At 42.8% G+C, this 53,662-nt stretch carries 73 protein-coding genes and 2 pseudogenes (2 of these 75 cut by a window edge); 12 read left to right on the plus strand and 63 right to left on the minus strand.

Annotated features, from left to right (window positions below; translation table 11 throughout):
• Positions 1-2,180, plus strand: partial view of a transporter substrate-binding protein gene (locus EIZ39_RS18185; RefSeq protein ID WP_240675865.1) — the 3' portion only. 166 nt of this gene lie to the left of the window's left edge; 2,180 of the gene's 2,346 nt are visible here — the last part of the coding sequence; its start codon lies off the left edge, out of view; the stop codon is at positions 2,178-2,180.
• Between the two features lie 661 nt (positions 2,181-2,841).
• On the opposite strand, the gene EIZ39_RS18190 is transcribed toward EIZ39_RS18185, so the two are convergent.
• From EIZ39_RS18190 to EIZ39_RS18210, 5 genes and pseudogenes are all read right to left on the minus strand, one after another.
• Complete coding sequence (locus EIZ39_RS18190; RefSeq protein ID WP_129201506.1) at positions 2,842-3,039, minus strand: hypothetical protein; 198 nt, start codon at positions 3,037-3,039, stop codon at positions 2,842-2,844.
• Between the two features lie 71 nt (positions 3,040-3,110).
• Positions 3,111-3,470 (minus strand): annotated as a pseudogene (locus EIZ39_RS18195) (hypothetical protein); the annotation flags it as partial.
• A 93-nt stretch (positions 3,471-3,563) separates the two neighbouring features.
• A pseudogene (locus EIZ39_RS27880) lies at positions 3,564-3,701 on the minus strand (DUF4372 domain-containing protein); the annotation flags it as partial.
• A gap of 620 nt (positions 3,702-4,321) precedes the next feature.
• Positions 4,322-5,110 (minus strand): hypothetical protein, encoded by a 789-nt coding sequence (locus EIZ39_RS18200; protein ID WP_129201508.1) that lies wholly within the window; start codon positions 5,108-5,110, stop codon positions 4,322-4,324.
• A gap of 250 nt (positions 5,111-5,360) precedes the next feature.
• Positions 5,361-5,612 carry a S1 RNA-binding domain-containing protein gene (locus EIZ39_RS18210; protein ID WP_129201510.1) on the minus strand — a complete coding sequence of 84 codons (252 nt, stop codon included), beginning with the start codon at positions 5,610-5,612 and terminating at the stop codon, positions 5,361-5,363.
• 218 nt (positions 5,613-5,830) lie between these two features.
• On the opposite strand from EIZ39_RS18210, the gene EIZ39_RS18215 reads away from it, so the two are divergent.
• The 3 genes from EIZ39_RS18215 (at position 5,831) to EIZ39_RS27365 (ending at position 7,455) form a co-directional block, all read left to right on the plus strand.
• Positions 5,831-6,556, plus strand: a complete 726-nt coding sequence (locus EIZ39_RS18215) for a hypothetical protein (protein WP_164985167.1) — start codon at positions 5,831-5,833, stop codon at positions 6,554-6,556.
• Positions 6,557-6,570: 14 nt separating this feature from the next.
• Positions 6,571-6,861 carry a ComEC/Rec2 family competence protein gene (locus tag EIZ39_RS27360; RefSeq protein WP_240675867.1) on the plus strand — a complete coding sequence of 97 codons (291 nt, stop codon included), beginning with the start codon at positions 6,571-6,573 and terminating at the stop codon, positions 6,859-6,861.
• 66 nt (positions 6,862-6,927) lie between these two features.
• Entirely contained in the window at positions 6,928-7,455 is a 528-nt protein-coding gene (locus tag EIZ39_RS27365) for a ComEC/Rec2 family competence protein (RefSeq protein ID WP_240675868.1), read from the plus strand.
• 63 nt (positions 7,456-7,518) lie between these two features.
• Here the strand turns inward: EIZ39_RS27365 and EIZ39_RS18225 are convergent, their stop codons facing one another.
• A complete protein-coding gene (locus EIZ39_RS18225) occupies positions 7,519-8,346 on the minus strand; it encodes a hypothetical protein (protein WP_129201512.1) in 828 nt (275 codons plus the stop codon).
• Positions 8,347-8,865: 519 nt separating this feature from the next.
• Positions 8,866-9,333 carry an ATP-binding protein gene (locus EIZ39_RS18230; protein ID WP_129201513.1) on the minus strand — a complete coding sequence of 156 codons (468 nt, stop codon included), beginning with the start codon at positions 9,331-9,333 and terminating at the stop codon, positions 8,866-8,868.
• 129 nt (positions 9,334-9,462) lie between these two features.
• On the opposite strand from EIZ39_RS18230, the gene EIZ39_RS18235 reads away from it, so the two are divergent.
• Genes EIZ39_RS18235 through EIZ39_RS18245 form a run of 3 tightly spaced genes read left to right on the plus strand, consistent with a single transcriptional unit; the run spans position 9,463 to position 12,692 of the window.
• Positions 9,463-10,704, plus strand: coding sequence for a site-specific integrase (locus EIZ39_RS18235; protein WP_129201514.1), 1,242 nt, complete (start codon positions 9,463-9,465; stop codon positions 10,702-10,704).
• Complete coding sequence (locus EIZ39_RS18240) at positions 10,697-11,683, plus strand: tyrosine-type recombinase/integrase (protein ID WP_129201515.1); 987 nt, start codon at positions 10,697-10,699, stop codon at positions 11,681-11,683. Before EIZ39_RS18235 ends, EIZ39_RS18240 begins: the two co-directional genes overlap by 8 nt.
• Complete coding sequence (locus tag EIZ39_RS18245) at positions 11,670-12,692, plus strand: tyrosine-type recombinase/integrase (RefSeq protein ID WP_129201516.1); 1,023 nt, start codon at positions 11,670-11,672, stop codon at positions 12,690-12,692. The genes EIZ39_RS18240 and EIZ39_RS18245 overlap by 14 nt, the downstream gene beginning before the upstream one ends.
• A gap of 78 nt (positions 12,693-12,770) precedes the next feature.
• Here EIZ39_RS18245 and EIZ39_RS18250 read toward each other — a convergent pair whose 3' ends face one another.
• From EIZ39_RS18250 to rocF, 13 genes are all read right to left on the minus strand, one after another.
• Complete coding sequence (locus tag EIZ39_RS18250) at positions 12,771-13,124, minus strand: ATP-binding protein (protein ID WP_164985168.1); 354 nt, start codon at positions 13,122-13,124, stop codon at positions 12,771-12,773.
• Positions 13,111-14,367, minus strand: a complete 1,257-nt coding sequence (gene istA / locus EIZ39_RS18255; protein ID WP_129201518.1) for an IS21 family transposase — start codon at positions 14,365-14,367, stop codon at positions 13,111-13,113. Before istA ends, EIZ39_RS18250 begins: the two co-directional genes overlap by 14 nt.
• 124 nt (positions 14,368-14,491) lie before the next feature.
• Complete coding sequence (locus EIZ39_RS18260; RefSeq protein WP_129201519.1) at positions 14,492-14,713, minus strand: DUF5348 domain-containing protein; 222 nt, start codon at positions 14,711-14,713, stop codon at positions 14,492-14,494.
• On the minus strand, positions 14,713-15,513 hold the full coding sequence (locus EIZ39_RS18265) for an ExeA family protein (protein WP_129201520.1): 801 nt from the start codon (positions 15,511-15,513) through the stop codon (positions 14,713-14,715). The genes EIZ39_RS18260 and EIZ39_RS18265 overlap by 1 nt, the downstream gene beginning before the upstream one ends.
• Positions 15,506-16,858, minus strand: coding sequence for a DDE-type integrase/transposase/recombinase (locus EIZ39_RS18270; protein WP_129201521.1), 1,353 nt, complete (start codon positions 16,856-16,858; stop codon positions 15,506-15,508). Before EIZ39_RS18270 ends, EIZ39_RS18265 begins: the two co-directional genes overlap by 8 nt.
• A gap of 41 nt (positions 16,859-16,899) precedes the next feature.
• Positions 16,900-17,439 carry a DUF6431 domain-containing protein gene (locus EIZ39_RS18275; protein WP_129201522.1) on the minus strand — a complete coding sequence of 180 codons (540 nt, stop codon included), beginning with the start codon at positions 17,437-17,439 and terminating at the stop codon, positions 16,900-16,902.
• 537 nt (positions 17,440-17,976) lie between these two features.
• The gene (gene glmS / locus EIZ39_RS18285) at positions 17,977-19,782 is read right to left on the minus strand and encodes a glutamine--fructose-6-phosphate transaminase (isomerizing) (protein ID WP_129201523.1); all 1,806 of its coding nucleotides are present in this window, start codon (positions 19,780-19,782) and stop codon (positions 17,977-17,979) included.
• Positions 19,783-20,487: 705 nt separating this feature from the next.
• A complete protein-coding gene (gene glmM / locus EIZ39_RS18290; protein ID WP_129201524.1) occupies positions 20,488-21,834 on the minus strand; it encodes a phosphoglucosamine mutase in 1,347 nt (448 codons plus the stop codon).
• Positions 21,835-21,886: 52 nt separating this feature from the next.
• Positions 21,887-23,113: a CdaR family protein gene (locus EIZ39_RS18295; RefSeq protein ID WP_129201525.1), complete on the minus strand. Its 1,227-nt coding sequence runs from the start codon at positions 23,111-23,113 to the stop codon at positions 21,887-21,889.
• Positions 23,106-23,924: a diadenylate cyclase CdaA gene (gene cdaA, locus EIZ39_RS18300; protein WP_129201526.1), complete on the minus strand. Its 819-nt coding sequence runs from the start codon at positions 23,922-23,924 to the stop codon at positions 23,106-23,108. The genes EIZ39_RS18295 and cdaA overlap by 8 nt, the downstream gene beginning before the upstream one ends.
• A gap of 97 nt (positions 23,925-24,021) precedes the next feature.
• A complete protein-coding gene (locus EIZ39_RS18305; protein ID WP_129201527.1) occupies positions 24,022-24,633 on the minus strand; it encodes a zf-HC2 domain-containing protein in 612 nt (203 codons plus the stop codon).
• 30 nt (positions 24,634-24,663) lie between these two features.
• A complete protein-coding gene (gene sigW / locus EIZ39_RS18310; protein ID WP_129201528.1) occupies positions 24,664-25,224 on the minus strand; it encodes an RNA polymerase sigma factor SigW in 561 nt (186 codons plus the stop codon).
• A gap of 129 nt (positions 25,225-25,353) precedes the next feature.
• The gene (rocF, locus tag EIZ39_RS18315) at positions 25,354-26,253 is read right to left on the minus strand and encodes an arginase (RefSeq protein WP_129201529.1); all 900 of its coding nucleotides are present in this window, start codon (positions 26,251-26,253) and stop codon (positions 25,354-25,356) included.
• A gap of 312 nt (positions 26,254-26,565) precedes the next feature.
• On the opposite strand from rocF, the gene EIZ39_RS18320 reads away from it, so the two are divergent.
• Positions 26,566-26,760, plus strand: a complete 195-nt coding sequence (locus EIZ39_RS18320; RefSeq protein ID WP_129201530.1) for a hypothetical protein — start codon at positions 26,566-26,568, stop codon at positions 26,758-26,760.
• Between the two features lie 56 nt (positions 26,761-26,816).
• Here the strand turns inward: EIZ39_RS18320 and EIZ39_RS18325 are convergent, their stop codons facing one another.
• On the minus strand, positions 26,817-27,041 hold the full coding sequence (locus tag EIZ39_RS18325) for a hypothetical protein (RefSeq protein ID WP_129201531.1): 225 nt from the start codon (positions 27,039-27,041) through the stop codon (positions 26,817-26,819).
• 72 nt (positions 27,042-27,113) lie between these two features.
• Positions 27,114-27,755, minus strand: a complete 642-nt coding sequence (locus tag EIZ39_RS18330; protein WP_129201532.1) for a stage II sporulation protein M — start codon at positions 27,753-27,755, stop codon at positions 27,114-27,116.
• Between the two features lie 118 nt (positions 27,756-27,873).
• Here EIZ39_RS18330 and pdaB point away from each other — a divergent pair, with 118 nt between their 5' ends.
• Complete coding sequence (gene pdaB, locus EIZ39_RS18335) at positions 27,874-28,638, plus strand: polysaccharide deacetylase family sporulation protein PdaB (protein ID WP_129201533.1); 765 nt, start codon at positions 27,874-27,876, stop codon at positions 28,636-28,638.
• Positions 28,639-28,679: 41 nt separating this feature from the next.
• On the opposite strand, the gene EIZ39_RS18340 is transcribed toward pdaB, so the two are convergent.
• Positions 28,680-29,321 (minus strand): KinB-signaling pathway activation protein, encoded by a 642-nt coding sequence (locus tag EIZ39_RS18340; RefSeq protein ID WP_129201534.1) that lies wholly within the window; start codon positions 29,319-29,321, stop codon positions 28,680-28,682.
• A gap of 147 nt (positions 29,322-29,468) precedes the next feature.
• Here EIZ39_RS18340 and gerD point away from each other — a divergent pair, with 147 nt between their 5' ends.
• The gene (gerD, locus tag EIZ39_RS18345; RefSeq protein ID WP_129201535.1) at positions 29,469-30,101 is read left to right on the plus strand and encodes a spore germination lipoprotein GerD; all 633 of its coding nucleotides are present in this window, start codon (positions 29,469-29,471) and stop codon (positions 30,099-30,101) included.
• Between the two features lie 32 nt (positions 30,102-30,133).
• Here gerD and EIZ39_RS18350 read toward each other — a convergent pair whose 3' ends face one another.
• From EIZ39_RS18350 to EIZ39_RS18360, 3 genes are all read right to left on the minus strand, one after another.
• Positions 30,134-31,204 carry an Mrp/NBP35 family ATP-binding protein gene (locus tag EIZ39_RS18350; protein ID WP_129201536.1) on the minus strand — a complete coding sequence of 357 codons (1,071 nt, stop codon included), beginning with the start codon at positions 31,202-31,204 and terminating at the stop codon, positions 30,134-30,136.
• Positions 31,205-31,282: 78 nt separating this feature from the next.
• Positions 31,283-32,005, minus strand: coding sequence for an N-acetylmuramoyl-L-alanine amidase CwlD (gene cwlD / locus EIZ39_RS18355; RefSeq protein WP_129201537.1), 723 nt, complete (start codon positions 32,003-32,005; stop codon positions 31,283-31,285).
• A 79-nt stretch (positions 32,006-32,084) separates the two neighbouring features.
• On the minus strand, positions 32,085-32,528 hold the full coding sequence (locus EIZ39_RS18360; RefSeq protein ID WP_129201538.1) for a DUF2521 family protein: 444 nt from the start codon (positions 32,526-32,528) through the stop codon (positions 32,085-32,087).
• 493 nt (positions 32,529-33,021) lie between these two features.
• On the opposite strand from EIZ39_RS18360, the gene EIZ39_RS18365 reads away from it, so the two are divergent.
• Together EIZ39_RS18365 and EIZ39_RS18370 are read left to right on the plus strand one after the other, a co-directional pair.
• On the plus strand, positions 33,022-33,348 hold the full coding sequence (locus EIZ39_RS18365) for a nuclease-related domain-containing protein (protein ID WP_129201539.1): 327 nt from the start codon (positions 33,022-33,024) through the stop codon (positions 33,346-33,348).
• On the plus strand, positions 33,345-33,992 hold the full coding sequence (locus EIZ39_RS18370; RefSeq protein WP_129201540.1) for a hypothetical protein: 648 nt from the start codon (positions 33,345-33,347) through the stop codon (positions 33,990-33,992). Before EIZ39_RS18365 ends, EIZ39_RS18370 begins: the two co-directional genes overlap by 4 nt.
• Positions 33,993-34,060: 68 nt before the next feature.
• Here the strand turns inward: EIZ39_RS18370 and rpsI are convergent, their stop codons facing one another.
• The 37 genes from rpsI to rpsJ all read right to left on the minus strand — a co-directional run.
• Positions 34,061-34,456, minus strand: a complete 396-nt coding sequence (gene rpsI / locus EIZ39_RS18375) for a 30S ribosomal protein S9 (protein ID WP_129201541.1) — start codon at positions 34,454-34,456, stop codon at positions 34,061-34,063.
• A 22-nt stretch (positions 34,457-34,478) separates the two neighbouring features.
• Entirely contained in the window at positions 34,479-34,916 is a 438-nt protein-coding gene (gene rplM, locus EIZ39_RS18380) for a 50S ribosomal protein L13 (protein ID WP_129201542.1), read from the minus strand.
• 208 nt (positions 34,917-35,124) lie between these two features.
• Positions 35,125-35,871: a tRNA pseudouridine(38-40) synthase TruA gene (gene truA / locus EIZ39_RS18385; RefSeq protein ID WP_129201543.1), complete on the minus strand. Its 747-nt coding sequence runs from the start codon at positions 35,869-35,871 to the stop codon at positions 35,125-35,127.
• Between the two features lie 5 nt (positions 35,872-35,876).
• Positions 35,877-36,686 (minus strand): energy-coupling factor transporter transmembrane component T family protein, encoded by an 810-nt coding sequence (locus EIZ39_RS18390; RefSeq protein WP_129201544.1) that lies wholly within the window; start codon positions 36,684-36,686, stop codon positions 35,877-35,879.
• The gene (locus tag EIZ39_RS18395; protein ID WP_129201545.1) at positions 36,683-37,549 is read right to left on the minus strand and encodes an energy-coupling factor transporter ATPase; all 867 of its coding nucleotides are present in this window, start codon (positions 37,547-37,549) and stop codon (positions 36,683-36,685) included. The genes EIZ39_RS18390 and EIZ39_RS18395 overlap by 4 nt, the downstream gene beginning before the upstream one ends.
• Positions 37,534-38,358, minus strand: a complete 825-nt coding sequence (locus EIZ39_RS18400; RefSeq protein WP_129201546.1) for an energy-coupling factor transporter ATPase — start codon at positions 38,356-38,358, stop codon at positions 37,534-37,536. The genes EIZ39_RS18395 and EIZ39_RS18400 overlap by 16 nt, the downstream gene beginning before the upstream one ends.
• Positions 38,359-38,458: 100 nt before the next feature.
• A complete protein-coding gene (rplQ, locus tag EIZ39_RS18405; protein WP_129201547.1) occupies positions 38,459-38,821 on the minus strand; it encodes a 50S ribosomal protein L17 in 363 nt (120 codons plus the stop codon).
• A 27-nt stretch (positions 38,822-38,848) separates the two neighbouring features.
• Complete coding sequence (locus tag EIZ39_RS18410; protein ID WP_129201548.1) at positions 38,849-39,793, minus strand: DNA-directed RNA polymerase subunit alpha; 945 nt, start codon at positions 39,791-39,793, stop codon at positions 38,849-38,851.
• A 236-nt stretch (positions 39,794-40,029) separates the two neighbouring features.
• Positions 40,030-40,428: a 30S ribosomal protein S11 gene (gene rpsK, locus EIZ39_RS18415; protein WP_129201549.1), complete on the minus strand. Its 399-nt coding sequence runs from the start codon at positions 40,426-40,428 to the stop codon at positions 40,030-40,032.
• A gap of 17 nt (positions 40,429-40,445) precedes the next feature.
• The gene (gene rpsM, locus EIZ39_RS18420; protein ID WP_129201550.1) at positions 40,446-40,814 is read right to left on the minus strand and encodes a 30S ribosomal protein S13; all 369 of its coding nucleotides are present in this window, start codon (positions 40,812-40,814) and stop codon (positions 40,446-40,448) included.
• A 21-nt stretch (positions 40,815-40,835) separates the two neighbouring features.
• Positions 40,836-40,949 (minus strand): 50S ribosomal protein L36, encoded by a 114-nt coding sequence (gene rpmJ, locus EIZ39_RS18425; RefSeq protein WP_057900126.1) that lies wholly within the window; start codon positions 40,947-40,949, stop codon positions 40,836-40,838.
• 133 nt (positions 40,950-41,082) lie between these two features.
• Positions 41,083-41,301: a translation initiation factor IF-1 gene (gene infA / locus EIZ39_RS18430; RefSeq protein WP_071307888.1), complete on the minus strand. Its 219-nt coding sequence runs from the start codon at positions 41,299-41,301 to the stop codon at positions 41,083-41,085.
• A gap of 6 nt (positions 41,302-41,307) precedes the next feature.
• The gene (locus tag EIZ39_RS18435; protein ID WP_368666333.1) at positions 41,308-41,619 is read right to left on the minus strand and encodes an RNA-binding protein; all 312 of its coding nucleotides are present in this window, start codon (positions 41,617-41,619) and stop codon (positions 41,308-41,310) included.
• A gap of 14 nt (positions 41,620-41,633) precedes the next feature.
• Positions 41,634-42,380 (minus strand): type I methionyl aminopeptidase, encoded by a 747-nt coding sequence (gene map / locus EIZ39_RS18440; RefSeq protein ID WP_129201551.1) that lies wholly within the window; start codon positions 42,378-42,380, stop codon positions 41,634-41,636.
• Entirely contained in the window at positions 42,380-43,030 is a 651-nt protein-coding gene (locus EIZ39_RS18445) for an adenylate kinase (protein WP_129201552.1), read from the minus strand. Before EIZ39_RS18445 ends, map begins: the two co-directional genes overlap by 1 nt.
• A 41-nt stretch (positions 43,031-43,071) precedes the next feature.
• Positions 43,072-44,364, minus strand: coding sequence for a preprotein translocase subunit SecY (secY, locus tag EIZ39_RS18450; RefSeq protein WP_129201553.1), 1,293 nt, complete (start codon positions 44,362-44,364; stop codon positions 43,072-43,074).
• On the minus strand, positions 44,364-44,804 hold the full coding sequence (gene rplO, locus EIZ39_RS18455) for a 50S ribosomal protein L15 (protein ID WP_129201554.1): 441 nt from the start codon (positions 44,802-44,804) through the stop codon (positions 44,364-44,366). The genes secY and rplO overlap by 1 nt, the downstream gene beginning before the upstream one ends.
• A 43-nt stretch (positions 44,805-44,847) precedes the next feature.
• On the minus strand, positions 44,848-45,027 hold the full coding sequence (rpmD, locus tag EIZ39_RS18460) for a 50S ribosomal protein L30 (RefSeq protein ID WP_129201555.1): 180 nt from the start codon (positions 45,025-45,027) through the stop codon (positions 44,848-44,850).
• A gap of 15 nt (positions 45,028-45,042) precedes the next feature.
• Entirely contained in the window at positions 45,043-45,540 is a 498-nt protein-coding gene (gene rpsE, locus EIZ39_RS18465; protein WP_129201556.1) for a 30S ribosomal protein S5, read from the minus strand.
• Between the two features lie 78 nt (positions 45,541-45,618).
• Positions 45,619-45,987, minus strand: coding sequence for a 50S ribosomal protein L18 (rplR, locus tag EIZ39_RS18470; protein ID WP_129201557.1), 369 nt, complete (start codon positions 45,985-45,987; stop codon positions 45,619-45,621).
• 31 nt (positions 45,988-46,018) lie between these two features.
• Entirely contained in the window at positions 46,019-46,561 is a 543-nt protein-coding gene (rplF, locus tag EIZ39_RS18475) for a 50S ribosomal protein L6 (RefSeq protein ID WP_129201558.1), read from the minus strand.
• 30 nt (positions 46,562-46,591) lie between these two features.
• Entirely contained in the window at positions 46,592-46,990 is a 399-nt protein-coding gene (rpsH, locus tag EIZ39_RS18480) for a 30S ribosomal protein S8 (RefSeq protein ID WP_129201559.1), read from the minus strand.
• A 30-nt stretch (positions 46,991-47,020) separates the two neighbouring features.
• Positions 47,021-47,206, minus strand: coding sequence for a type Z 30S ribosomal protein S14 (locus EIZ39_RS18485; RefSeq protein ID WP_129201560.1), 186 nt, complete (start codon positions 47,204-47,206; stop codon positions 47,021-47,023).
• 31 nt (positions 47,207-47,237) lie between these two features.
• Positions 47,238-47,780 (minus strand): 50S ribosomal protein L5, encoded by a 543-nt coding sequence (gene rplE, locus EIZ39_RS18490; RefSeq protein ID WP_129201561.1) that lies wholly within the window; start codon positions 47,778-47,780, stop codon positions 47,238-47,240.
• Between the two features lie 26 nt (positions 47,781-47,806).
• The gene (rplX, locus tag EIZ39_RS18495) at positions 47,807-48,133 is read right to left on the minus strand and encodes a 50S ribosomal protein L24 (protein WP_129201562.1); all 327 of its coding nucleotides are present in this window, start codon (positions 48,131-48,133) and stop codon (positions 47,807-47,809) included.
• 47 nt (positions 48,134-48,180) lie between these two features.
• A complete protein-coding gene (rplN, locus tag EIZ39_RS18500) occupies positions 48,181-48,549 on the minus strand; it encodes a 50S ribosomal protein L14 (protein ID WP_129201563.1) in 369 nt (122 codons plus the stop codon).
• Between the two features lie 44 nt (positions 48,550-48,593).
• Positions 48,594-48,854 carry a 30S ribosomal protein S17 gene (rpsQ, locus tag EIZ39_RS18505; protein WP_129201564.1) on the minus strand — a complete coding sequence of 87 codons (261 nt, stop codon included), beginning with the start codon at positions 48,852-48,854 and terminating at the stop codon, positions 48,594-48,596.
• A gap of 26 nt (positions 48,855-48,880) precedes the next feature.
• Positions 48,881-49,078 carry a 50S ribosomal protein L29 gene (gene rpmC / locus EIZ39_RS18510; RefSeq protein ID WP_129201565.1) on the minus strand — a complete coding sequence of 66 codons (198 nt, stop codon included), beginning with the start codon at positions 49,076-49,078 and terminating at the stop codon, positions 48,881-48,883.
• Positions 49,068-49,502, minus strand: a complete 435-nt coding sequence (rplP, locus tag EIZ39_RS18515) for a 50S ribosomal protein L16 (protein WP_129201566.1) — start codon at positions 49,500-49,502, stop codon at positions 49,068-49,070. Before rplP ends, rpmC begins: the two co-directional genes overlap by 11 nt.
• A 2-nt stretch (positions 49,503-49,504) precedes the next feature.
• Entirely contained in the window at positions 49,505-50,170 is a 666-nt protein-coding gene (rpsC, locus tag EIZ39_RS18520; protein ID WP_129201567.1) for a 30S ribosomal protein S3, read from the minus strand.
• Between the two features lie 13 nt (positions 50,171-50,183).
• Complete coding sequence (gene rplV / locus EIZ39_RS18525) at positions 50,184-50,516, minus strand: 50S ribosomal protein L22 (protein WP_129201568.1); 333 nt, start codon at positions 50,514-50,516, stop codon at positions 50,184-50,186.
• A gap of 33 nt (positions 50,517-50,549) precedes the next feature.
• Complete coding sequence (gene rpsS / locus EIZ39_RS18530; RefSeq protein ID WP_129201569.1) at positions 50,550-50,831, minus strand: 30S ribosomal protein S19; 282 nt, start codon at positions 50,829-50,831, stop codon at positions 50,550-50,552.
• A 57-nt stretch (positions 50,832-50,888) separates the two neighbouring features.
• Positions 50,889-51,719: a 50S ribosomal protein L2 gene (gene rplB, locus EIZ39_RS18535; protein WP_129201570.1), complete on the minus strand. Its 831-nt coding sequence runs from the start codon at positions 51,717-51,719 to the stop codon at positions 50,889-50,891.
• Positions 51,720-51,752: 33 nt separating this feature from the next.
• Entirely contained in the window at positions 51,753-52,043 is a 291-nt protein-coding gene (gene rplW / locus EIZ39_RS18540) for a 50S ribosomal protein L23 (RefSeq protein WP_129201571.1), read from the minus strand.
• Positions 52,043-52,666, minus strand: coding sequence for a 50S ribosomal protein L4 (gene rplD / locus EIZ39_RS18545; RefSeq protein ID WP_129201572.1), 624 nt, complete (start codon positions 52,664-52,666; stop codon positions 52,043-52,045). The genes rplW and rplD overlap by 1 nt, the downstream gene beginning before the upstream one ends.
• Before the next feature lie 20 nt (positions 52,667-52,686).
• Complete coding sequence (rplC, locus tag EIZ39_RS18550) at positions 52,687-53,313, minus strand: 50S ribosomal protein L3 (RefSeq protein WP_129201573.1); 627 nt, start codon at positions 53,311-53,313, stop codon at positions 52,687-52,689.
• A gap of 68 nt (positions 53,314-53,381) precedes the next feature.
• A protein-coding gene (gene rpsJ, locus EIZ39_RS18555; RefSeq protein ID WP_129201574.1) for a 30S ribosomal protein S10 crosses the window boundary here: on the minus strand, positions 53,382-53,662 show its 3' portion. It continues 28 nt past the right edge of the window; the window shows 281 of its 309 coding nt (coding positions 29-309); its start codon lies off the right edge, out of view; it ends in the stop codon at positions 53,382-53,384.

Here is a 53,662-nt window from a genome sequence, read left to right on the forward strand (position 1 = left end):
CGCAAATTTGTTATCAGCAAGCTTTGGCATTAGCGAAGGAAGGGATCAAAATATTTATTGGTTGCTATACTTCAGCATGTCGGAAAGCAATTCTTCCCGTATTAGAGCAATATGAGTGTTTACTTGTATATCCTACTCTATATGAAGGTCAAGAAATCCACCCCAACGTCATTTACATAGGAGAGGTCCCTAACCAGCAAATTGTTTCAATTTTACAATATATCTTGCCTTCCATTGGAAAGAAGATATATTTGATTGGTAACGACTATATCTATCCTCGATACACCAATCAGCAAATTAGACAGCTCCTACTAGAACTAAATGGAACGGTCGTGGATGAGAAATATGTTCCCCTTGGGCACAAGCTTTTCACTACATTCCTACAAGAAATAGAAAGACTAAAACCTGATGCCATTATTTCCACCCTGGTAGGAGAAAGCATTTTACATTTTTATCAGCAATACTATGAATTAAACCTCAATCCCAAGCAGATTCCGATTTTTAGTCCAATTACGACTGAACTTGAAATTAAAAAGATGGGCCCAAAGTATGCTGCAGGTCATTATAGTGGTGTGAGCTATTTTCAATCCATAGAGAATTTAGATAACCATGTCTTCGTTAAAGGAATGAAAGATAAATTCGGGGAGGATACAGTCGTTTCCTCGGTAATGTGCAGTACCTATATTGGAGTGAATATGATCTTCGAAGCTCTTTCTGTGTCAGGAACCGCAGAGGTAGAGAAAATATTAAAGTTTCTATATGGACGAACCTTCCCTTCCCCCTGCGGACCTGTGCAGATGAATCGAAATCACCATCTTTCTCGAAAAGTTTGGATTGGACAAGCAAACTTACAAGGGCAATTTGATATCTTGTGGAGTTCTGACCAGCCTATTGTTGCCAAGCCCTTGCTCAATGAAACAATCTATCAGAATAAGGTAGAGTTTGAAGAAGATCAGTGGAGAGCTATCATGGACTTATGGGGGAAAATCTCTCCTGAAGCAATTTTAGTGATAGACGAGGACAATAAAGTAATATACGTCAGTCGGGAAGCTTTTTCTCATGTCCGGGCGAAAGTAGGGGAACTTATCTCTGATCATGAGCTAAATGAACTATCTTATTATCATGAGAGTGAAGTACATCCTCTTGGGACCTCTCGGTTCATCCGACTCTTGCAAAAAAGAAAAGATAGCGCAGATACGCCACTTCTCCAAGAGTTTCAGTTCGATAGAATTCGGACTCGTAATCCTCTCTTTAAAAAGGAGCTTTCAATAGCTAAAATTGCCTCAGAGAGTGACGCCAACGTCCTCATTCTGGGGGACACCGGTACAGGGAAAGAAGTAATGGCTAGGGCTATCCACCAGCAGAGCTCAAGAAAGGAAGGGCCTTTTATAGCAGTAAACGCTGGTGCCATCCCTCGTGAACTTATTGCCAGTGAGCTATTTGGTTATATTGAAGGTGCTTTTACCGGCTCAAGAAAAGGCGGTGGAATCGGTAAATTTGAGGCTGCACATAGGGGAACTCTGTTTCTAGATGAGATCGGGGAGATGCCTCTTGAGTTGCAAGTAACCCTGCTTCGTGTATTGGAGGACCGTAAAGTCGTTCGAATCGGAGATCATAAGGAAAGACATATAGATGTTAGAATTATCGCCGCGACCAATCGTCACTTGGTGGAAGAGATTGCCTTCAAAGGATCTTTTCGATCAGATTTATTCTACCGTCTTAACGTCTTCATGATTAATATTCCTGCTTTGCAACAGCGATCCGAAGACATTGAGATCTTAGCCCTGCAATTTCTAAGAGAGTTTCATAAATATTATAAGAAAGGACCATTATCTCTATCCCCCGAGGTGCTTAAAGTCTTAAAGACACATTCCTGGCCTGGTAACATCCGTGAATTGCGAAATATTATGGAGCGCTCCTTCCTGCTGGCTAAAGAAGAGAAAGCTGTTGAACTCTCTCACCTGCCCGATGTGCTTCGGAAGCATATAAGCACCCCCATACGTTCAATTGTTAATTTGAAGGATATAGAAAAAGAGACTATCCAAAAAGCCCTTCAAGAAGCTAGTAGTATAAGTGAAGCGGCTCGGAAGCTCGGTATCACAAGAGCCACCTTATATCGTAAGATGAATCACTGGAATATAAAAATCTGTTCTAAGGTTGATAGAAATTTAAGCTTTTGACGCAGCTCTTTTCAGTTATTTGTTTTTAAAAGTTAGTTAGCTATACTTTAAGTGTTATTAGGCAAAAGAATAAGACAAAAGAATAAAGATATAAGATGATTAGACAAGTTTTATGTAAATGGGCACCAATATTGGTCTAATGGAGGGAGCCGACACAACTCAGAGTTAGGCTTAATTAATTACACTCTCTTAGATTATAAAGTAAACACCCGATTTTCCTTAATGGTAAAATTTCTATTTTATTATCCTCTAACAATTCCTAGCGTACCGTAATTCAATAACACCGAACTCAAAAGAGATGACATCTAATTACATTTTATTTTTCATCTTCTTTTGAGATCTTTCTGCTAGAAAATGATACGTTAATATGACTTCATTCAATAGAATCCATATAAAAAATAACTTTCAATTCAGTAGTGTTGCATAAAAATAGTCTGGATTAATTACGAAATATTCATATTAAGGATTTGGTATCCTTGGGCCAAAGAACCGATAACCTAGTAAAGGTGATCACTGTCCATTTTATTTTATCCCATGAAATGTAGTTCCTGTGAACAACTTTACATTTCAACTTGGGTGTGGTCTTAACCTTGCTGTCCATGTATCTGAAGGTTTCCATAATAATACTTTTAACCAGCGTGTAATTTGCAGCAGAGATTGTTTAGATTGTGTCTCCATCTGGATCATTACCATTAAACAGTAAGTAAATCAAGGAGAGATACACTTGATTTAATACGGCTTTTTCGTCCGTTCCGTAAAGGGGCTTGATTTTTAAATGCTGTTTCACCCATTTAAAAAACAGCTTCGGGTAAAGGACTGGCGCGGTGTCGTTTGCAATCCGTTTCCAGCCCCTCCCCATAAGAATTGCTCGTGAGGTTTTCCCTCAAGCAGCTCACCCAGTAAACTTCGTCAAGAGGGTTATGAGACCTATCAACTGGCGACCACTTTCATCGGTATCCATCTACGTTTTTGAGAGGCTGTACTTTCCAATCCCAGTACAGTCCCAAAACACTCTCCAAGTTCTTCGGCTTCTAGATCAAACCGATTCGTAAGAAATCGAATGATTTTTCCTTCGGAATCCGTGGTTTCAATCAATCTTAAGACATTATCCATTCTGATTTCATGGGGTTCCCATGAGCCCCATGAAATCAGAATGGGTGAATTGTCAGGTACTTTAAACGACTCTAAGACCCTGAAAATCGCGTTTTTCTTTAACCTTGTCGCGAAGAAAATACCATGGTCACAGTACCGATCAAACTTTTCATAATCGACGTAGCCTCGATCAAACACGTACATGACAACTTTTTCATCAATGAGAATTTCCATTTGTGTGATCATTTTTTCCAGCGATTTCCACGACAAAATATTCCGGAAAACACGTAAGCCTTCTCTCTGCTGAAGTTGGGCATGTAAAAATACCAGAAGGTAGGCTTTAGTCGATAGCTTCTTCACATACTTATCTTGCTGGGTTTCTTCCACTCTTTGTAGAAATTTTACAGAACTGATAGGAGAGCAATCCATTTACCAAATGATGAAAGTAGTGTATTCTTGTCCATAGGCTTCTCCTTTATGTTGGATTTGGGGACAGGAATCAGCTGTACATCCACTATAAAGGATTTTTTTCTGCACTCATCAATATTAAAAATAATTAGAAAATATTAATGCAACACTACTGCTTTCAAATACTATAATTTACATATAATATAAATTATACAACTAGTTAAAGTAAGAAAGGATCGTTGATTTAAACTAGGCGGCTCTCTACCCTGTTCTTTCTTGGCCGTTTCAGTTATATGTCCCCACAAGTTAAATAGATTTATCAAAAGTTATTACTGCACTATTCTCACGTTAGCTTAATAACTTTCATCTCATAAACAAATATTATTGAGACTATTCTGTTAAACACTTTGTATTGGATAATCAGCTTGCTAAATAATGTTTCAAAAGTAATCACAAATAAAGTCTCAATCTATTCTAGATTAAGACCTTTGAGACAATGTTTTTTAATGTTTATCGTACTTACCGTGTTTTGCTGGCACTACTCCTTAAGCTGATTTTAAGATCTACGACCTCCTTTCAAACTGGTAACCATCCTAAAAAACTAAAAAGTGGCTAGACTATGTCTAACCACTTTCACTTATTCACGATGTTTTATAGTTTTCAAATGAAGAAGCCACTCTCGATGGTCTATCGTCCCTTTCTTTTGATTTAAAGACAGGAACTAATTCAGATACCCAGTCACCATTTTCGGATCTATAAAAACTTTTACTTAAATCGGTTTTCAGTAGATGATAATCCGTAGTTACTCGAAAAAAGGGATTTTCAATCGCTAATAACTCATTTGCTTGATTCAGATCTTCTACAACAAGAAGTGTCCTCATTTTTTCCTTGTGATATAAAAAATGCTTAACGATAGGCTGCATCGATCCCCTTATAATCCCTAGTCTATAATCTATCTTATTAAGAGTTAGGGCACCATCAAATGGACTTGGAAACGGAAGAATCTCTACGTGCTCATCTACTTCAGAAAAACGGACAAACACTTGGTTTAATAGAATATTTCGAAGAAGGTTTTCTATATTTTTGGTTGGTTCATTTTGAACACCTAATTTTTTGGCAAGATTCGGATGCAAAGTATAAATAGGATTTTTGGCTCCTGTTAGGGGATGGATTAACCCATGTTCTACAATCACACCCAGATCTCTTAATCTATCGACAGCCACTTTTCCCCGTCGTAAATTACGACTGAGTTGCTTTGCTAATTGATTTTTCGTAGCATACTGCCAAACTTCAAAGCGCTTTAGTACTCTTTGTTCGTTTTCACTTAGTGAGATTTTCTTTTCTTTTGTCTCTATCTTTCCCCATCTAATTTGGTATTTCATGAGCATGGAAAATGGGGAAAGGGATAGGGCTGGAATATTTTCGTTCACTTAAACACCACCTAAAACCTCCTAAAAAGGAGTTTTCGTTTAGATTTTTTTCAAAATAACTCCACGTATTTGTTTGTCTTTGTTGGAGATTTCGTGAATGTCGATTAATACTTGATCTCCTTTATGGACCATGCCAACCTTCGGAGAAGGCAACTTCATTAACCCGTCTACCCCTGGTTCTAAATTAACAAAGACGCCGTATTCCTGTACTCCACTCACCGTGCAATGTATTGATTTTTTTTGTTATACCTTAGAGCACAATCGGGCCATGGGTTAGGTAGCAGCGCTTTATAACCCTTACATGTTTTTCTTTTCGGTTTAGTTCTACGACACGGACAACTAGCTCTTGACCTACTTTATATTTGTCAGATAACTCATCAATCCATTCGTATGATAAATCTTCTAGAGGTACGTTCACCGTTATTCCACCAATCTCTACAACTAAAGATCTACGATTAAATCCAATCACTTTTGCAATCACCTTCTGAGCTTCTTTTAACATATCCCAAGTAAGACCTTGCAGATGTTCTACGGCATCTTTTCTAGAAGCTACAAAGGTTTCCCCTTCTTAGTATTTACGTACGTAACAATATGGTTGTATAATATATCCGGGATAGACAACTTCATCCTATTATGGTGCCTATTTACCAAAACTGGAAGCACTAGTTGTTACAACTAAAAATTTAATATGAAAGGAAGTTGGAAAAATGGATTGGTTGAATGATTACTTTGATTCTTATGAAAGAAATGCACGTTCCTGCATTGATCATCCTTTCACCTAGATTTCTAACAGTCTACTGCTTATTTCCAGCTCTAAGAGATTTAATTTCCGTAGCTGTTGGCACAATCTTTTTCTTAGCTATCTCTTATTTATTAGGGAAGTTGTCTAGAAACATCGGGTGGAGAAAACAAGCAAGATTGCTAGTCAAATGGGATGGAATGCCTAGTACAAGGTTCCTTCGCCATAGGGACACGAATATTGATGTATACACCAAACGAAGATACCACAAATATCTCCAGAATTGTGTTCCCGATCTGGTAATTCCTACTCCTGAAGAAGAGTTGGTAGACCCTGCGAAGGCTGACTTAATTTATGAATCAGCAGTTAAGTGGCTTTTAAAAAAGGCAAGAGACTCTGAAACATATAATTTGCTATTTCATGAAAATATCAGTTATGGGTTTGCACGGAATCTTTGGGCTATGAAATGGTGGGGACTTTTTGTTAACTTACTAGTTTTATTGGGTACAGTCGCATTAATTAATAAACGATACCATTTTGATTTATACGCAATACCACCTGAGGTATGGTTAGCTGTTACAGTTACTGTCTTTGTTATGATTGTTCTTTTATTTTTCACACAATCATCTGTCCATAACAAAGCAAAAGCTTATGCGCGGACTTTACTTGAGGTATGTGACGAAGAATATGATGAAAAATTAGCATAGAAAGGTGTGTTATTATGAGTATCATTAAATCGTTTTCTGTCGGCAATGGAGATATGTTTTATATCTACCATAACTCTGATAATTTCACGATTATAGATTGTTGTCTTTCTGACGAGAACAAAGAGAAGATTGTTGATGAAATTTTAGCAGAGTTAAATAACAAGATAATCAAAAGGTTTATATCGCCTCATCCTGATGAGGATCACCTATGCGGTTTGGAGTATCTTGACGATAGGATCGGGATTATTAATTTTTACTGTGTTGAAAATGAAGCTACAAAAGAAGATGAAAGCCTAGATTTTTAAAAATACTGTGAACTTAGGGATTCCAATAAAGCCTTTCATATTAAACAAGGATCTCGTAGGAAATGGATGAATGAAAGATGCGAAGAACGAGGAAGCTCAGGTATTAATATTTTATGGCCTGATACAGACAATGCAGATTTTAAGGATGCGTTAGCTAAAGCGAAAAAAGGAGAAAGCCCAAACAATATATCAGCTATTATAAAATACAGCTTAAAAGATGGTATAGATGCTTTGTGGATGGGCGATTTAGAAACTAATTTCATGGAAAAAATCAAAGATAAAGTTGACTGGCCAAAAGTAGATATTTTGTTTGCTCCACACCACGGTAGGGAAAGTGGAAAGGTACCAAAGGAAATTCTTGATAAACTAGACCCTAAAATTGTAATTATAGGGGAAGCACCATCTGAGCATTTAAATTATTATGAGGGTTATAACAAGATTACTCAAAACTCAGCAGGGGATATCATCTTTGAATGCCTAACTAATAAGGTTAACATTTTTGTGTCAAGCGACAAATATGCAGTTGATTTTTTAGACAACGAAAACGTTGATAACATGGGAGAACATAAATATATTGGTACATTAAATATATAATTTTATAACTTGATGGATCATTTTCAAGAATAGTCCGCTGGTCAACAAATGGCGGGTCTAATTTTACACTTTACTTGATTTGCTCAAATAGTCTTGCCAGTAGTTCTCTTCATCCCCCACAATTTCATGCAACCAGAAATACATCATTATCACTTCAAGTAATTGCTTTTTACCCTTAACAAAAGGTTTACCCGATATTCTCGTGTAGAGCGAATTTAAATTAAATAAATTACTTTTTTGTTTAAAGTCATATTCATATTTCCTCCAGCTTTCATTACTCTTAATTCTGTGCTTCACCGGCCATTGTTCTTCATTATTAAAAAACTGACTAACCCAATCTGAAGCAAATACGAACAAATTAACCATATACTTTTTCCACGTTTCTTCTGCCCATTGATTTATTTCTTCTGAAATAAATATGCTATTAATATGACCTTTCGGCTGACTTTGGATATGATGATGATCCTTAATAAACAGAAATAGTAATTCGGTTTGGTCCTTCAAAAACGGATTATTCTTAATTAACTGTGCGTAACAGTCATATGACAAGCTTCTGAATTCGCTGTCGGAATGGTACAAAAAGAAAAGCTCCTCCTTCTTAAGAATGTTGATGATGGAACGATTTAATTGCTTTTCATATTGATCATAAATACCAATTACCCATTCTTGTATTTCTGCCTCATATTGAGAGAGAGTTTTCCTGTATTTTTCAAGTCTCTCATTATTTAAAAATGTCTGCTCGTTCATCTTTGCCATATCTAAATATTGATTGAAATACTCAAATACATAATTAACACACGTTTTCATATTCTCCATTCGAGCTTCCAAATTAAACTCATTCAAATTGTCCTCTTTTTTTCTTTGGGCGATATATTCCTCTATAGTTTTCATAAACTATCTCCTACATTAATTATTTTAGTCAGTTATTTATAGATTCATCGACTCCTACCCGAAAACCATTCCTGTCATTTCGCCATATAATAACTAAGATAATCTATTATTCCTTTAATTAATAGAGTTACAGTTTTAACCAGTGTGTTGTCCACCACGATGCCACTCAACCTTCGACTTATAGAACTTAACTACTAGTATACCCCTATCCTTCATTTATTTTTAAAATTAATAATAAAAATAATAGTCATATAAAATAGAAATCAGATAATCACAAAGTTATAAGTGTTAGTGCTCCAATATAATGTCCATAGTTTGACGGTGTATGCTGTCCAGCTGATGACGCCTAAGCTGACCAATAGAATAGCTAGGAAAGCTAGGAAGCAGATAGTTCCCTGCATCCTAGCTATTTTGTCAAGGCCGGAATAAAAGTTTAGGATATAGCCAAGTTAATTTTTTAGAATGTGGTCAGATAGGGTGTGGGTGTGACATATAGGGGAAGGGGGGAACCCCCTTCCCCTATGTTGTCGGCGCGGCGGAGGTGGGGACCACCCCGGCGCGGATCTTTTCCTTAAGACGGTACGAATCACCGCGAATATTAAATACACTACTATGATGTAGCAGCCGATCTAAAATGGCCGTAGCTAACACGGTGTCTCCCAGCATGTCGCCCCATTCACTGTAGGACTTATTCGAAGTAAGAAGAATAGACCCTTTTTCATAACGCTTGGAGACAACTTGAAACAGCATATGGGCACTCACGGGATCAAACTTTGCGTATCCTACCTCATCTAGAATGAGGACAGTTGGCCGGGTGTAACGGCGGAGAAACTTTTCTATCTTTTTCTCCTCAACGGCTTCATTGGCTTGTTCAATGAAGTCCTCACAAGATACATAAAAAGCAGTATGCCCTTGATCAATAACTTCTAAGGCAACTCCAATGGCTAAATGGGTTTTTCCATTATAGAAAGATTGCCATAAAGGCAATTATCGAAAGAAATCAGTTATGGAAAGAAATTAGTGTATATCCTAATATTCAACGAATGTACACTTTAATTTGTTTCCATAACACCTCAGAATAGATAGTGAAAGCTAATCTATGGGGGTAGGTAAGCTATGGAAACTATGAAACCGATTGAGGTGCTCGCGGCGGAGGTCATTGAAGAACTTAAACAATTAAATTACGCATACAACACCCTATGTGGATTCCGGACTTCATTCAACAGGATTTGTGCATTTGCGCGAGATAGAAATGAAGTCTATTTTTCTGAGAAATTAGGAAAGGAGTATTTAAAAGAAAAATACGGCTGTACTGCAGATTATTATCTTGATGCAATACCTCAAAAAGCAAAACAAGCCGTCCGATCGATTCGGCTTCTAGGGGATTACCAGCTCCATGGCGTGATCATTCGTAGAATTAAAAAGAAAAAGGGATACATCAAGCCACCACAGTTTGAGGAAGTTCTAATGGAATACGAGAAAGAATGCAAAAACAATGAATACTCTCTACGTGGAATGCGCAGCAGACTTCAGCGACTATACTTTTTCGTGGATTATTTGTCAATGCGAAGGGTAATGGATGTCGGGAAAATCACACCGGAAATCATCAGTAATTATGTCATAAGCATTTTTCCAAACCATGAAAAAAGTATTGCAGCCATACTGACTGCTCTAAGAGTGTTCTTAAGATTTCTTTACCTTCACGGATACATAGATAAAGACTTATCCCTTAGTGTTCCGAGACAGAATAAATACTATTATCCTGCTGTTCCCTCAACTTGGGATCCGGATGAAGTAAAACGTATGCTGGATGCTATTGATCGAGGTAGTCCCTGCGGAAAGCGAGACTATGCGATCCTTCTTCTTGTTGCAAAGCTAGGAATACGAGTCGGTGATATAAAGAACTTGAAACTTTATAATCTGAACTGGTCTGCTAAAACCATTACCATCATTCAGGAAAAAACAAAAGCTGAAGTTACATACCCCATTCTTCATGATGTCGGCTGGGCACTTATTGATTATCTTCAACATGCAAGGCCTGTGTGCGATGCACCGTACCTATTTGTTCGCTTGAATGCGCCTTTTGAAGCGTTTGGGGGAAACGCCAATCTCCATAATATTATTACAAAATATACCCGTCGGGCCGGAATTAAAGTTCCCCGCGGAAAACGGCATGGGCTTCACTCACTGAGACACTCGTTAGCAAGCACTCTTTTGGAGCAAGGAGCATCTCTTGCGGTTATCTCCGAAATCCTAGGTCATGTGGACTCGAAATCTACTTCGGTGTATCTGCACACGGATCTTAATGGGTTAAAAGCTTGTGCAATTGACCCGGAGGAGGTGTTCCAGAATGACTGAAAAACAGCAATTTCGGAGTGTTCTTTCCGTTCCAATCGAGGGTTATATCAAAGAAAAGCGGGCTGTGGGCTATAAATTCAAAAAAGGAGCCCAGTTGCTGAAGAGTTTCGACTCCTTTGTCTACAACCTATGCTTAAAGGAAATTCATCTAACAAAGCAAGTCGTTATAGAGTGGACGGCTCACAAGCCAAATGGGAAGACATCTACACAATGTGGAAGGATCTCATTGATGCGGGGGTTGGCAGAATATATGAATCGCCTCGGGTATCCTGCATTCATTTATCCCAAAGCGATGGTTACCGTAGACCGGTATGCTTACATTCCTTACATATTTTCAAGTGAGGAGATGAAGCGAATACTTGATGTATGCGACCACTATCCGCCAAACGACAGTACGCCTAGCCGCCATCTGGCTTTACCTCTTTTATTGCGAATCCTCTACGGATGTGGTCTCAGGATATCTGAGGCATTACATCTAACGCTACAGGACATTGATTTTAACAAAGGATCCTTGTACGTTCGAAATACAAAATTCAATAAAGAAAGAATACTGCCTATGGCAGACAGTCTTACAGAACGATGCCGGAATTATCGTAGGAATGTAGCTCTGGGACAGATGGGAAACCCTTATTTCTTTCCGTCACCATTCGGTGGTCATTATTCCGAGTCAACCATTTACCAGATCTTTAGAGAGGTGCTTCGCCAAGCGGGAATTTCCCATTTAGGCAGAGGAAAAGGTCCTCGCATTCATGATTTGCGACATACCTTCGCCGTAAATTGCTTGAAAAAATGGGTTATAGAAGGAAAGGATCTTAATAATTGCCTCCCTTACCTTTCCGCCTATCTGGGTCATGAAGACCTGCGCGGAAGTCAAAGATATCTTCGGTTAACTGCAGATTTATACCCAGAAATAACATGCAAGATCGAAGAATTCTGTTCACACATCATTCCGGAGGTGGTATGGTATGAAACAGACTGATTTTGCAAAAACACTCGCAAGGTACTTGGCAGACTTTCTGCCTGGACAGAGAAACGTAAGCCCCAACACGATCAAATCCTACCGAGATACTTTTAAGCAATTTCTCATGTTCATGCAAGAAGAACAACGGATCAGGCCAGAAAAGATCACATTTACTTCTGTAACAACACGGAGCATTAAGGATTTTTTACAATGGCTCGAAACCTCCAAAAATGTGAGCACGAGCACCCGAAATCAAAGATTAGCCGCCATTCATAGTTTCTTCCGCTACGCGCAGACCGAGAATCCAGAAATTCTGTTTGAAAGCCAAAAAATTCTTGGCATCCCGTTTAAGAAAAAGCAGCAGCAGACAATTCCACATCTCTCTATGGATCAGTTGGCTTATTTGTTCGAACAGCCTGATACATCCACAAAAAGAGGTCGCCGCGATTTGGCCTTAATGGTTGTCCTATACGACGCGGGCGCAAGGGTGCAGGAATTAATCGATTTAAAGGTTTGCGATGTAAGGTTAGCCCAACCAGCGATCATCACTTTGAAAGGAAAAGGAAACAAGAAAAGAAATGTCCCGATCATGGCAAAAACTCGAAGTATTATTGAAGGCTACATGGCAGAAAACCACCTTCTTGAAAACGGTCGCCAGCAAAGCCCTTTATTTCACAATAGCAGATACCAACCATTTACAAGACCTGGCATTACATACATCCTCGAAAAATATTTCAAGAAGGCAAAGCAATGTCACGTAGACGAGGTCTTTCCGGATAGGATACACCCTCATATGCTAAGGCATTCAAAGGCACTTCATCTTTTAGAATCTGGTGTCAATCTTATATACATCCGTGATTTGTTGGGGCATGTCAGTGTGACTACAACAGAGATCTACTTAAAGTTCGATACGGAGCTTAAAAGAAAGGCTTTGGAAGCTGCCTATCCTCAGGTAGTGAGTAAGGATGCTCCCGCATGGGAGGAAAACACGGATATTCTTCAGTGGTTACAGGATCTTTGCCGCTAAATCTAGTGATTATTATGGAAAGATTTTTGGGATTTACTTTCACAATAACCGGGGTTTATCTGAGAATCTTTCCATAACTTACTTCTTTCGATAATTTCCAACTCCCGGTGGACCCAAAAACAAAAGGTTGGTTCCATCCCTGTAAAACGACCGGGCTAGTAAATCACGTATCCTTCGCTCATCTACAGTGGGTTGAGCGTTAAAGTCGAATTCACTTAGTGTCTTTACATAGCTAAACCCAGCTTTCTTCACTCTACGGTTCCAGGATGATTCTTTTTTGGAGCTCTCTTCGTAGGATAGCAGGCTGCCTAAGAAGTCAGCATATGATATACTATTTACAGATGCATCCTCTAAGATGGTATCCAATTGATGAGCAATGCTCTTCCATCCTAGTTGTAGGCATCGCTCTTGTAATTGATCAAGACACTGCATAAGGGAAACCCTCCTCTCGGAATCTTTCATAGTATTCTAGAGAGCGAGTTTCTACAGTCGGAGCTTTTTGAACGTGAGGGGAGGTCGCCAAACCTAGGTCCCCTTGTTCAGGAGCTCCTTTTACTTTAGGGATGTGTTCCGGTCTGTAAATGACTTTTTTGTTCGGGTCCTCGTTTAGGGTATATTCCGTCAACTTCCTTTCATGATCCCATACCTCAAACCAATCAGGTTGAATCCATTTGATTCGTACTTCTTTAAGGGAGGCATCATAAGGGATACTGTACTTCTTGTTATTTACTGTAATATAACCGTTATAGACGACTCGTTTTTCCCATTTTGCCACCGCATAAGGGGCGATGTTCAGTATGGGTAGTAAGGATTTCTGTTCATCGAGAAAGCGGGTATCCGGAGCTACACCCGTTGTGCTGTTCGGTTTTGCATTGGCTACCTGTTGCAACCACTGAAGAGCATCTCGATTCCAAGCCTCCAGATTGGGTTCATGTTTCCGTTGCAAGAAGTTACTGCGGACATACTTAACAGCATTCTCTACCTTGCCTTTCGTTCTGGGTTTTCCCGGCTGACAGAGATCCACTTGAAACCCATAATACTGGGCAAAATCCGTAAATACAGATGTGAGGATTACCTGTTTTTGTAACCTTTTCTGAACCACGGTTTTCATATTGTCGAAAAGAACTCGTTTGGGAACTCCTCCAAAGTACTCGAAGGCTTGTCTCATGCAGCGCAGAAATGTATCCATTTTCATATTGACCACAAAATGAAGATACTTCTTTCGAGAATAGCCTAGTGTCATAAGAAAACCATAGACTCGTTTCTTCTTTCCATTAAAAAGGCGAATCCCACAATCCATCCAGTCTACTTGAGCCTGTTCACCCGGTTCCGTTTCATAACGGGGGATAGCTTGTTTTTGCGGAGCTTTTCGAAAAGGCTGCACATAATCCTTTAATAGGGTCTTCCCACCTGTATAACCACGAGCCTTAATCTCCTCCAAGAGTACTTCACAGTTCGTCGTTCCTTCTTGAATCCGCATTTGTATGTATTCTTTGTACGGATCGAGTTTACTGCCTCTTTTAGGGCGGGTTTGTTTTTCCGGTACCTTTTCACAATACTTTTTGGCTGTTGGCCAGCTGATGTTTAATTCTTCAGCAATAGCCGTAATAGTCCAGCCTTTCTTTCGATAATCTTGCACCAACCAGAATACCTCCTTCTTTTCTTCGAAGGTCATGCTGCTCCTCTCCTTTTTCTGTAAAACTAGTACACTACTAATCTACAAAAAAAGAAGAATTTCGACCATAACCTCAAATTTCATGTCGGCGATATTCTAAATTTTAAACTCGGCCGCACCATTTTTAAATTTCAACTTTGTAGATATCTCCCATTCGTAAATAAAATCGAACTCCCTGCATGACAATGCACCATTCTATGTCCATCTCTAGTTGGCATGGAATGCTATGTTTACCAATCGAAAGCCCGAACCATTCTCCGCCACGAAGAGGGTATAGGTGACCTTGATGGTGGATGATCCACCGGTTAGCCTGCGAATCGTAGCTCATCTTTCCCCAGCGCCCCATTAGGACAACTCTCCCTGAATGACCCGCTTGACCATATGGTCGTCAATAATTCGATGACCATTCTGTGCACCATACATGAGACAATGGGTACACACTTTATTGATGAGTCTTGCCGAACCACTGGAAAACTGGTAAATGTCATGAATCGCTGCCTCTGAAAAAATATCATGGGTGGCGCCGGCGTAGGCTAAATGCCGTTTCATATAGGCTTCAACTTCAGCACGGTCGTAATGAGTGAGCTTGCATTGGACATCAATCCGTTGACGGATCGCGGCATACGCTTGCAATTGAAGACGATCCCATAACTCACTCTGACCCACCAGAATAAGGGCCATCGGACTCTGAGCATCCATCTTCACGTTAAGTAGAAAGCGGACTTCTTCTAGCATTTCTCGGTCGAGAAGGTGGGCCTCATCGACCACGACAACGGGATGTAGCCTATGTATTCCTTGCATCAACTCAATTTCTCGATGAAGTTGACGTTTGGCATCTCCGCGATAAAATTTGGCCTCACAACCAAGTTGTTCTAGTAACCCTTTGTAAAAATGACGAGGGGTCAGCTTGGAGTCGGATAGGTACAATACCCTTAACCTGGAGGTATCTAGGGTTTGGGCGTAACGACGAATGGTGGTTGTTTTTCCCGTTCCACATTCGCCTGTGATCACGGCAAACCATTTTCGTTCCGCTGCATACTCCAACCGGCCTAGCGTTTCTTCCAATACCATCGATTCGTAGAGTTCTCCGGTCGGGATATCTCGAGAAAACGGCGTTCGGCTTAACCCATAAAACGACTCATACATGACCGTTTTCCTCCTTCCGTACGGAACGGTAAGAGATCACCGGCTTTTGTTGTTCCTGACGTTGTCTCTTTTTCTCGGTAGCGGCCGCCAATAATCTGGAGGAATCCGCCGGTTGCCATTGGAGGTGGTCCGGTAAAGGAGGGCGTTTTCCTGCTCGTTCCCCAATCACCAGTTCACGAACTCTCCAAGGGGTGTGACCCTCATATTCAATGGTCAGCTCGGTGATGTCGTTCGGATCATAAACCACATCTACGGTGTAGCCCATAAAAGGGAGACCCACTTCATACTTTTTCCCCATGAAGTTGATGCATCCAGACTTGTCTACCTTGCGTGGTTCACTATGTAGAAAGGCATCCGCTAGGATTTCCGGATCGACAAAACGTAAGGCTTTTTTGTCGCTGCGAAAGGCGGTTTCAGGACTCATTTTCTGTTCTAGTGCAGAATGAGACTTGGTTTGGTAACACTCACTAAGCCAGATTTGGAACAACTCATTGAGCCGATCGAGAGTCTTGGGTTTCTCCAAGGCAGCTTCACTTAGAAAGGAATCTACCACTCGATTGAATCGTTCAACCTTACCCGTGGCCTCAGGCGAGTACGGCTTGGCAAAAAGCAATCGTATCCCTAGTTTGGAGCAGGTCCTTGTCATCCACTTGGTTCGGTATTGCTTACCATTGTCGAAGTACACGGATTCGGGCACGCCGTATTTCTGAATAGCCGCACGAAAGCAATCCTCGACAATGGTTTGATCCATGACAGGATAGAACGCCCCATGTAACACGAGTCGTGTGGCATCATCCACAAACGTAACAAGAAAGACTTGCTTCATGGAGCCATCGGGACCAATAGGGAGGTAAGGGCCATATTTGAGGTCTGAATGCCACAACTGATTGCGGTGCCTCCGCTGAAATCGTCTAGCCGCTACACCGGAGTCCGCATACATCCTCATGTGTCGGCTACTGTATCCCCGTTCTGTTAACTTTTCTTGTAAGGTGCTGCGTTTGATCTCACCAGGTTCTGCCTTACCTTCCCACTCCAAGATTTGAATGATCTGTGCCACGCTTCGGCTTGGTACCTCTCGCCTTAACAGAATGGCCTGTTCCAAGAGATCCGGGGCAATGGTCATGCTCGCCACTCTTCCTTTTCCCTTAGGCTTTAACCCACCAAATCCTTCTTTTTGATACTGAGCCAAATAGCGTCGTAAGGTTCGATCCGATATCCCCTGTTCTTCACAAATACGCTTTTTCAGCTTACTAAACTGGGCGGCATCCAGTCCCTCTGCCAAAAGAGGAGACAACCATTGCACTCGCTGCACCGCAATTTCTTCCGCTTTCTTCTGATCTTTCAATTCAAACACCTTCCTCTAGTAGACTACTCTTCGAGTCTACCTCAGGTGTTTCCGGACAAGAATGCAGAACGGGTATGTACCCATAAATTAAGATGAGTAAGGGTTTGGACAATTCTCGCCAGCCAGCCGGGAGCATCTCCAACATAGGGTCCAAAAGGATGGTGTGCAGACTGTGAAGGCACGGACCTTTCCTTCACAGGAGCTTGCTGGTAACGGATAGCAATCGCCTGTAGACACCCCAGCCAGTAAGGAAGGAGGGAATGAACCCACTTTCGCCACCGATACAAGGTTGAGTCATCTGCTGCAATATCTTCATGGGCTGGAGGATCCATAGCCACACTCTCGATGCTATTCACTTCGTAACGTTTATATGGGACTAAGCAATCTGGTAATTCATGATGAATTCGACGGCATTGAGTACAACGTAGCCTACGGATCACCAACACCTTACTTTCTCCACACTCACTGATACACTTCCGTCTACGACTTCCAATACAAATAAGCTGTTCTTCACAGCATGGGCAAGCACTTACTTCCGCACACCGAACAAAAAACGCCGGAGATCTTCTCAACCAGCTCATACTCTGTTACAATAACCATACGTTGTTTTTTTGGGGATGTCTCTAGTGAACCTGTTGGCGCAGGATCACATTCATAGAGGCATCCTTTTCCTTTTCTATGATATGGTCATTATATTCGGCAATTCATGGACAGGCAATACCATCAGCTTTTGGGCAATTTAGCCTAGCAAAAACAATAAGGCCGAGAATAGACTTGCCCTACAATTGTTTTGTGGTTTAGATTTCCCCTTGTTCCCTCTTTACTGTCTGTACAAGAAAAAAAGCCGATAAAAACAGGATTAGCTCCTAATTTTTTTCGGCATGTAGACAAGCCTTTTAGACTCGTTTGTTTCAGTTCAAATTATTAACATTAAACAACTCTAACTTTAGATGTTCAAGACTTTTTTTATTTTTTATTTTACAATAGAGAAAGTTTTATTTGGTTCCCAACTTTTTTTACTGGTTCCCAACTTTTTTTTACTGGTTCCCAACTTTTTTATCATCAGACACTCTCCTGCTCGTGTATTTATCGATGAAGAAAACAATACTTTATTCTAATTACTCCACAGTAACTGACTTCGCTAAGTTTCTTGGCTTATCAACATCACAACCGCGATGTAATGCTGCATAATAAGAAATTAATTGCAATGGAATAACGGATACTAATGGAGTCATGTATTCATGAACGGGTGGGATCACGAAGCGGTCTCCCTGATGCTCTAATCCTTCCATCGTAATGATACATGGATTTGCCCCACGCGCTACAACCTCTTTTACATTGCCTCGAATACTTAGGTTTACGAACTCAGAAGTGGAAACACATATTACAGGTGTACCATCTTCAATCAAGGCGATCGGTCCATGCTTCAATTCCCCACCTGCAAAGCCTTCGGCTTGAATGTAAGAGATCTCCTTAAGCTTAAGCGCTCCTTCTAGACATACATAATAGTCTAGTGTTCTTCCGATGAAGAAAGCATTGCGTGTGGTGCTTAAATATTCACGGGCGATCTTTTCCATTTCTTCTTTATTATTTCCGACCACTTCCATGGCATTAGCCGCGATCGCCATTTCTTTAAATGGATCAAAATTAAGCTCGATGTTTTTGGCTTCTGCTGTTGCGAATGCTAACAGTAAAAGCACTGCTAATTGTGCGGTATAAGCTTTCGTTGATGCTACGGCAATTTCTGGTCCAGCATATAAATGCAAAGTATAATCAGCTTCACGAGAAAGCGTGGATCCTGGCACATTGGTAATCGTTAATGCCTTGTAGCCAAGCTTCTTCACTTCTACTAGCACGTGGCGACTGTCTGCCGTTTCTCCACTTTGAGAAATAAAGATGAATAATGGCTTCTCGCTTAGCATGGGCATGTTATACCCAAATTCACTTGCAATATGGACTTCAACTGGAACTTTAGCAATCTTTTCGATGTATTGCTTACCAATCAGTCCTGCATGATAGCTGGTACCCGCTGCAATAATATACAAGCGATCTGCATCCAACATAGCTTGACGAATGTTCTCATCCAATGCTAAGTTTCCGTTCTCATCCTGATACTTTTGGATGATCTTACGCATTACGAATGGTTGCTCATCAATTTCCTTCAACATGAAATGCGGGTAGGTGCCTTTTTCGATATCACTCGCATCTAGTTCAGCAATGAAGGAATTGCGTTGGATTAGATTACCATTAAGGTCCTTGATCGTGATGGCATCTTGAGTCACAATGACGACTTCCTTATCCATCAATTCAACGAACTCACTTGTCACTTGCAGCATAGCCATAGCATCACTTGCTACTACATTAAATTCTTCTCCAAGGCCTACTAAAAGAGGACTTTTATTCTTTGCAACGAAGATCGTATTGTTGTTCTCTAAATCGAGCATCGCTATCGCATAGGAGCCAATTAATAAGCTTAAAGTCTTCGTGAATGCTTCCTCCACATTCAATCCCATGACAAGAACAAAATGCTCGATTAGCTGAACAATGACCTCTGTATCCGTATCACTCTTAAAATTGTAATCAGACAGGTAGTCACGCTTTAATAATTCATAGTTCTCAATTACACCATTGTGAACCAGTGTAAAACGTCCGGAACCACTCTGGTGAGGGTGCGCATTATATTGACTCGGCACTCCATGAGTTGCCCAGCGTGTATGTCCAATTCCAATTGTTGCATTGGTGTTAAGGTCTACAATTTCACGAAGTGCTGCAATACGTCCTTTTTCTTTAAAAACATGGACTCCAGCATGATTCATGACTGCAATCCCTGCAGAGTCATAACCTCTATATTCTAATTTCTCTAGTCCTCGAAGAAGAATTTCCTTTGTATCTTGATTTCCAATATATCCAACGATTCCGCACATATTTAATAATCCCCTTTTTATCTCAACGGGGATACTCTACCGTTCGTTAAACGACGGGAGATATCCCCGTCGAGCTCATATTTGTCCATGGTCATGTGCACCTTTTGTTCAAAGAGTCACCCCTTTGTTTTGTTGGTCCACTTTCGGTACTGACCGTAACCGGGAGGCATCCGCCGAAAACATCGATAAACCTCCTCCTCGTCAACTAAACCCCTAAGTTCCGATTCAGGTGGAATAGTCCTGGCGCTTTAAGTAAATCTTGAAAAATAAACTCGATAAATCTTAGTCTCCCCTCCTCTCGATAAAGAATATGATATCACATCCATCGACCTTGCATCAATTCATTTTTGGGAGTTAGTTTAGTTATATGATGATGCTGGAGTAACCGTTCCTGAAAATGTTTTGGTGGGTGGGGGATGGGGCTCGAGCTCCGAAAATAACCGGACGTTTTTCCGTTATTTCTTACAAGTGGCAAAAAACACCCTAAATAGCGGAACGATTTCCGCCTATTGGCCTCGAAAACCTAAAGATCAGCTACTTTTGAGCACATAGAGGAAAATTTTCCGCCTATATTCCCCTTTTTAGGAGTAACTCCTGTATTAGCGGAAAAAACTCCGCCTAATTTCCCCCCCACCATACCCTAACCTACCTTACCCCAGCTCAATAAAAAAGATCCCCCAACCCTTGGGGGACCCGTACTCTTCCTTACGACAATTCCGTTTTTACAATTTCCACAATGCTATCTACATACTGTTGTAGAACCTCTTCATCTGGGCCTTCCGCCATGACGCGTACAATCGGCTCGGTACCAGACGGACGTACTAACACACGACCGCTATTCCCCAGCTTTTCTTCTATATCACGGATCGCTTGCTCAATGCGTTCATTGCCAGCTAGCTTCGATTTGTCCTCTACGCGGACGTTGATCAGGATTTGTGGAAACTTTCTCATTCGACTTGCCAACTCTGAAAGAGGCTTTCTCTCACTAACCATGACATCTAGCAATTGAATCCCCGTCAGCATGCCATCTCCTGTGGTGTTATAATCAAGCATAATAATATGCCCCGATTGCTCACCACCGAGATTGTATCCGCCCTTAATCATCTCTTCCATGACGTAGCGATCTCCAACCTTGGTTTGAGTGGCTTGGATGCCTGCCGTCTCAATGGCCTTATAGAAGCCGATGTTGCTCATCACAGTGGATACAACGGTATTTTGCTTTAGTCTTAAAGACTTCGACATAGCTTCCGCTAGGACATACATGATATGGTCTCCATCCACGAGGTTTCCTTTTTCATCGACGGCAATCAATCGGTCCGCATCCCCATCAAAGGACAATCCTACATCGGCTTTATGCTCGAGTACCGCTTTTTGTAATTTCTCAGGATGAGTGGACCCACACTCTTCATTGATGTTAAGCCCATCTGGGTTATTGGCAATCAAGATCGTGTCCGCTCCTAAGTCACAGAACAGCTGTGGAGCAATAGAAGAAACGGCTCCATTCGCACAATCGAGAACAACCTTTAACCCTTCAAAGTTATTTTTCACCGAGGTCTTTAAATAAGAGATATACTTCTGACCGCCTTCACGGTAGTCCATGACAGCGCCCATCTGTGCTCCCACCGGACGAGGAAGTTGATCTTCAGTCGCATCTAATAAAGACTCAATTTCTAATTCCATCTCATCAGAAAGCTTAAACCCGTCACCGCCGAAAAACTTAATTCCATTATCAGGAACTGGATTGTGAGAAGCAGAGATCATGACCCCTGCATCTGCTCCAAGCGCTCTTGTTAAGAAAGCTACTCCCGGAGTAGAGATGACGCCTAATCGCATAACCTCAACTCCGATCGATAACAGCCCTGCCACAAGGGCTCCTTCTAACATATGACCGGAAATTCGTGTATCGCGTCCAATGATGACCTTCGGTCGCTTTTCCTTTTTATCTTTTGTTAACACATATCCACCGCAACGGCCTAACTTGAAAGCAAGTTCAGGAGTTAATTCCTTATTCGCAACTCCCCTCACTCCATCAGTACCAAAATATTTACCCATTCTTACTCTCCCTTTCTGTATGTCTCTACTATATGCGAATTACATACATGAGTTATTCTGCTTTCTCAATTCGTACAGTTGCACGTAATACTTGGGTTTCTTCCTTCGCAGTCACAAAGGTTGGCAAGTTCATATGCACGGGAACTTCGTGTTCACCAGGTGGTAAATTGCTCACATCCACAAACAGCTGAACATCTTCCTCACCAATCTCGTTCACTTTTTCCGAAGATCCTGCAAGAGTTAAATTCATCGTTCCTTCTCCTGGTTGGACAATCGTTGCACTTAGGCCTTCGCCTAGTCCTGTTATACTAATCGGTACCGCTTCAAAAGTCCTCTCGGAAGCTTTAGAAACCTTAATGTCTAATTCAATAAAATCCGGTTCGGTCTTCACCACGTTTGGCAGTAAAGGCACCTTTAATTGCAAGAATCGACCTTCTGTAAAAGTGGAAAGATCAATCTGTGGGCCAGGATAGAAATTCATCTTATCAATGATCTCTAACGGGCCATAGACGGTAATTCGGTCTGTAACCAATCGAATACTGTCTATACTGAACCCTGGCGGCGGGTCATTAATATAGCTCAACTTCACTGGCAACTGCTTATATGGACTTGTAACTGGAACACGAATCTCTACTACAGCTGGATTAATTTCAGCATCCATAGGGTTTCCGTTCTTGTCCAAGACGCGTAAAGGAACGGTTTGTTCGATTAAATCATTCGCCCCATCCACATTGATGGTGGCCTGAACCTGCCCTATATCCTTGATTTTACTCTCTGGCAAATTAACATGAACCTTCTTTGGCTTGACAATCGCTTCTCCAAGCGAATAGCCCCCTGTAATATTTCCGATAAATTGAGGGGTCACTTCTTTTTCTACCATCTGCTTTTCTTCAAGGACGACTTCTACCTTCTCTGGAATAATCCGAACAGATAGATCACTTGGGAAGCCCGTATAATTGACAGGCACCATCCAAGTGCCTTTATTGTACTGGCTAAGATCGACAAATACTTCATAGTCGGTCGGATTAATGTTTTGATTCATGGACGCAGGTGTGCCCTTTAGCTCTACCGTAACCGACTTTGGTATCTTGACAATAGCATGTCTCGTTTTATCTACTTTCGCAGTTAAGCTTACCTCACTAATCCTATAGGTTTCAACGGGTCGCTTATATTGAGGGGAAGGGCTGGTCTCTCCCCCATTCACTACAAACCATAGTGAAATCGCTAAGAGTAAGGCTACAATCTTAACGACATTGTTATTACGCAGCAGTCTATCCATCTGATTTCTTCCCCCTTCGTTGCCAAAGTGGGCCAGTCGTTTTCACTGGAGGTTGCAGCTCTAATAGCAGATATTCTCGAAGTTGATCTTCGGTAAGATCTCGATTCAGTTCACTGTTTCTTGCAATCGATATTTGACCTGTTTCTTCCGAAACGATTAAGCCGATTGCATCAGATACTTCACTCATTCCAATTGCCGCCCGATGCCTTGTCCCTAATTCTTTATTGATCATCGGATTTTCTGATAAAGGAAGATAACATCCTGCCGCCATGATCATCTCTTTGCGAACGATGACAGCTCCATCATGAAGAGGAGTATTCGGTATAAAGATATTGATCAACAGTTCTGAGCTGACTTTCCCACCAATCTCAATCCCTGTCTCAATATAATCTGTCAATCCCGTCTCCTTCTCTATAACAATCAATGCTCCGATTCTTCTCTTAGCCATATATTGTAGAGCCTTGATCGTCTCTCCGACGACCCTTAATGCAATTTGATCATCCTGTTGATGGGAACGAGAGAACAAACGTCCTCGACCAAGCTGTTCTAACGCTCGGCGCAGCTCCGGCTGAAAGATAATCAGGATGGCCAGAAGCCCGATATTAAGAGCTTGTGACATCAACCATTGCAGGGTACGAAGTCCAAAGTAGGTACTTACCAACCAAGTTAATACAATAACAATAATACCTTTAAACAGCTGGATGGCTCTTGTACCTCTAAGGACGATAATCAATTTATAGATCAAATAGGTGACAAGGAGAATATCGATGGCATCACTTACATACTCAAGCATATCGGGTAGTGGCCCCATGTAATGATCCCCCATTTTCTATCTTTATACCTTAGTATACACCAAGTCTGGTTATAGTTGTACGCTAATAAGAAAAGACACGGTCTCCCCCGTGTCCTTAAGGAATGATCTGATAGGCGACTTTCTTCAGGTTATACCAAACCCACTCTACCGCCTGATTAATCTCTTCTTTTTCACCCATAATGGATCCCGTAGAAGCAAGATAGATTCTACCGTCGATCGCCACGACGTTTCCTTGAACTTGTCCTTCTATCGTGATATCCGCATTCCTGACCATAATATCACCGTTCACCACACTATTAGCGGGTACAATCACTTTATTGCTTACGTTGTCGATTTCTAGCTTTTGCAGTTGGTCCGCTGACAGTTGGAATTGTTTATCCTCAATCCAATACGCTGTTGTACTTCCCGTCATCATTAAGATAAACAGAGAAGCGGCTACGAGAAAAGGATGCCTTTGCAGTCTTTTCTTCAAGATCTGTACGGCGGTTTCTTTAGGAAGGGCGGCCAAGACGCGATCGGTAAAGTCAGCGGGGGCATAGATGTGTGATGCGCTTTGGACAAGTGCAATAGTCTGCTGCAAAGCGTGGAATCTTCCCTTGCAGTCTGTGCACTGAAGAAGATGCTTTTTAAGCTCAAGTTCGTCATGTCGGCTCAGATCGTCATCTAAGAAATCGTGGATGAGCCGAGTTGCCTGTTCACAATTCATTTCTTGCACCCTCCTTCCGGAACCCTCGGATTAAAAATTTAACTTTTTCCGAAGTGCCTCCCTGCCTCGATGAATTCTAGTCTTAATGGTTGATACCGGGAGCTTCAGTACTTCGCTGATTTCATTCAGGGATAAATCCTCAATATATCTTAAAGTAATGATAGACCGATACTTGGGGGTTAAACTTTCGATAGCATCCTGGACTTGTCCCTGTAGTTCTCCTGTGAGCAAGGATTCTTCCGGATTCGGACTCTGATCGGCTAAGCGGTCATGCCAATCTAATCCATCCGTCCCCTCCACTTGCTTATCTAAGGAGTAGACTTGCTTTCTTTTCCTCAGGTGATCGATACAGAGGTTCGTCGCGATACGATAAATCCAAGTGGAGAATTTAAAGCTGGGGTCATAGTTGCCGATGTTCGCATACACGCGCAAAAACGTCTCCTGAGCTACATCTTCCGCTTCTTGGGCATTACCGAGCATTCGATAAGATACTTGATAAACCTTATCTTTATAAAGTTCCACAAGCTCTGCGAACGCGTCACGGTCACCTTTTTTAATTTTCTTTATTAATTTCTCTTCGATCGAGCCCATGGCTATCCCTTACCCTTTAGGTTCAATGTAATATACGGAGGCGTGCTATAAAAGTTTCACTAGGAAGTAGAATTTTTTTTATAATTAGAAGAAGGTGCCGTTTCGCGACACCTACTTACCTTTTCACTATTATAACAGTTTATCCCCAAATGCGGAACTCATCAATGCAACAGCCACTTTAGCTGTTTTATTTTGAACATCTAGAATGGGGTTAACTTCAACGAACTCTGCTGAAGTCAAAATGTCAGCCTCTGCTAACATCTCCATGGCAAGATGGCTCTCGCGATAGGTAATTCCGCCGATCACTGGTGTACCCACCCCTGGACAGTCATGTGGATCAAGTCCATCCAGATCTAGACTAAGGTGCACGCCATCTGTACCCTTCGTTACGATGGCTATCGCTTCTTCCATCACTCTTGGCATGCCTAGACGATCGATCTCGTGCATCGTAAATACCTTCAAACCGATCTGCTTAATCAGCTCTCGCTCTCCTGCATCTAAGTCCCGGGCGCCGATGATCACGGTATGTTCAGGTTTAATTTTAGGCGCGAAGCCACCAATCTTGGTTAGATCCGAATGCCCAATACCTAATGAAACAGCCAAAGACATCCCGTGAATATTCCCAGATGGCGAGGTTTCTCCAGTATTTAAGTCCCCATGAGCATCAAACCAGATCACACCCATATTCTGCTTATGCTTGGCAAGACCCGCAATTGTTCCAATCGCAATACTATGATCGCCCCCTATCACTAGTGGAAAGCGATTCTTTTGCATTTCACGATCGACCTCGTCAGCTAGCTCTTGATTTACCTTTGTAATCTCAGCAAGGTACTTTAAGTTATGATGTATGATAGGATAAGACTCTGGAGTAGGCACTCGCAGATCTCCTACATCTTCAACATGGTAGCCCATAGACTCCAAACGTTTTTTCACTCCCGCATAACGGATGGCGCTAGGCCCCATGTCAACACCGCGACGATCAGCTCCAAGGTCCATAGGAACACCAATGATGGATATGTTTTTATTCAAGAAATTCGCCCTCCTCATTCTCATTCCATATCATCTTTCTGCTTATATTGTAACTCGCAAAGGAAAAATGACTCAACTGAACAGGTTTATGTATATCTATGCTATCCGTAAGAATCAAAGAAAAACGATAAAAAATCCTATTCTGATTAACTGCGCAGAGGTTGTAATCCCTTACATTGCTGTTTTTCGGCGATTTTAAGACTTAATTGAATATCTAAGAACATTTACATATCCTGACTTGGGGGAGTACAATTAGGCTGAAAAACATAAGCAATCTTCTAAGTCAACACTGGTTAAATGGGAGGCCCTCAAGTGGGTGAAGAAATTCGGAGAACGCTACTGCAGTGCAGGGGAGAAGCGGTAGAAATCATTACGAGATCTGAAAAAAAAATTAATGGCACATTAAGTTGGTTAAGTCCTGATCGATGTATGGCCGAGATTAGAACTAAAAATGGAGAAATTGAAACGATCATGGACGTCCGAATTAAATCGATAAAAAAGGTATAAATAAAAAGAAGTTGTCAGCTCTTTCATGAGCAAGACAACTTCTTTTTTTAGCCCTCTTAATGGCTCGTTTTTGTCTTATTTCTTACATACTTCGATAACTCCTTCGGCGATACAAGCCTGCCATACATCTTAAATACAGTGGAGTATCTTTCTTCCATGGCCACCCGAACCACTCCGTCAATCCTTTTATCCCCTAAGTCTAATAGGAGCTCTTCCAATTCACGACGGAGCATATACTCGAGCTCTTGACACTCTTTTTGATTAAATAAGAAACCCATCATCGATATCCCAACCCTTGGAAATTGTCAATGTGAGTTTATCATGCCTAATGTTGTTTGTTCTTATGCATCATTTTACAACTGCCCTAGTTCGCCAATGAAAATCTGGATTAAGACAGGAGTAATGGTGCTTTCTATCATAGCAGCAATAAAGAGAAGGACAACAATCGCCCCCACGGTGAACGGCAACTCTTTTAAGCTATCCTTAAAATCATCGAGGATTCCCCTTCTCCGATCCGTATTCCCAAGATTTCCGAGTAGGCGAAAAACTAACGTCCCATACTTAATCCCGAAGGCCGCAGCCAAGACCACAGCAAAAATCTCGATGACACCATGAGGTAAAATACCCACAATGAGAATGGATAAAGGATTGACTCCCTTTAACGCAAACATCTTAAGAAGAAAACCTAGCAATACTCCATTAGCAACCAGTGCTAAGGTTGGGTAGATCCCAAAAAACACCCCAAGTCCAAGCATCGTAAGAGAGGCTACGACATTATTTTGAAATATCACCCAAAAAGTGTAGAACACACTGCCGTTCTTCTGAATTTTTTCTGCGATCTTCTCTAATTCCTTCATGAGTTCCTGAGCCATGCTCGCAATGGTTTCGGCATTCAAATATCCTAGAAGAGCACTTCCAATGAAGATCAAGGTTCCTAGCCATAGAAAACGGGAATTATTCTGAATCACTTGTCGCAGCTTATCCAATTGTCTCATGAAAGTCAAACACCACCTTTAAGGGTAATATACCATATTTTTTTTTGTTTTTTCCAAGCATAACCTTGTCCTTCGTGAAATAGATTGATATTGGACAAACACAGGGAGGTTAATGGGGATGAAATTTATCTGGGTTTTCAACGGAGCCAAGCTTAAGCAATACTTTGTGATTCTTATGGCGGCGATTTTTGCCATTGGTATCGCTTATGCGGAACAACAGAACATCGCCGTGTTCACTCAGACGAGTAAAGCACCGGCAGCCATTTACAAAGTCGAGACAGATCAGAAGAAACTCGCTCTAACCTTCGATATCAGTTGGGGGGAACATCGGGCAGCCCCTATCCTTGATATTCTGGAGCAAAAAGGAGTGAAGAAGGCAACCTTCTTCCTGTCCGCCGAGTGGAGTAAAGAGCACCCTGACATCGTGAAGCGAATTCTGAAGCAAGGCTACGAAATCGGCTCACACGGCTACAAGCACATCAATTACAGCCGTCTGACGGATGATGAGATCCGCCAGCAAATTCGGAAAGCCGATACGGTTTTACAAGAGGTGACGGGCAAGAAGCCTAACCTGATCCGTACTCCTAACGGGGATATCGATAAGCGTGTGCTGCAAATTGCAGACGAGCTTAACTATACGGTGATCCAATGGGATACAGATTCTAAGGATTGGCTGAATCCAGGTGTAGAGCAAATTGTTCATAATGTGGTTAGTCATGCTCATCCTGGGGACATCATTCTCCTCCATGCGAGCGACTCTAGCAAACAAACCCATCTCGCTCTGCCAACCATTATTGATCAGTTAAAAGGAAAAGGGTACGAATTTACTTCCGTGTCCGAGCTGATCGCCGATGCGAAGGTAAAAGCCAAGGAAATAGACTAAGGGACTTTCACTCTTGTGAAACGTCCCTTCTCTTCTGCCCGCTATTTGCTTTTCGTTTTTTTCTTAGTTGAAACTGGAGTTGGAATGGCTGCCTGCACTGCGGGGCTGTTCTTTGTTAGTCGGTGCAGCAGCATGATCTGCCATGTATTACAAAGTAAGAGCGGAATAAGCATATAGAACATACCAGTTAAGTTATTCTGCTGAAGCGCAGGAATCCACTCAATAATCGTCACCACGAAGATGACGAACACTGTTGGAATGGCAGCGCTCATATTCGTCTCTTTTACCTTGAAGTAAGCGACAGCGAATGCATACAACAAGATCCCTAATGGAATCCACAGGTAACCGATGAAACTTTCCCCTTCCACTCCGAAGGTGGTATAACGATAATATACCATATCAAAAAATGCGTAAGCGATGATCAGGATCTGTACGTATGGCCAGATGCTTCTAAAGACCCCAATTCCCACATTATGAATGGTGAGATACGCAAAGAATCCCATTTGAGCCACAACACTAAATAATAGACCCAAGCCAAAGTTCCACGCTAGTCCCATCAGGATGTTCTTCCACCCCAATCCCCATAAGCTTCCTTGTTCCATTACGATTCCTATGAGAACGGAGCTAACACCCCCGACGAGCAGCGTAGTAAAAAAGAGATAAAGCCACTTCTTGAAGTTCAATCCAGCATCCTCCTTTAGTACCCAAACCATGGTTGCAATGATAACTCTATGATTGTACCACACTATTGGACATGCATCCATTTGGATAATCAGGTAGTCTTGCGGAAAACTAATCAAAAATGGATGTGTAGAAAGGAGCTTGTATTCATGCCAAAACTGATCCAGCGGTTCGTTGCTCTTGGGCTGTTGGCCGTTCTTGTGGCCTGCAACCAAGGCGGCGGTGGCCAGGAGAAAGCCTCTCCTGATTATAAAGAGACCAAAACCATGGTATTAGACATCCTTCAGACAGAGGAAGGCAAGAAAGCCATTAAAGAAGCTTCTCAAGACCCCAAGGTTATGATGGCTGGGCCAGAGATTCAATCTACCGTGGAAAAAACGTTGCTTGACCCTAAGAACCAGGAAGGCTTCAAGGAATTACTTAAAGATCCAAAAGTGGCAAAAGCCTTCGCTAAAGCCATTGAAGATGAGCATAAACGACTCATCAAGGATCTGATGAAGGACCCTGAATATCAACAAATGCTCATAAAGGTTATGAACGACCCAAAATTTGAGGAGAGTCTCCTACAAACGATGAATAGTACTACCTATCAGCAACAAACCATGACCGTGATGAAGGACGCTATGCAAAGCCCCCTATTCCGCTTAGAGATGATCAATCTAATGATGCAGGCGCAAAAAGAAATGATGAAGCCTGAGCAACAAAAAGGCGGCGAGAAGAAAGGCGGCGGTGAAGGTGGAGAAGGTGGCGGCGGCGGTGAAAGTGGTGGTGGTGGAAGTTAGACGAAAGGAGCTGGGTATCCAGCTCCTTTTACTTATGCTTGATTTGCAATTTTTCTGGCCATCTCCATATAGATGGATCCAATCTTCGAATCTTCTGGGTAAACGGAAGGAGCCGCCTGTGGATCGTTTAAATCTACATCAGGCTGACCAAGAGGGATCTGCGCTAAAAGCTCAGTCTTCAATTCCTGCGCAAGCTTTTCTCCGCCACCTTTACCAAAGATCGCCTCTTTGCTTCCACAGGTTCCACATTCAAAATAAGACATGTTCTCTACTACCCCAAGGATTTCGTGACCTGTTTTAATAGCCATCGATCCCGCACGAGCCGCTACGAATGAAGCCGTCGCATGAGGAGTGGTTACGATAATTTCCTTACTCTGCGGAATCATCTGATGAACATCGAGAGCTACGTCCCCTGTTCCTGGCGGCAAGTCCAATAGAAGGTAATCTAGATCACCCCAATGGATCTCGGAGAAGAAATTGCGAAGCATCTTGCCAAGCATTGGACCTCTCCAGATTACAGGTGTGTTATCTTCTACGAAGAATCCCATAGAGATCACCTTAACCCCATGACGCTCTACAGGAAGAACGACATTGTCAATGACGGTTGGACGTTGCGTAATCCCCATCATATCCGGAACGCTAAAACCATAGATGTCCGCATCGACAACCCCTACTTTTTTACCTAGACGCGCAAGGGAAGCAGCCAAGTTCACTGTAACGGTAGACTTCCCTACCCCACCCTTACCGCTGGTAACTGCAATAAAGGTTACAGGAGAGTCTGGGCTTAATAATGGAGAGATGCCGCCTTGGGCGGTTTGATTTCCTCCACGAAGTTTAGCAGATAGTTCAGCACGCTCCTGTTCGGTCATCGCACCGAAGTTAACATGAACATCCGTAGCCCCCAAAGCTTTAATCGCATTGACTACATCTTCTTGAATCTTTACCTTCAACGGACAGCCTTGAATAGTAAGAATGACATCTAAACTAACGGATGTCCCCTCAATCTTTATATTTCTAACCATGTTTAGTTCTACGACACTTTTATGTAATTCCGGATCCTCTACCCCTCTTAGGGCTTCTAATACTTGTTCTTCTCTAATCAAAGGAGGCACTCCCTTCCCGGTTTACTTGAATTATCCAATCGGATTTCATTATACCATAGTAGATTGCCCACAAGTAGGCTATTCCAAATACTCCGTACTTGGAATGCTCTCCCCGCCATAATATCTTAGAATGCCTTGATAGATCGCATTGGCCATGCTTTTTTGATACTTTTTGGTACCAAGCTTAGAAGCTTCGCCAGGATTGGAGAGAAACCCAACTTCTACAAGGGCAGAAGGCATCTCTACGTTCTTCAAGAGATACATGTCACTCTTCTTCTTCGCAAAGCGCGTCGTATTTTCTAGTTTGTTCTTAATCTCGTCCTGAATGAGAAAGGCTAGGGTCTGGTTTTCCTGCTTAGCTGGGAAGTAGAAGGTCTGGGCTCCAAACCATTTCGGAGATGGAATCGCATTCAGATGAATACTCACCGCAAGGTCCGCATGGCTTGAATTGATGATCCTCACCCGGTTATGAATATCCTCACGTTTCAGCTTGCCCTTCTTCCCTTCCTGGACGAGATCGTCGTCTATCTCCCTCGTCATAACCACCAGCGCCCCCGCTTCCTGTAAGAAATCCCTCAGGTATAACGAAATATTTAAAGCAACATCCTTTTCAATTATACCATCCTTGCTCATGGCTCCTCCGTCGAATCCTCCGTGTCCCGGATCAATCGCAATAATGGCACCCGACAAAGGCAGAGACCAAGCAGTCCATGATTCGCTCATCGGATATTCATAAGTAACGATAGATAAGAGCAGCAAAAAACAGGCAATCCACAGTAGTACCTTTTTTTGCTTGACCATCTCGCAGCACCACCTCGTCCAGTTTTATCTTTATCAATTTATGGGACAGGTGCTCAAGATATGACAGATCAAGTTACAATTACATAAGACGCATTTTCCGCTGCTTCTCACCGTATAAGATGCCTTTGCGGAACCACTTCCCACCTAGATCCTCTGCCATCATGGACAAAGAATAAACATCTAATTCCCGCAAAAACTGATATAACTGATGCCTTTGAGATAATTGAGCCAACGACTCCTGTAGATCATGAGAGTACACATACTCAATATCCTCCACACTCTTGCCATCCAACCGTAGCTTACTAGCCTTAATCCCCATCGTGAAGCAATCGATGACCGTATCCCCAAGGAATTCTTCAGCGAGATACTTCTGCAAAAAAGAAAAATGTTCAATGGTATCTTTAACAACCGCCTCATAGTACTTATTCAACTCTTGGCTATCAATCCCATATAAAGCCTTCTTCTGAAGAGCTTCATGTCGATCAACGGCTAACTTCTCAAATGAAACAATGTTGTCTTCCATGTTGTATCACCTAGTTCCTAGTTTGTCGTTTTTCTATCCATTGTTTCTCGTTGTTGGGGAGTTCATACATGAGTGGGATGATGGTTGGGGGTGATGAGAACGGTAAGGTGGTCAGGTCAGGTGGTCGGTCGTCCGAGTCGGCTATTTGTAATGGTTACTGTTTTGTGACTCCGTAACTATTGTCCGTGAGTTTATACGTGGTTTTCGGGAGTTTGGGCTGGTGAAGTAGTTATCGGAGGGATTTACGGTCTAGTTAAATGAAATGATTACCGGATCATGAGTAAAAAGCTCATATTCGTGATAAAAATAGCCCTGCTATTTGAAATCGTTATTGGATCGTGACATCCACTTCCTTACGCGTGAGAAAAAACAACCAACTCGTGAGTATACGAGAAAAAACGTGAGTTTCAGCTTGAGAGAAGCACTTAAGTCGGAGAAGAAGGACTTGCCCCTCCACCTGAAGAACAAAAATTGATAAGAAAGGAGGAAAAATATGTTCATAAAACCACGCAAGAAGCCCCTTATCATACATCAGAAGGAGTCACTCCTCAGAAGATTGCTTCCGGACCACAAAATGAGGCACAAAATTACAAGAAATCTCAAAAAGAGAAAGAGAGGCTTCGACGGTGAACAGAACCTTGACTACCATCTCAGCTTTTTGCCTGAAAAAGACTATCTCATTCTAACCGACCTAAACCTTGTAACTGACGGGAAGCCATTCCAAATTGACACCCTCGTCCTAACCCCTTACCTCATCTTTATTATTGAGTCCAAAAATTTCTTTGGTAAGCTCTTTTTAACCAACATACTAAGCAAATGATCCGTACCTATAAGGACGATGTGGACTCCTTCTCCGATCCAGTTACCCAAACCCGGAGACAAAAGATACAACTTCTAAAATGGCTCAAAGAACAAAGAATTAAGCCATGTCCCATTGAAACCCTCGTCTCCATCGGAGATCCCTCTACCCTACTCGAAACCAACCCAGGCATGCACAAGATCTTCGAAAAGATTCTTCAAGCGGAACAAATCCCTGAACGTATAGTCCAACTTGAAAAGGAGCAAAAAGAAAAACTACTAACCCCGTACATGATACAAAAGATAAGTGACCTCATCGTTCAAGAGCAACAGCAATACAAGTCCAAGCAATTCAACATTCTCGAAAGGTACTCGCTTACCTCATCGGACCTAACCCTAGGGGTCCGGTGCTTAACTTGCCATCATATCCCTATGCAGCGGATCCATGGAAGCTGGTATTGCCCCCAATGTCGTCAAGTTAATAAACTCGCTCACCAGGAGACGATCAAGGACCATCTTTATCTACACGAGACGATCTCAAATAAAGAATGCCGACAACTACTCCACTTGGAATCTATTAACGCAACCACTAGGCTACTTAGAAAAATGAACCTTTCCCAAAAAGGAGCTGCAAAAGCAATCACTTACTCGTTACCTTTTAGTTAATCCTTCACTCAACAAAAAAAAACCAGCCTGGTATCCCAGACTGGTTTCTTCTTTTCGCACATCCAAAATTAACGCTTGGAGAACTGAGGAGCGCGACGAGCAGCTTTAAGACCGTATTTCTTACGTTCCTTCATACGAGGGTCACGTGTTAAGAATCCTGCTCTCTTCAAAGATCCACGGCTCTCAGGATCTGCTTGAAGCAATGCACGGGAGATCCCGTGACGGATTGCTCCAGCTTGTCCTGTGTTTCCGCCACCCTTAACGTTTACAAGTACATCGTACTTGCCAGCTACTTCAGTCAACACAAGCGGTTGGTTAACGATAAGCTTTAATACTTCCAAACCACCAAAATATTCATCCATGCTACGCTTGTTGATCATAACGCGACCATCGCCTGGTACAAGGCGAACACGAGCTACGGAGTGCTTACGACGTCCAGTTCCGTAATATTGTACAGTTGCCACGAGTTGAAACCTCCTTTAATCCTTAACCGCGAATTTCCATTACTTCTGGTTGTTGAGCTTGATGCGGATGCTCAGATCCAGCATAAACCTTCAACTTAGTGAACAATTGACGACCAAGACGGTTCTTAGGAAGCATTCCTTTAACCGCTAGTTCAACCAATTTGGTTGGCTTTCTTTGCAACATTTGAGCTGCAGTAAATTGCTTCAATCCACCTGGGTGTAAAGAGTGGAAGTAGTACATCTTGTTGTTTAACTTATTACCAGTCAACTTGATCTTGTCAGCGTTGATAACAACCACGAAATCACCAGTGTCAACATGTGGTGTGAATTCAGGCTTGTTCTTTCCGCGAATAACTGTAGCTATTTGACTTGCAAGACGACCAAGGGTTTGGCCTTCTGCATCAACAACATACCATTTGCGTTCAACTTGGTTTGGCTTAGCCATATATGTGGTACGCATCGATTTCCCTCCTAAGTGCCTAATAAATCTCGGTAAAATGGCCTAAATGTTAAATAAATAAAACCGTCGTAACTATATTTTAAAGTCCCGGGCGTGGGAGGTGGGAATTTAAAATAACCAAAGAATAGTTTATAACATAAATCGAAAAGAGTCAAGTAAGAAACAACGTTTCCCGGCGTACAATTCCTATACTAATTTTTTCCTAAGTCTAATACTTCACTTCCCATAAAAATAACCCCTGAGCCGGAGCCGTTTTTCCGGCTAAAGTACGCTCTCGTCCTTCTAGAATCCTCCGAACATCGGCTGGCTGTATCTTCCCAGCTCCCACATTGACCAGAGTCCCTACGATAATCCGGACCATATTGTACAAGAACCCTTTCCCACGGAACGTAAACCACACTTCTCCATCATTCTGTTCCTCAATCGCGATGTCATAGATCTTCCGAACCTTATCCTCTACCACTGCCTTCACTGAGCAAAACGAAGTAAAGTCATGTTCTCCAATAAGGTATTGAGCTCCTTCTCTCATCTTCTCCAGATCCAGAGCATAAGGAATATGCCAAGAATAGCGACGCAAGAATACATCAGGAATCCGACGATTCCACAGACAGTAGCGATAAGTCTTCTCTTTTACATCGAATCGAGCATGAAAAGAATCCGGAACATAGGTCGCGGCGAGTACAGAAATATCTTCGGGTAATAAACAATTCATCGCTAATGGCCAGCGATCTTCAGGAAGTATCACAGGAGTCTGAAAATGAAAGACTTGTCCCCTTGCATGAACACCGGCATCTGTTCGACCGGAGGCATAGATACGGACCGGTCGCTTTATCACCTTCTTTAATGCCTCTTCCAACACCTGCTGGATCGTGACAAAATTCTCTTGTAGTTGATAGCCTCCGTAATTTCCTCCATCATAGCTGACCGTGCATTTGACTTTGCGGAGTTCCTCCATGAGACTTACCTCCAGCTTTTAATGATGATGAAGACCAAGATGAGTAGAACAGCCGTGGCTAATAGAACCAGATCATGCCTAGACCAGGCTAGCTCCCTTAGCTTCGTGCGTCCGATGGCTCCCCGGTACCCACGAGCCTCCATCGCTAAAGCGAGCTCTTCTGCCCTTCTAAACGCGCTCACAAACAAAGGGATTAATAGGGGAACCATGTTCTTTGCTCGCTTCAATAAGTTCCCGCTCTCAAAATCTGCCCCTCGGGAAATCTGAGCCTTCATGATCTTATCCGTCTCCTCAATGAGGGTGGGGATAAAACGAAGAGCAATCGACATCATCATAGCCAAATCATGGGCGGGAAATCCGAATCGAGCCAGAGGCTGAAATAACCGTTCAATCCCGTCGGTTAGGTCAATAGGAGACGTCGTAAGTGTTAGAAGAGAAGCCATTAACATGAGCAGAATTAAACGCAGGGAAATGACGATCGCTTGCTTAACCCCTTCTTCATGAATCTCGATCCACTTCCAAGCAAATAGAATGTCCCCGCCTTTAGTTACAAAAAGATGAATAATAACAGTAAGCAGGATGATCCAAATAATCGGCTTCAAGCTTCTAAATAGATAGCCTGGCGAAATTTGAGAGACGAGAATGGAAGCTAGTACGAATCCGATCAAGAGAGCATAGGAAACAGGCTCCTTGGCCCAAAAGACGAGAACGATAAAAAACACAACAAAAATAAGCTTCGCACGAGGATCCAGTCGGTGGACAAAGGACGTTCCCGGGACAAACTGACCGATGGGAATCTGATTTAGGAAGTTCATCGCTTTGCCACCTTCCTTCGCTTAAGAAGCTCTTCTTCTAGCTTGTTCATCGAAAAGATATTCGTAGGCAGCGGTCGTTCAAGCCCAAGATTTAGTTTTAGAATAAATTGCGTAATGTCAGGGAGATCCAGCCCAATCTCTTGAATTTTCTCTCCGTGCTGGAACACTTCTTCCGGAGTTCCTTGTAAGAACACGGTTCCATCCTTCATGACAACAACTTGATCCGCATATCGAGCCGCATCTTCCATGTTGTGCGTTACAAGTATCGTAGTCCATCCCTCTTGTTTGTGCATTCGGTACAAGCGTTCGAGGATCTCTTTTTTTCCATGGGGATCAAGACCTGCGGTAGGCTCATCTAAGATCAAGACTTTGGGCTGAAGAGCGAGCACACCCGCGAGAGCCACCCGTCTCTTTTGCCCCCCACTAAGGGAAAAAGGCGAAACATCCTTAAACTTCTCATAAGATAGGCCGACGAGCTCCATCGCCTCCTTTACCCTAGCTTTGATCAGCTCGGCTGGGAGGTCGAAGTTACTGGGTCCGAAGGCAATGTCCTTTTCCACCGTCTCTTCAAACAGTTGATACTCCGGATACTGAAAGACCAGTCCGACCTTCCGTCTAAGGTCCCTTAGCTTTTGCTTCCTATGACTCGTAATGACCAGATCGCCGACCTGCACTTCTCCTGAAGTTGGGCGCAACAAGCCGTTAAAATGCTGAACGAGAGTAGACTTCCCCGATCCCGTTTGACCAATAACTGCGGTAAACGTACCAGAGGGAATGTGAAGATCCATGGGATGCAAGGCCAAACGTTCAAAAGGCGTTCCTTGTCCGTAAACGTGCGTAAGTTGTCTTACAATAAGGTCCATAATCTCTCCACCAACTGTTGGGGATGCCACACTTCCTCTTCAATCGCAAAACCACGCTTGCGAAGACGTGCTGCTAGTTCCACAGAAAAAGGAACATCCAACCCGATTCCTTTCAACACATCGATTTCTTTAAAGATCTCCTGAGGCGAACCTTGTCTGAATATTTGACCGTCGTTCATCACGACGACACGGTCTGAAGACAAAGCTTCTTCTAGATAGTGGGTGATATTTACCACGGTGATCCCCTCGTTGCGAAGTTCAGTCACCGTTTTTATCACTTCTTTTCTTCCCATAGGATCCAACATTGCAGTGCTTTCATCCAAAACGACCAGCTTAGGCTTCATCGCTAAAACCCCGGCAATAGCCACCCTCTGCTTCTGACCTCCAGAGAGACGATGAGGTTCTCGATCACGATAGTCCCACATCCCCACTTGGCGCAAGGCTTTCTCCATGCGGGACATCATATCTTCACGAGGAACACCGAGATTCTCTAATCCAAAAGCCACATCATCCAGAACAGTTGGCGCAACAAATTGATTATCCGGATTTTGAAAGACCATCCCTACGCGCTGACGGATCTTCCAGATATCCTGGTCCACACTTGTAGCTAATTCCCCATCTACGACGACCTTCCCTTTTGTCGGCAGCAGTAGACCGTTCATATGCTTTGCTAGGGTAGATTTCCCGGAACCATTGTGTCCAATAATCGTTAGGAACTCCCCTTCATAGATGGAGAGATCAATTCCTTTTAGAATTTCTACCTCTGGTTGATTGGGAAAAGAGAAATAGACTTGTTTGAAGCGAATCATAGAGGATTCACTCCCTTCTTTTTACATACAAAAAAAGGGCACAGAATCAGAATCAAGGTATCCCTTAGATTCTGCCCCACCCTTTTTGGTCAATCCAGTATTAAACAAGCTCCAAATAAACCATAGGTGCACCGTCTCCACGGCGAGGCCCAAGCTTAAGGATGCGAGTGTAACCACCGTTACGCTCAGCAAAACGAGGAGCGATGTCATCGAATAATTTTTGAACTGCGTCTTGTCCGGATTCAGCATTAGCAACCTCAGCGCGAACAAATGCAGCAACTTGACGGCGAGCATGAAGATCTCCACGCTTTGCCAAAGTGATTAATTTTTCAGCGATAGAACGGACTTCCTTCGCCTTTGTTTCAGTAGTTTCAATACGCTCATTAATGAACAAATCCGTTACTAAATCACGGAATAATGCTTTACGAGCGGAAGACCTACGGCCTAACTTAGAGTATGCCATTTAGATTCCCTCCCTTTTACTTGTGAACTAATCATCTTGTCGTAGGGAAAGACCAAGTTCGGCGAGCTTTTCTTGTACTTCCTCTAACGACTTACGTCCAAGATTGCGGACTTTCATCATATCTTCTTCCGTTTTCATGGTCAGCTCTTGAACGCTGTTTATGCCTGCCCGTTTTAAGCAGTTATAAGAACGAACAGAAAGATCTAGTTCTTCGATCGTCATCTCGAGAACTTTTTCCTTTTTGTCTTCTTCTTTTTCTACCATGATTTCAGCATCTTTTGCCTCATCAGTTAATCCAACGAACAAGTTCAAATGCTCGTTAAGGATCTTAGCCCCAAGGCTAACTGCTTCTTCTGGGCGGATGCTTCCATCCGTCCAAACTTCTAACGTTAACTTATCATAGTTAGTTACTTGCCCTACACGGGTGTTCTCCACTTGATAGTTTACGCGAGAAATTGGCGTATAGATAGAATCGATGGCGATGACACCAATTGGCTGATCTAGATCTTTGTTCTGATCTGCCGGTACATATCCACGACCACGGTTGGCCTTTAAGCGGATGTGTAGACGTGCATCATCTTCCAACGTAGCGATATGCAAATCTGGATTCAAAATTTCAACATCGCTATCTGCACGAATGTCTCCAGCTTTCACGTCACCAATACCTTCGGCATCGATTTCGAGATACTTGACTTCATCAGAGTGAATTTTCAAGGAAAGCTGTTTGATATTAAGGATAATTTGAGTCGTATCTTCGACTACTCCTTCAATCGTAGAGAACTCATGCAAAACTCCGTCGATCTGTACACTCGTGATAGCAGCACCTGGTAGAGAAGAAAGTAAAATACGACGTAAGGAGTTTCCTAATGTTGTACCATAACCACGCTCTAGCGGTTCTACGACAAACTTACCATAGGTAGCATTATCATTAACTTCTACCACTTCTATTTTAGGCTTTTCTATTTCGATCATATCCAAACCCTCCTTCAAACGTCGAAAATTCCGGCAGCGAAGTACGGGGACCGTAGGCATGGCACGGATCCTTACCTGCCCCACAACCGGAATTCCCCTTCGGCGGTTACCAAGTATATCGCAACCTAAGTTTGCTACCCGTTCTCATGCATTTTTAGGCAAAATGCACTACATGAATCCAGTATAGACAGAGAACGTATTGTTTAAACTTCTAACTTGCGAAAAAATCCGCCAAATTAGACACGACGACGTTTTGGTGGACGGCAACCATTGTGAGGAATAGGAGTAACATCTTTAATCATGTTAACTTCTAGACCAGCAGCTTGTAGAGAACGAATTGCAGCTTCACGACCAGATCCTGGTCCTTTAACCGTTACTTCAACAGCCTTCATACCATGTTCCATAGCTGTTCTTGCGGCTTGCTCAGCAGCCATTTGCGCAGCGAACGGAGTGCTCTTACGAGATCCTTTAAAACCAAGACCACCAGCACTTGCCCAAGAAATGGTGTTACCATGCGGGTCAGTGATTGTAACGATGGTGTTATTGAAAGTAGAGCGGATATGAGCTACACCAGATTCGATATTTTTTCTGTCACGACGCTTAGTACGTGTAACAGCTGTTTTTCTTTTCGCCATTTATTGATTTACCTCCTTTACTTCTTCTTATTAGCGATTGTACGACGAGGACCTTTACGCGTTCTAGCATTCGTCTTAGAACGTTGTCCGCGTACAGGCAATCCACGACGGTGACGAACTCCACGGTAAGAACCGATCTCGATCAAACGCTTGATGTTAAGAGAGATTTCACGACGAAGATCCCCTTCAACTTTTACGTTCTTATCGATATACTCACGAAGTTTAGCCACTTCTTCTTCTGTTAGATCACGAACACGAGTTTGCTCGCTGATTCCAGTGGAAGCAAGAATTTGACCTGCAGTAGAACGTCCGATACCAAAAATGTAAGTTAATGCGATTTCCACGCGCTTTTCACGTGGTAAGTCAACTCCCGCGATACGGGCCATACGTTGACACCTCCTTCAGTATTATCCTTGTCTTTGCTTATGCTTTGGGTTTTCACAAATAACCATTACTTTGCCTTTGCGTCGAATGATCTTGCATTTTTCGCAAATCGGCTTAACGGATGGTCTAACCTTCACGATGATAACCTCCTCTATCACTCCCGAACTGCGTCGAATAATCTACCAACACGGGAGTAATTGTTGTGCCGCGTGCGCGGCCCTCCTCTGACGCTTCTTTCTACGCCGAACTGGGTTCATAGAGAAGCAATCACTACTTAAAACGATACGTAATTCGACCTCGAGTTAAATCATAAGGAGATAGCTCTACGGTTACCTTATCTCCCGGGAGAATACGGATGAAGTGCATACGGATTTTTCCGGATACGTGGGCTAAGATCTTATGTCCGTTCTCAAGTTCCACTCTAAACATCGCGTTTGGCAACGGCTCAATGACCGTACCTTCCACTTCGATTACATCTTCTTTAGCCATAGGGATTCACTCTCCTTTGCTTTGTTCTTCCAATTGGGTCTCAAGAAACTTATTCATTGCATATCTTAACTTGCTGTTGGATACTCTCCCCGTATCAAGAAGGCTCTGACGCACTTCCTGAGATACGTAATCCATAAACTTCAAGTGAAGCACATTTTTCTTTTTTGGACGATCGAACTTCCGTTTATCCCCGTCAGCAACGAGAATATACCGTTCGTCAATCTGACCGATCACGAAGGCATACTTCTGTCCATCTCGCCCTTTCAAGATCTGTACAACTTGACCGACACACGACGGCGTCTCGGAATCATTCACCATGGATCACCTTTCGCTTAGGGCCTTGTCAATATCTCATAGCCATCTTCCGTAATCGCGATGGTATGTTCATAGTGCGCACACAGAGAATGATCTACCGTGACTACAGTCCAATTATCCTCTAATGTACGAACATAACGCTCACCCGCATTAACCATTGGTTCTATTGCTAGAACCATCCCTGGCTTCAACCGTGGTCCTCTCTCAGGAGGTCCATAGTTAGGGATCTGTGGATCTTCATGCAAGTTCCGTCCAATTCCATGCCCTACGTACTCACGGACGATGGAGAAGCCATGAGCCTCTGCATACGCCTGAACAGCATGAGAAATATTTGACAATCTAGCACCTGGAACAGCTTGTTCTAGACCCTTATACAGGGATTGTTCCGTAACCTCCATAAGCTTCTTCGCTTGGTCGGTTATCGTACCCACTGCATAAGTCCATGCAGAATCTCCATGATATCCTTTGTACTCCGCGCCGATGTCGACACTAATAATATCGCCATCCTGCAACGCTCGATTGCCTGGAATACCATGAACAAGTTCTTGATTCACGGAAGTACAAATGCTCCCGGAGAATCCACCATAGCCTTTAAAAGAAGGTATGGCACCCATGCTACGGATAAATTGATCCGCCAAATCATCTAACTCTCGGGTAGTAATACCTGGTCGAATTGATTTGGCAAGCTCTTGGTGCGTTAAAGCAACGATACGTCCAGCTTCACGCATGATCTCAAGCTCTGCTTTTGACTTGCAAATGATCATTATGCTTGACCTCGCAATAGGTTTGCAATATCTTCGAACACTTTACCGATATCCTGCTGACCATCGATATTTCTTAACAAGCCCTTACCGTTGTAGTAAGAAAGCAATGGAGCGGATTGTTCAATGTTAACATCAAGACGAGTAGCTACTGTCTTTTCATTATCGTCTTCACGTTGGTATAGCTCACCACCACACTTGTCACATACGCCTTCCTTCTCAGGAGCGTTGAAGACAACGTGATAGGAAGCACCACAACTGCGACAGATGCGACGACCAGTCAGACGAGCCAACAATTCGCTGCGATCCACTTCGATATTCACGACATGATCAAGTTTTCGTCCAAGGTCCTCAATCGTCTGATCAAGCGCTTCGGCCTGAGCAACCGTTCTTGGGAATCCATCCAACAGAAAACCATTACTACAATCATCTTTACCTAAACGTTCCTTAACAATACCGATCACCACATGATCTGGAACCAACAGCCCTTGATCCATATAAGACTTAGCTTCCATACCTAGTGGAGTTTGCTCCTTCACTGCGGCGCGAAAGATATCACCTGTAGAAATGTGAGGAACCTTAAATTCCTCAACAATATATTCCGCTTGTGTACCTTTCCCTGCTCCTGGTAAACCCATCAAGATAATGTTCATCTCTCTTCTCTCCTCCCGTCCCTATCGGCAAAAAACGTTAGTTACTTAATAAAGCCCTGATAATGACGCTTTATTAACTGACTTTCAATTTGTTTCATCGTATCTAATACTACACCAATTACAATCAGTAGGGAAGTTCCACCAATTTGAACTTGTTGGGGAAGATTACTCATAGCAGTAAAGATAACCGGTAAGATCGATATCAGTGCTAAGAAAATCGCTCCCGCCAACGTAAGGCGATTCAGAGTACGAGTTATAAATTGAACCGTTGTTTTACCTGGACGTATACCCGGAATGTAACCTCCGTTTTTCTTCATATTGTCAGCCATTTGCATCGGATTAATCTGCACGAAGGTGTAGAAGAATGTGAATCCAATGATTAACAATACGTATAGGAACATCCCTAAAGGAGCACGGTAGTCAAAGTTCGTGATGATCCAATCTGCAATTCCGTTACCAGCCCAGAAGTTTGCAATGGTCGGTGGAAACACAATCAGTGAAATCGCAAAGATGACAGGCATTACTCCAGCTGCATTTACTTTTAAAGGAATATGAGTGGATTGACCACCATACATTCTGCGACCTACAACGCGCTTGGCGTATTGAACAGGGATCTTACGAATCCCTTGTTGTACGAAGATAACTCCTACAATGATCGCAATAAGAACAAGTAGGATGACTAAAAGTTTTAAAGCATGGAGGAAAATCGCATCTCCGGCGTTAAAGAATTCAGCGGCATAGATCGCGCGGACTCCATCAGGAATACTTGCAATAATACCAGCCGTAATGATAATCGAAATACCATTACCAATTCCATACTCGGTGATTTGTTCTCCTAACCACATGAGAAAAGCAGTTCCAGCCGTTAAAGTAATCGCAATTAGCAGATAGGTCGATACACTAGGATCAACAACTAATCCCGGGTATAAGTTATTAAACCCGAAGGATAAACCAATAGCTTGGATAAACCCTAGAATAATCGTCCCGTATCTAGTTAATTGAGCGATTTTTCGGCGACCTGCTTCTCCTTCCTTAGCCCACTCTGTGAACTTAGGTACAACATCCATTGATAGCAACTGCATGATAATTGAGGCCGTAATGTAAGGCATAATCCCCATCGCAAAGATAGAGAAATTCTGCAACGCACCACCTGAGAATGTGTTCAGGAAGCCGAAGATGTTATTTTGCTCTCCAAAGGCTTCCAACAGAGACACATTAATATTCGGTACTGGCACGTGTGCTCCAATTCTAAAGACGACGAGCATCAAGAGGGTGAAAATCACCTTCCGACGCAAGTCGCCAATCTTGAATATGTTGGAGAGGGTGCCAAACATTAGATCACCTCAGTTTTACCGCCAGCAGCTTCGATCTTTTCAATGGCAGATTGAGAGAATTTGTTTGCCTTCACTGTTAAAGCGACAGTAAGTTCTCCATTGCCTAGGATTTTCACTCCGTCCTTCAAGCTGCTGATTACTCCTGTTTCCAAGAGAATCTCTGGAGTGACTTCTGTGTTCGCTTCAAAGCGATTTAATCTGTCAAGGTTCACTTCTGCGTACTCTACGCGATTAGGATTCGTAAATCCACGCTTAGGCAGACGACGGTAAAGTGGGTTTTGTCCCCCTTCGAATCCTGGACGAACACCACCGCCGGAACGAGCCTTTTGACCTTTATGACCACGTCCTGCAGTTTTACCCCATCCAGAACTAGTTCCGCGTCCAACGCGTTTGCGCTCTTTACGAGATCCTTCAGCTGGTTTCAATTCGTGTAGCTTCATGATCGCACCTCCTCTTGCTTGCTTTAAACTATATTAACGAACTTTACGCTTCTGTAACTTCAACCAAATGCTTCACTTTTTCAACCATTCCGCGGATGGAAGCATTGTCTTCCTTCTCAACGGTTTGGTGGATCTTGCGAAGACCAAGAGCTTCAACCGTAGCTTTTTGATCCTGCGGACGGCCGATTAAACTTCTCTTGAGGGTGATCTTCAATGTAGCCATGTCTGATTTTCCCTCCTATTTCAACAACTCAGCTACAGTTTTTCCGCGAAGCTTAGCCACTTGTTCTGCAGTCTTCAGACGGCTAAGTCCTTCTAACGTAGCATTTACCATGTTGATTGGATTGTTTGTTCCTAGAGACTTACTTAATACGTCACCTACACCAGCCAACTCAAGAACCGCACGAACCGGTCCTCCAGCGATTACTCCTGTACCAGGTGCAGCAGGCTTCATTAATACGTGACCTGCGCCAAAGCGTCCAGAAATTTGGTGAGGTAATGTTGTTCCTCTTAAAGGAACCTTAATCAAGTTTTTCTTTGCATCATCGATTGCTTTACGGATCGCATCTGGAACCTCGGAAGCTTTACCCATTCCAGCGCCAACATGTCCGTTCTTATCGCCAACCACAACTAGTGCGCTAAAGCTGAAACGACGTCCGCCTTTTACAACTTTAGATACACGGTTAATGGCTACTACTTTCTCTTCTAGCTCAAGACCGCTAGCGTCAATACGCATATTTTTCCCTCCTCTTGTAAGAGATCACCAAATGTTGCTCATAAGATGATAGATTGCCCGAGTAACCGGGCACGGAGATTAGAACTTCAAACCAGCTTCACGAGCTGCTTCTGCAAGAGATTTTACACGTCCATGATAAAGGTATCCTCCACGGTCGAAAACCACTTCAGTAACTCCCTTATCAGCTGCTCTCTTCGCTACTAATTCTCCAACTTTTTGTGCAGCATCCGCATTTCCACCGTGTCCTACAGCATCTTTAAGCTCAGGATCCATAGTAGAAGCAGAAGCCAAGGTTACACCACTCGCATCATCAATAACTTGTGCATAGATATGCTTCGAAGAACGGAATACGTTCAAACGAGGACGAGCTGCTGTACCTTGAAGCTTATTGCGAACACGATAGTGTCTTTTCTTTCTGATCTTGTTCTTATCAGGTTTCGCAATCATCTTGGTCGCTCCTTTCTTCGGCTAACTAGCCTTATTTCTTCTTACCAGTCTTACCTTCTTTACGGCGTACACGTTCGCCTTCATAACGGATACCTTTACCCTTATAAGGCTCAGGCTCACGTACAGAACGGATTTCCGCAGCAATTTGACCCACGCGCTCTTTGTCGATTCCTTTAACAATGATCTTAGTCGGAGCAGGTAAATCGAATTCGATTCCTTCTTCAGGAGTAATCTCAACTGGGTGAGACTTACCAACGCTAAGAGTAAGCTTGTTACCAGCTTTAGCAGCACGGTATCCAACCCCAACCATTTCAAGGTTCTTAGCAAAACCGTTAGTTACACCTTCCACCATGTTAGAAATTACACTACGAGTCGTTCCGTGTAATGCACGGTGAATTTTATTATCAGAAGGTCTAGTTACGTTCAACTCGTTGCCTTCAACAGAGATATCAAGATCTTGGTTGAATTGACGCGCAAGTTGTCCTTTAGGACCTTTTACAGTTACAAAGTTGTTATCAATAGTAACAGTAACCCCTTCAGGGATGATTACTGGTTTCTTACCAACACGAGACATCGTTACACCTCCATTCTTGTTCTCGATGTATTACCAAACGTAAGCTAATACTTCTCCACCTGTTTGAGAAGCACGTGCTTGCTTATCAGTAAGGATACCGTTAGAAGTTGAAAGAATAGCGATACCAAGTCCGCCTAGTACGCGAGGAACTTCATTTTTCTTCGCATAAACGCGCAATCCTGGCTTACTGATTCTCTTCAATCCGCTGATTACGAATTCATTGTCGGCACCATACTTAAGGAAAATACGGATGATACCTTGTTTGCTATCATCGATAAACTCTACATCACGAACGAAGCCCTCTTCTTTAAGGATTCGAGCGATTTCCTTCTTCACATTAGAAGCAGGAACCTCCAGTTTTTCGTGACGAGCCATGTTCGCATTACGAATGCGAGTTAACATATCTGCAATTGGATCTGTCATCGTCATGTTTTAAAACCTCCTTCCCATAACCCGGGTTTACCAACTTGCTTTCTTTACTCCAGGAAGTTGGCCTTTGTAAGCCAATTCGCGGAAGCAGATACGGCAAAGTTGAAATTTACGCAATACAGAGTGAGGACGTCCGCAACGTTCGCAACGTGTGTATGCACGTACTTTGAACTTCGGGTCCCGCTGTTGCTTAATTACCATTGCTTTTTTTGCCACTGTTTTCCCTCCTCGTTTGAGTAATTGGGATCTATTTTCTGAAAGGCATGCCTAATTGAGTCAATAGTTCACGAGCTTCTTCATCCGTGTTTGCAGTTGTTACGAACACGATGTCCATTCCACGAATCTTATCCACTTTATCGTACTCGATTTCAGGGAAGATTAACTGCTCTTTAAGACCTAAAGTGTAGTTTCCGCGGCCATCGAAAGCCTTATCGGAAATCCCACGGAAGTCACGAACACGCGGTAATGAAACGTTGAAAAGCTTATCCATGAAGTGATACATACGCTCACCACGAAGAGTTACTTTAGTACCGATAGGCATTCCTTCACGAAGACGGAAACCAGCGATAGATTTCTTCGCGCGAGTTACTACTGGCTTTTGGCCAGTGATCGCTGTTAAGTCAGCTACAGCACCGTCCAACGCTTTTGCGTTAGCTACAGCTTCACCAACACCCATGTTAATGACGATCTTTTCTATTTTAGGAACCTGCATGATGGAATTGTAACCGAACTTAGACATTAATGCAGGAACAATCTTGTCTTTATACAAGTCATTTAGTCTAGCTGCCATATACTTGGCCCTCCTTTCTCACCTGACTACTCGATAACTTCGCCAGATTTTTTTGCGTAGCGCACTTTATTACCATTATCTAAAACTTTGTAACCAATACGCGTAGGTTCTCCACTCTTAGGATCAGCTACCATTACGTTAGAAGCATGAATAGACGCTTCTTGAGTAACGATACCACCTTGAGGATTCGCAGGGTTTGGCTTGGTATGCTTCTTTACCATGTTGATTCCTTCAACCAATACACGGTTTTCCTTAGGGAATGCAGCAAGTACGCGGCCTTTTTTACCTTTATCCTTACCAGTGATAACTACAACCGTATCACCTGTTTTAACGTGTAACTTCTTTTGTGACATGAGGGCACCTCCTTGTCAATCGAGATGTGTTAATAATTTTGTTCAACCTATAGCACTTCCGGAGCCAAAGAAACGATCTTCATGAAGTCTTTTTCACGAAGCTCACGAGCAACTGGTCCGAAGATACGAGTTCCACGTGGGGATTTATCATCCTTTACGATAACAGCTGCGTTCTCATCAAACTTGATATAAGAACCGTCGATACGACGAGCACCTGTCTTAGAACGAACGATAACCGCTTTTACTACATCACCCTTTTTGACAACGCCACCGGGTGTAGCGGATTTAACAGAGCAAACGATGATATCGCCGATGTTAGCAGTCTTGCGTCCAGTACCGCCAAGCACTTTGATACACATTAATTCTTTCGCACCAGAGTTGTCAGCAACTTTCAAACGAGATTGTGTTTGGATCATTCTCTAAGTCCCTCCTTTCGGATCTTTAATCTATCCGAACAAGATTAAATAATAACAGCTTTTTCAACGATTTCAACCAAACGGAAACGCTTATCCTTGGATAATGGACGAGTTTCCATGATTTCAACCTTATCGCCGATTTGAGCTTGGTTTGTTTCGTCATGTGCTTTGTACTTTTTAGAGTACTTTACACGCTTCCCGTATAGAGGATGCTTTTTGTAGGTCTCTACCAACACTACGATGGTTTTATCCATCTTATCGCTCACGACTTTACCTACGAGTGTCTTTCGATTGTTACGTTCCACTGTGTAGACCTCCTCTCTTTAATCGATTATCCGATTCCCAATTCGCGTTCGCGAAGGATAGTTTTCGCTTTCGCGATATCCTTACGAACTTTTTGAATGCTAGATGGGTTGTCTAATTGGCCAGTTGCCAATTGGAAGCGGAGGTTGAAAAGCTCTTCTTTCAAAGAAGAAATCTTTTGTTCGATTTCAGCAGTGGTTAGATTACGATATTCTTTAGCTTTCATTTGCTTCACCACCCACTTCTTCGCGCTTTACAAACTTACATTTGATTGGAAGTTTGTGCATAGCCAAACGCATAGCTTCACGTGCTGTTTCTTCAGGAACACCAGCCAATTCGAAAAGTACTTTACCCGGCTTAACGATGGATACCCATTGCTCAGGGGAACCTTTACCGCTACCCATACGTACTTCTAGAGGCTTCTTTGTTACTGGCTTATCAGGGAAAATCTTAATCCAAACCTTACCACCACGTTTGATATAACGAGTCATCGCGATACGCGCAGATTCGATCTGACGGTTGGTGATACGGGAAGTTTCAAGAGCTTGAAGACCGTATTCGCCGAAAGCTACAGTTGTACCACCTTTAGCTTTACCAGCGAAGTTACCTTTAAATTGCTTACGATGTTTTACGCGCTTAGGTACTAACATGATTATTGCGCTCCTTCCTCAGCGTTTTTCTTCGCCTTAGTAGGAAGAACTTCACCGCGATAGATCCATACTTTCACGCCGATACGACCATAGGTAGTGTGCGCTTCCGCAGTACCATAATCGATATCCGCACGAAGTGTGTGAAGAGGAACAGTTCCTTCGCTATATCCTTCAGAACGCGCGATGTCTGCTCCACCAAGACGTCCGCTTACCATAGTCTTGATTCCCTTCGCTCCTGCACGCATAGTTCTTTGAAGAGCTTGCTTCTGTGCACGACGGAAAGAAATACGGTTTTCTAATTGACGAGCGATATTCTCAGCAACTAGTGTTGCATTCATATCTGCACTCTTAATTTCAGTGATGTTGATGTGAACTCTTTTTCCGGTCATTTCCGTTAACTTCTTACGAAGAGCTTCAACTTCGGAACCACCTTTACCAATTACCATACCTGGCTTAGCAGTGTGGACATTCACGTTCAAACGGTTAGCTGCACGCTCGATCTCGATGCTAGCTACAGATGCGTCTTTTAAACGCTTCTTCAAATAGTCGCGGACTTTAATGTCTTCGTGTAAAAGGGTAGCGTATTCTTTGTCATTCGCATACCACTTAGACTCCCAGTCCTTAATAACTCCAATTCGGAGTCCCGTAGGGCTGACTTTTTGACCCATGCCTTATCCCTCCTTATTTCTCAGATACTACTACTGTGATGTGGCTAGTACGCTTGTTGATGCGGCTTGCGCGACCCATCGCACGAGGACGGAAACGCTTCAAGGTAGCACCTTCATCTACGAATACCTTGCTTATTACTAAGCTGTTAGGATCTAATTCTAAATTGTGTTCAGCGTTTGCGATAGCAGACTTCAATACCTTTTCAACAACAGGTGAAGCTGCTTTAGGAGTGTGTGCTAAAATCGCTAATGCTTCTCCAACTTGCTTACCTCTGATCAAGTCAACAACTAGGCGAACTTTACGAGGAGCGATGCGCACTTGTCTTGCAATAGCTTTCGCTTCCATGACTGAACCTCCTCTCTTACAATCAAAAATATATTAGCGTCTTTTCGTTTTCTTCTCGTCGTAATCGTGACCCTTGTAAGTACGAGTAGGTGCGAATTCACCTAACTTGTGACCTACCATATCCTCAGTTACATAAACAGGAACATGTTTACGTCCATCGTATACAGCGAATGTGTGGCCTACGAAATCGGGGAAAATAGTAGAACGGCGAGACCAAGTTTTGATAACCTTCTTATCTCCCTTTGCGTTCTGCTCTTCTACCTTCTTCATTAGATGATCGTCTACAAAAGGCCCTTTTTTCAAGCTACGTCCCATGAGAGAACCTCCCTTCGCGACATACGTACGGCCCTTCCGAACCGTACCCATATCACATTATTTTTTACGTCTACGAACGATATATTGCGTGGATTCTTTCTTGTTGTTACGAGTCTTAGCACCAAGGGTTGGTTTACCCCATGGAGACATTGGAGACTTACGTCCGATAGGTGCACGTCCCTCACCACCACCGTGTGGGTGATCTACTGGGTTCATTACAGATCCACGAACAGTTGGTCTCTTACCCAACCAACGAGAACGTCCAGCTTTACCTACATTGATAAGCTCGTGATCAGGGTTACCTACTTGACCTACAGTCGCGCGGCACTCTTGACGAACTTTACGGATTTCTCCGGATGTTAAACGGATGATTGCATAGTCACCGTCACGACCAAGCAACTGAGCAGATGCTCCAGCAGAACGAACCATTTGTCCGCCTTTTCCTGGCTTCAACTCGATGTTGTGGATCGTCGTACCCACAGGCATATTAGCTAGCGGAAGAGCGTTACCTACCTTGATGTCTGCTTCAGAACCAGACTCGATAACATCTCCCACTTTCAATCCGTGAGGAGCGATGATGTAGCGTTTTTCTCCGTCCGCATAGTTGATCAAAGCGATGTTTGCTGTGCGGTTCGGATCGTACTCGATTGTAGCAACGCGGCCTGGTATTCCATCCTTCGTACGCTTAAAATCGATGATACGGTATTGACGCTTATGCCCGCCACCTTGATGACGAACTGTCAATTTACCTTGGTTGTTGCGTCCTGCTTTCTTATGAAGAGGAGCAAGAAGAGATTTTTCCGGTTGGTTGGTTGTGATCTCTTCAAAAGTAGAAACTGTCATTTGACGACGACCAGGTGAGGTCGGTTTATACTTTTTGATACCCATTTCGTTTCCCTCCTTCTTTCAAGAATTGGCGTATTATACGCCTTCGAAGAATTCTAAAGCCTTGCTATCAGCAGAAAGCTTAATGATGGCTTTCTTCCAGTCTTTACGCTTACCAACATAACGTCCCATGCGCTTAGGCTTACCTTTTACGTTCATGGTATTAACAGATTCAACCTTCACGTCGAAGATCTTCTCGATCGCTTGCTTGATTTCTGTTTTATTGGACTTAGGCGCTACTTCAAACACGTAAGTGTTGAAGCTCATCATCTCAGTTGTACGTTCTGTGATAATAGGGCGCAGGATAACATCGCGTACGTCTTTCATTATCCAAGCACCTCCTCTACTTTAGCTACCGCATCTTTAGTGATAACTAATTTGTCGTGCTTCAACACGTCAAGAACGTTGATTCCTTCTGCAGTTACAAACTTGATTCCAGGAATGTTTCTCGCAGACTTCGCTACAGCATCTGTGAATTCACCAGTAACCACTAGAGCCTTGCTGTCAACGTTTAGACCTTTAAGAACTTGAACCATTTCCTTCGTCTTTGGAGCATCGAACGCCAATCCTTCTAGTACAAGGATTTCGTTAGCTTGAACCTTAGAAGAAAGAGCAGATTTAATCGCAAGGCGACGAACTTTCTTAGGAAGCTTGTAAGAATAGCTGCGAGGAGTTGGTCCGAAAACGATTCCTCCACCTACCCATTGCGGAGAACGGATGCTACCTTGACGAGCGCGTCCAGTTCCTTTTTGTTTCCAAGGTTTACGTCCACCACCACGCACTTCAGAACGTCCCTTTGTGTCGTGTGTACCTTGGCGCATAGAAGCTTGTTGCATTAATACTGCATCGTGAAGCACAGATCGGTTTGGTTCAATTCCGAATACGGAATCAGCCAATTCAATTTCCCCTACTTGTGCCCCAGTTTGGTTAAATAGAGCTACTTTAGGCATAGCGAATCCTCCTTTCCTAATTACTTACCGCTTTTTACTGTAGACTTTACAACCACATATCCGTTGTTTGGTCCAGGTATTGCACCCCTGATCAACAACAAGTTACGCTCTGTATCTACTTTAACTACTTCTAAGTTTTGAACTGTTACTTTATCGGTACCCATACGTCCAGGCAATTTCATTCCCTTGAACACGCGGTTAGCTGCAATAGAACCTAGAGAACCTGGTCCTCTGTGGTATCTAGAACCGTGAGCCATTGGTCCGCGAGAGTGTCCGTGACGCTTGATCGCACCAGCGAATCCTTTACCTTTAGATGTTCCAGTTACATCAACCTTTTCACCTTCGGCAAATACGTCAGCTTTCACTTCCTGACCTACTTCAAAACCTTCCATGCCGCGGAATTCGCGAACGATACGCTTAGCTGTTGTGTTAGCTTTCTTCGCATGACCTTGTTCAGGCTTGTTAGCGCGAGTTTCTTTCTTCTCGTCGAAACCAAGCTGCAAAGATTCGTATCCATCCACTTCGTTTGTCTTCTTTTGAAGAACAACGTTAGGACCAGCTTCAACAACTGTTACTGGGATTACTTCTCCAGTAGGAGCGAAAATTTGAGTCATACCAACCTTCTTACCTAAGATTCCTTTAGACATGTTTGCCACCTCCTGATTCAAAAATTCTTCGTTCTGATATATTGAATGTAATTATCGTTAATTAGAAATTACAATTTGATTTCGATATCTACGCCAGATGGTAGATCCAAACGCATTAGCGCATCCACAGTTTGTGGAGTTGGATTAACGATATCGATCAAACGCTTATGCGTACGCATCTCGAATTGCTCACGAGAATCTTTGTACTTATGAACCGCACGAAGGATTGTGTAAACCTGCTTCTCAGTAGGAAGAGGAATCGGTCCGGACACCTCTGCACCGGAACGCTTAGCAGTATCAACAATCTTTTCTGCGGACTGATCAAGCACTCTGTGATCATAAGCCTTTA

The organism is Ammoniphilus sp. CFH 90114, assembly GCF_004123195.1.
In the GTDB taxonomy this organism is placed as follows: domain Bacteria; phylum Bacillota; class Bacilli; order Aneurinibacillales; family RAOX-1; genus YIM-78166.

What these genes read in the sequence shown, in the direction of transcription:
- EIZ39_RS18190 (WP_129201506.1), bottom strand. Translation starts at nt 3,039, where the DNA reads ATGGGGAGGGGCTGGAAACGGATTGCAAACGACACCGCGCCAGTCCTT.
- EIZ39_RS18210 (WP_129201510.1), bottom strand. Translation starts at nt 5,612, where the DNA reads ATGTTAAAAGAAGCTCAGAAGGTGATTGCAAAAGTGATTGGATTTAAT.
- EIZ39_RS18215 (WP_164985167.1), top strand. Translation starts at nt 5,831, where the DNA reads ATGATTACTTTGATTCTTATGAAAGAAATGCACGTTCCTGCATTGATC.
- EIZ39_RS27360 (WP_240675867.1), top strand. Translation starts at nt 6,571, where the DNA reads ATGAGTATCATTAAATCGTTTTCTGTCGGCAATGGAGATATGTTTTAT.
- EIZ39_RS27365 (WP_240675868.1), top strand. Translation starts at nt 6,928, where the DNA reads ATGAATGAAAGATGCGAAGAACGAGGAAGCTCAGGTATTAATATTTTA.
- EIZ39_RS18225 (WP_129201512.1), bottom strand. Translation starts at nt 8,346, where the DNA reads ATGAAAACTATAGAGGAATATATCGCCCAAAGAAAAAAAGAGGACAAT.
- EIZ39_RS18235 (WP_129201514.1), top strand. Translation starts at nt 9,463, where the DNA reads ATGGAAACTATGAAACCGATTGAGGTGCTCGCGGCGGAGGTCATTGAA.
- EIZ39_RS18240 (WP_129201515.1), top strand. Translation starts at nt 10,697, where the DNA reads ATGACTGAAAAACAGCAATTTCGGAGTGTTCTTTCCGTTCCAATCGAG.
- EIZ39_RS18245 (WP_129201516.1), top strand. Translation starts at nt 11,670, where the DNA reads ATGAAACAGACTGATTTTGCAAAAACACTCGCAAGGTACTTGGCAGAC.
- EIZ39_RS18250 (WP_164985168.1), bottom strand. Translation starts at nt 13,124, where the DNA reads ATGCAGTGTCTTGATCAATTACAAGAGCGATGCCTACAACTAGGATGG.
- istA (WP_129201518.1), bottom strand. Translation starts at nt 14,367, where the DNA reads ATGACCTTCGAAGAAAAGAAGGAGGTATTCTGGTTGGTGCAAGATTAT.
- EIZ39_RS18260 (WP_129201519.1), bottom strand. Translation starts at nt 14,713, where the DNA reads ATGGGGCGCTGGGGAAAGATGAGCTACGATTCGCAGGCTAACCGGTGG.
- EIZ39_RS18265 (WP_129201520.1), bottom strand. Translation starts at nt 15,513, where the DNA reads ATGTATGAGTCGTTTTATGGGTTAAGCCGAACGCCGTTTTCTCGAGAT.
- EIZ39_RS18275 (WP_129201522.1), bottom strand. Translation starts at nt 17,439, where the DNA reads ATGAGCTGGTTGAGAAGATCTCCGGCGTTTTTTGTTCGGTGTGCGGAA.
- glmS (WP_129201523.1), bottom strand. Translation starts at nt 19,782, where the DNA reads ATGTGCGGAATCGTTGGATATATTGGAAATCAAGATACAAAGGAAATT.
- glmM (WP_129201524.1), bottom strand. Translation starts at nt 21,834, where the DNA reads ATGGGTAAATATTTTGGTACTGATGGAGTGAGGGGAGTTGCGAATAAG.
- EIZ39_RS18295 (WP_129201525.1), bottom strand. Translation starts at nt 23,113, where the DNA reads ATGGATAGACTGCTGCGTAATAACAATGTCGTTAAGATTGTAGCCTTA.
- cdaA (WP_129201526.1), bottom strand. Translation starts at nt 23,924, where the DNA reads ATGGGGCCACTACCCGATATGCTTGAGTATGTAAGTGATGCCATCGAT.
- EIZ39_RS18305 (WP_129201527.1), bottom strand. Translation starts at nt 24,633, where the DNA reads ATGAATTGTGAACAGGCAACTCGGCTCATCCACGATTTCTTAGATGAC.
- sigW (WP_129201528.1), bottom strand. Translation starts at nt 25,224, where the DNA reads ATGGGCTCGATCGAAGAGAAATTAATAAAGAAAATTAAAAAAGGTGAC.
- EIZ39_RS18325 (WP_129201531.1), bottom strand. Translation starts at nt 27,041, where the DNA reads ATGATGGGTTTCTTATTTAATCAAAAAGAGTGTCAAGAGCTCGAGTAT.
- EIZ39_RS18330 (WP_129201532.1), bottom strand. Translation starts at nt 27,755, where the DNA reads ATGAGACAATTGGATAAGCTGCGACAAGTGATTCAGAATAATTCCCGT.
- pdaB (WP_129201533.1), top strand. Translation starts at nt 27,874, where the DNA reads ATGAAATTTATCTGGGTTTTCAACGGAGCCAAGCTTAAGCAATACTTT.
- gerD (WP_129201535.1), top strand. Translation starts at nt 29,469, where the DNA reads ATGCCAAAACTGATCCAGCGGTTCGTTGCTCTTGGGCTGTTGGCCGTT.
- cwlD (WP_129201537.1), bottom strand. Translation starts at nt 32,005, where the DNA reads ATGGTCAAGCAAAAAAAGGTACTACTGTGGATTGCCTGTTTTTTGCTG.
- EIZ39_RS18360 (WP_129201538.1), bottom strand. Translation starts at nt 32,528, where the DNA reads ATGGAAGACAACATTGTTTCATTTGAGAAGTTAGCCGTTGATCGACAT.
- EIZ39_RS18365 (WP_129201539.1), top strand. Translation starts at nt 33,022, where the DNA reads ATGTTCATAAAACCACGCAAGAAGCCCCTTATCATACATCAGAAGGAG.
- EIZ39_RS18370 (WP_129201540.1), top strand. Translation starts at nt 33,345, where the DNA reads ATGATCCGTACCTATAAGGACGATGTGGACTCCTTCTCCGATCCAGTT.
- rplM (WP_129201542.1), bottom strand. Translation starts at nt 34,916, where the DNA reads ATGCGTACCACATATATGGCTAAGCCAAACCAAGTTGAACGCAAATGG.
- truA (WP_129201543.1), bottom strand. Translation starts at nt 35,871, where the DNA reads ATGGAGGAACTCCGCAAAGTCAAATGCACGGTCAGCTATGATGGAGGA.
- EIZ39_RS18390 (WP_129201544.1), bottom strand. Translation starts at nt 36,686, where the DNA reads ATGAACTTCCTAAATCAGATTCCCATCGGTCAGTTTGTCCCGGGAACG.
- EIZ39_RS18395 (WP_129201545.1), bottom strand. Translation starts at nt 37,549, where the DNA reads ATGGACCTTATTGTAAGACAACTTACGCACGTTTACGGACAAGGAACG.
- EIZ39_RS18400 (WP_129201546.1), bottom strand. Translation starts at nt 38,358, where the DNA reads ATGATTCGCTTCAAACAAGTCTATTTCTCTTTTCCCAATCAACCAGAG.
- rplQ (WP_129201547.1), bottom strand. Translation starts at nt 38,821, where the DNA reads ATGGCATACTCTAAGTTAGGCCGTAGGTCTTCCGCTCGTAAAGCATTA.
- EIZ39_RS18410 (WP_129201548.1), bottom strand. Translation starts at nt 39,793, where the DNA reads ATGATCGAAATAGAAAAGCCTAAAATAGAAGTGGTAGAAGTTAATGAT.
- rpsK (WP_129201549.1), bottom strand. Translation starts at nt 40,428, where the DNA reads ATGGCGAAAAGAAAAACAGCTGTTACACGTACTAAGCGTCGTGACAGA.
- rpsM (WP_129201550.1), bottom strand. Translation starts at nt 40,814, where the DNA reads ATGGCCCGTATCGCGGGAGTTGACTTACCACGTGAAAAGCGCGTGGAA.
- infA (WP_071307888.1), bottom strand. Translation starts at nt 41,301, where the DNA reads ATGGCTAAAGAAGATGTAATCGAAGTGGAAGGTACGGTCATTGAGCCG.
- EIZ39_RS18435 (WP_368666333.1), bottom strand. Translation starts at nt 41,619, where the DNA reads ATGGTGAATGATTCCGAGACGCCGTCGTGTGTCGGTCAAGTTGTACAG.
- map (WP_129201551.1), bottom strand. Translation starts at nt 42,380, where the DNA reads ATGATCATTTGCAAGTCAAAAGCAGAGCTTGAGATCATGCGTGAAGCT.
- EIZ39_RS18445 (WP_129201552.1), bottom strand. Translation starts at nt 43,030, where the DNA reads ATGAACATTATCTTGATGGGTTTACCAGGAGCAGGGAAAGGTACACAA.
- secY (WP_129201553.1), bottom strand. Translation starts at nt 44,364, where the DNA reads ATGTTTGGCACCCTCTCCAACATATTCAAGATTGGCGACTTGCGTCGG.
- rplO (WP_129201554.1), bottom strand. Translation starts at nt 44,804, where the DNA reads ATGAAGCTACACGAATTGAAACCAGCTGAAGGATCTCGTAAAGAGCGC.
- rpmD (WP_129201555.1), bottom strand. Translation starts at nt 45,027, where the DNA reads ATGGCTACATTGAAGATCACCCTCAAGAGAAGTTTAATCGGCCGTCCG.
- rpsE (WP_129201556.1), bottom strand. Translation starts at nt 45,540, where the DNA reads ATGCGTATTGACGCTAGCGGTCTTGAGCTAGAAGAGAAAGTAGTAGCC.
- rplR (WP_129201557.1), bottom strand. Translation starts at nt 45,987, where the DNA reads ATGATTGCGAAACCTGATAAGAACAAGATCAGAAAGAAAAGACACTAT.
- rplF (WP_129201558.1), bottom strand. Translation starts at nt 46,561, where the DNA reads ATGTCTCGTGTTGGTAAGAAACCAGTAATCATCCCTGAAGGGGTTACT.
- rpsH (WP_129201559.1), bottom strand. Translation starts at nt 46,990, where the DNA reads ATGACGATGACAGATCCAATTGCAGATATGTTAACTCGCATTCGTAAT.
- rplE (WP_129201561.1), bottom strand. Translation starts at nt 47,780, where the DNA reads ATGGCAGCTAGACTAAATGACTTGTATAAAGACAAGATTGTTCCTGCA.
- rplX (WP_129201562.1), bottom strand. Translation starts at nt 48,133, where the DNA reads ATGTCACAAAAGAAGTTACACGTTAAAACAGGTGATACGGTTGTAGTT.
- rplN (WP_129201563.1), bottom strand. Translation starts at nt 48,549, where the DNA reads ATGATCCAAACACAATCTCGTTTGAAAGTTGCTGACAACTCTGGTGCG.
- rpmC (WP_129201565.1), bottom strand. Translation starts at nt 49,078, where the DNA reads ATGAAAGCTAAAGAATATCGTAATCTAACCACTGCTGAAATCGAACAA.
- rplP (WP_129201566.1), bottom strand. Translation starts at nt 49,502, where the DNA reads ATGTTAGTACCTAAGCGCGTAAAACATCGTAAGCAATTTAAAGGTAAC.
- rpsC (WP_129201567.1), bottom strand. Translation starts at nt 50,170, where the DNA reads ATGGGTCAAAAAGTCAGCCCTACGGGACTCCGAATTGGAGTTATTAAG.
- rplV (WP_129201568.1), bottom strand. Translation starts at nt 50,516, where the DNA reads ATGGAAGCGAAAGCTATTGCAAGACAAGTGCGCATCGCTCCTCGTAAA.
- rpsS (WP_129201569.1), bottom strand. Translation starts at nt 50,831, where the DNA reads ATGGGACGTAGCTTGAAAAAAGGGCCTTTTGTAGACGATCATCTAATG.
- rplB (WP_129201570.1), bottom strand. Translation starts at nt 51,719, where the DNA reads ATGGGTATCAAAAAGTATAAACCGACCTCACCTGGTCGTCGTCAAATG.
- rplW (WP_129201571.1), bottom strand. Translation starts at nt 52,043, where the DNA reads ATGAAAGACGTACGCGATGTTATCCTGCGCCCTATTATCACAGAACGT.
- rplD (WP_129201572.1), bottom strand. Translation starts at nt 52,666, where the DNA reads ATGCCTAAAGTAGCTCTATTTAACCAAACTGGGGCACAAGTAGGGGAA.
- rplC (WP_129201573.1), bottom strand. Translation starts at nt 53,313, where the DNA reads ATGTCTAAAGGAATCTTAGGTAAGAAGGTTGGTATGACTCAAATTTTC.